The sequence below is a fragment of the Bacillus sp. CECT 9360 genome, assembly GCF_918741275.1.
GTDB lineage: Bacteria > Bacillota > Bacilli > Bacillales > DSM-1321 > Peribacillus.
On record NZ_CAKKNA010000009.1, the window covers coordinates 57,672 to 115,342 of the forward strand.

General features: G+C 42.2%; 58 protein-coding genes, 1 tRNA gene, 1 pseudogene, 1 riboswitch and 1 other annotated feature (2 of these 62 cut by a window edge). Of the genes and pseudogenes, 51 read left to right on the top strand and 9 right to left on the bottom strand.

The window, feature by feature from the left end:
• The 7 genes from thrS to LQ216_RS12425 form a co-directional block, all read left to right on the top strand.
• A protein-coding gene (thrS, locus tag LQ216_RS12395) for a threonine--tRNA ligase (protein ID WP_230129697.1) crosses the window boundary here: on the top strand, positions 1–1,401 show its 3' portion. 531 nt of this gene lie to the left of the window's left edge; only the last 1,401 of its 1,932 coding nucleotides appear in the window; the start codon falls outside the window, past its left edge; the stop codon is at positions 1,399–1,401.
• Positions 1,402–1,459: 58 nt separating this feature from the next.
• Entirely contained in the window at positions 1,460–1,993 is a 534-nt protein-coding gene (locus tag LQ216_RS12400) for a GNAT family N-acetyltransferase (protein ID WP_230129698.1), read from the top strand.
• Between the two features lie 262 nt (positions 1,994–2,255).
• Positions 2,256–2,396: a sequence feature (ribosomal protein L20 leader region), on the top strand.
• Positions 2,397–2,509: 113 nt separating this feature from the next.
• On the top strand, positions 2,510–3,013 hold the full coding sequence (gene infC, locus LQ216_RS12405; protein WP_230129699.1) for a translation initiation factor IF-3: 504 nt from the start codon (positions 2,510–2,512) through the stop codon (positions 3,011–3,013).
• Between the two features lie 22 nt (positions 3,014–3,035).
• Positions 3,036–3,236: a 50S ribosomal protein L35 gene (rpmI, locus tag LQ216_RS12410; protein WP_034309070.1), complete on the top strand. Its 201-nt coding sequence runs from the start codon at positions 3,036–3,038 to the stop codon at positions 3,234–3,236.
• Between the two features lie 34 nt (positions 3,237–3,270).
• On the top strand, positions 3,271–3,630 hold the full coding sequence (gene rplT, locus LQ216_RS12415) for a 50S ribosomal protein L20 (protein ID WP_230129700.1): 360 nt from the start codon (positions 3,271–3,273) through the stop codon (positions 3,628–3,630).
• A gap of 65 nt (positions 3,631–3,695) precedes the next feature.
• Positions 3,696–3,968, top strand: a complete 273-nt coding sequence (locus LQ216_RS12420) for a DUF1294 domain-containing protein (protein WP_230129702.1) — start codon at positions 3,696–3,698, stop codon at positions 3,966–3,968.
• Positions 3,969–4,038: 70 nt separating this feature from the next.
• Positions 4,039–4,608 (top strand): VTT domain-containing protein, encoded by a 570-nt coding sequence (locus LQ216_RS12425; RefSeq protein WP_230129704.1) that lies wholly within the window; start codon positions 4,039–4,041, stop codon positions 4,606–4,608.
• On the opposite strand, the gene LQ216_RS12430 is transcribed toward LQ216_RS12425, so the two are convergent.
• On the bottom strand, positions 4,605–4,790 hold the full coding sequence (locus tag LQ216_RS12430) for a hypothetical protein (RefSeq protein ID WP_230129705.1): 186 nt from the start codon (positions 4,788–4,790) through the stop codon (positions 4,605–4,607). The genes LQ216_RS12425 and LQ216_RS12430 overlap by 4 nt on opposite strands.
• 32 nt (positions 4,791–4,822) lie before the next feature.
• On the opposite strand from LQ216_RS12430, the gene LQ216_RS12435 reads away from it, so the two are divergent.
• The 9 genes and pseudogenes from LQ216_RS12435 to LQ216_RS12475 all read left to right on the top strand — a co-directional run bounded on the left by LQ216_RS12435 (position 4,823) and on the right by LQ216_RS12475 (position 13,602).
• Positions 4,823–5,347 carry a transposase gene (locus tag LQ216_RS12435; protein WP_230129707.1) on the top strand — a complete coding sequence of 175 codons (525 nt, stop codon included), beginning with the start codon at positions 4,823–4,825 and terminating at the stop codon, positions 5,345–5,347.
• Between the two features lie 201 nt (positions 5,348–5,548).
• Positions 5,549–6,223, top strand: a complete 675-nt coding sequence (locus LQ216_RS12440; protein WP_230129709.1) for a FadR/GntR family transcriptional regulator — start codon at positions 5,549–5,551, stop codon at positions 6,221–6,223.
• Positions 6,224–6,360: 137 nt separating this feature from the next.
• Positions 6,361–7,113: an ABC transporter ATP-binding protein gene (locus LQ216_RS12445; RefSeq protein WP_230129710.1), complete on the top strand. Its 753-nt coding sequence runs from the start codon at positions 6,361–6,363 to the stop codon at positions 7,111–7,113.
• Between the two features lie 11 nt (positions 7,114–7,124).
• Positions 7,125–7,976, top strand: coding sequence for an ABC transporter permease (locus LQ216_RS12450; protein WP_230129711.1), 852 nt, complete (start codon positions 7,125–7,127; stop codon positions 7,974–7,976).
• 41 nt (positions 7,977–8,017) lie between these two features.
• The gene (locus LQ216_RS12455) at positions 8,018–9,082 is read left to right on the top strand and encodes an ABC transporter substrate-binding protein (protein ID WP_230129712.1); all 1,065 of its coding nucleotides are present in this window, start codon (positions 8,018–8,020) and stop codon (positions 9,080–9,082) included.
• A 55-nt stretch (positions 9,083–9,137) separates the two neighbouring features.
• Positions 9,138–10,409, top strand: coding sequence for a M20 family metallo-hydrolase (locus LQ216_RS12460; RefSeq protein ID WP_230129714.1), 1,272 nt, complete (start codon positions 9,138–9,140; stop codon positions 10,407–10,409).
• Positions 10,410–10,434: 25 nt separating this feature from the next.
• Positions 10,435–11,460, top strand: coding sequence for an NAD(P)-dependent oxidoreductase (locus LQ216_RS12465; protein WP_230129715.1), 1,026 nt, complete (start codon positions 10,435–10,437; stop codon positions 11,458–11,460).
• 29 nt (positions 11,461–11,489) lie between these two features.
• On the top strand, positions 11,490–12,920 hold the full coding sequence (gene hydA / locus LQ216_RS12470) for a dihydropyrimidinase (protein WP_230129717.1): 1,431 nt from the start codon (positions 11,490–11,492) through the stop codon (positions 12,918–12,920).
• Positions 12,921–13,140: 220 nt separating this feature from the next.
• A pseudogene (locus tag LQ216_RS12475) lies at positions 13,141–13,602 on the top strand (sigma 54-interacting transcriptional regulator).
• 127 nt (positions 13,603–13,729) lie between these two features.
• On the opposite strand, the gene LQ216_RS12480 reads toward LQ216_RS12475, so the two are convergent.
• The 3 genes from LQ216_RS12480 to LQ216_RS12490 all read right to left on the bottom strand — a co-directional run bounded on the left by LQ216_RS12480 (position 13,730) and on the right by LQ216_RS12490 (position 15,399).
• On the bottom strand, positions 13,730–14,173 hold the full coding sequence (locus LQ216_RS12480) for a hypothetical protein (RefSeq protein ID WP_230129719.1): 444 nt from the start codon (positions 14,171–14,173) through the stop codon (positions 13,730–13,732).
• Between the two features lie 105 nt (positions 14,174–14,278).
• Positions 14,279–14,641: a transposase gene (locus LQ216_RS12485; RefSeq protein WP_230129720.1), complete on the bottom strand. Its 363-nt coding sequence runs from the start codon at positions 14,639–14,641 to the stop codon at positions 14,279–14,281.
• A 386-nt stretch (positions 14,642–15,027) separates the two neighbouring features.
• Positions 15,028–15,399 carry a sigma-w pathway protein ysdB gene (locus LQ216_RS12490; RefSeq protein ID WP_230129721.1) on the bottom strand — a complete coding sequence of 124 codons (372 nt, stop codon included), beginning with the start codon at positions 15,397–15,399 and terminating at the stop codon, positions 15,028–15,030.
• 112 nt (positions 15,400–15,511) lie between these two features.
• On the opposite strand from LQ216_RS12490, the gene LQ216_RS12495 reads away from it, so the two are divergent.
• The 3 genes from LQ216_RS12495 to LQ216_RS12505 all read left to right on the top strand — a co-directional run bounded on the left by LQ216_RS12495 (position 15,512) and on the right by LQ216_RS12505 (position 17,907).
• Complete coding sequence (locus tag LQ216_RS12495; protein ID WP_230129722.1) at positions 15,512–16,006, top strand: dUTP diphosphatase; 495 nt, start codon at positions 15,512–15,514, stop codon at positions 16,004–16,006.
• A 51-nt stretch (positions 16,007–16,057) separates the two neighbouring features.
• Positions 16,058–17,143, top strand: a complete 1,086-nt coding sequence (locus LQ216_RS12500; RefSeq protein WP_230129723.1) for a M42 family metallopeptidase — start codon at positions 16,058–16,060, stop codon at positions 17,141–17,143.
• A 164-nt stretch (positions 17,144–17,307) separates the two neighbouring features.
• Positions 17,308–17,907 (top strand): general stress protein, encoded by a 600-nt coding sequence (locus tag LQ216_RS12505; protein ID WP_230129724.1) that lies wholly within the window; start codon positions 17,308–17,310, stop codon positions 17,905–17,907.
• A gap of 24 nt (positions 17,908–17,931) precedes the next feature.
• On the opposite strand, the gene sspI is transcribed toward LQ216_RS12505, so the two are convergent.
• Positions 17,932–18,144, bottom strand: a complete 213-nt coding sequence (gene sspI / locus LQ216_RS12510; protein ID WP_230129725.1) for a small acid-soluble spore protein SspI — start codon at positions 18,142–18,144, stop codon at positions 17,932–17,934.
• A gap of 124 nt (positions 18,145–18,268) precedes the next feature.
• Between sspI and LQ216_RS12515 the strand changes: the two genes are divergently transcribed.
• From LQ216_RS12515 to pheT, 3 genes are all read left to right on the top strand, one after another.
• Positions 18,269–19,024, top strand: a complete 756-nt coding sequence (locus LQ216_RS12515; protein WP_230129727.1) for an RNA methyltransferase — start codon at positions 18,269–18,271, stop codon at positions 19,022–19,024.
• 611 nt (positions 19,025–19,635) lie between these two features.
• A complete protein-coding gene (gene pheS, locus LQ216_RS12520) occupies positions 19,636–20,673 on the top strand; it encodes a phenylalanine--tRNA ligase subunit alpha (RefSeq protein ID WP_230129728.1) in 1,038 nt (345 codons plus the stop codon).
• A gap of 41 nt (positions 20,674–20,714) precedes the next feature.
• Entirely contained in the window at positions 20,715–23,129 is a 2,415-nt protein-coding gene (gene pheT, locus LQ216_RS12525) for a phenylalanine--tRNA ligase subunit beta (RefSeq protein WP_230129730.1), read from the top strand.
• Positions 23,130–23,156: 27 nt separating this feature from the next.
• On the opposite strand, the gene rnhC is transcribed toward pheT, so the two are convergent.
• Positions 23,157–24,119 carry a ribonuclease HIII gene (gene rnhC / locus LQ216_RS12530; RefSeq protein ID WP_230129731.1) on the bottom strand — a complete coding sequence of 321 codons (963 nt, stop codon included), beginning with the start codon at positions 24,117–24,119 and terminating at the stop codon, positions 23,157–23,159.
• Positions 24,120–24,259: 140 nt separating this feature from the next.
• Here rnhC and zapA point away from each other — a divergent pair, with 140 nt between their 5' ends.
• From zapA to LQ216_RS12595, 13 genes are all read left to right on the top strand, one after another.
• Positions 24,260–24,520, top strand: coding sequence for a cell division protein ZapA (gene zapA / locus LQ216_RS12535; RefSeq protein ID WP_230129736.1), 261 nt, complete (start codon positions 24,260–24,262; stop codon positions 24,518–24,520).
• A 4-nt stretch (positions 24,521–24,524) separates the two neighbouring features.
• The gene (locus LQ216_RS12540; RefSeq protein ID WP_230129737.1) at positions 24,525–25,073 is read left to right on the top strand and encodes a CvpA family protein; all 549 of its coding nucleotides are present in this window, start codon (positions 24,525–24,527) and stop codon (positions 25,071–25,073) included.
• 165 nt (positions 25,074–25,238) lie between these two features.
• Entirely contained in the window at positions 25,239–26,960 is a 1,722-nt protein-coding gene (gene polX, locus LQ216_RS12545) for a DNA polymerase/3'-5' exonuclease PolX (RefSeq protein ID WP_230129738.1), read from the top strand.
• Between the two features lie 29 nt (positions 26,961–26,989).
• Entirely contained in the window at positions 26,990–29,344 is a 2,355-nt protein-coding gene (locus LQ216_RS12550) for an endonuclease MutS2 (protein WP_230129739.1), read from the top strand.
• Between the two features lie 27 nt (positions 29,345–29,371).
• Positions 29,372–29,779: a DUF350 domain-containing protein gene (locus tag LQ216_RS12555; protein ID WP_230129741.1), complete on the top strand. Its 408-nt coding sequence runs from the start codon at positions 29,372–29,374 to the stop codon at positions 29,777–29,779.
• Positions 29,780–30,145: 366 nt separating this feature from the next.
• Entirely contained in the window at positions 30,146–31,843 is a 1,698-nt protein-coding gene (locus LQ216_RS12560; RefSeq protein WP_230129745.1) for an AMP-binding protein, read from the top strand.
• A 186-nt stretch (positions 31,844–32,029) separates the two neighbouring features.
• Entirely contained in the window at positions 32,030–32,617 is a 588-nt protein-coding gene (locus LQ216_RS12565; RefSeq protein ID WP_230129746.1) for a TetR/AcrR family transcriptional regulator, read from the top strand.
• Between the two features lie 92 nt (positions 32,618–32,709).
• The gene (locus LQ216_RS12570) at positions 32,710–33,483 is read left to right on the top strand and encodes an enoyl-CoA hydratase (RefSeq protein ID WP_230129753.1); all 774 of its coding nucleotides are present in this window, start codon (positions 32,710–32,712) and stop codon (positions 33,481–33,483) included.
• Positions 33,484–33,611: 128 nt separating this feature from the next.
• On the top strand, positions 33,612–34,385 hold the full coding sequence (locus tag LQ216_RS12575; protein WP_230129754.1) for an electron transfer flavoprotein subunit beta/FixA family protein: 774 nt from the start codon (positions 33,612–33,614) through the stop codon (positions 34,383–34,385).
• An 83-nt stretch (positions 34,386–34,468) separates the two neighbouring features.
• Positions 34,469–35,446, top strand: coding sequence for an electron transfer flavoprotein subunit alpha/FixB family protein (locus LQ216_RS12580; protein ID WP_230129755.1), 978 nt, complete (start codon positions 34,469–34,471; stop codon positions 35,444–35,446).
• A gap of 172 nt (positions 35,447–35,618) precedes the next feature.
• Positions 35,619–35,933 carry a thioredoxin gene (trxA, locus tag LQ216_RS12585; protein ID WP_230129759.1) on the top strand — a complete coding sequence of 105 codons (315 nt, stop codon included), beginning with the start codon at positions 35,619–35,621 and terminating at the stop codon, positions 35,931–35,933.
• Positions 35,934–36,846: 913 nt separating this feature from the next.
• Positions 36,847–38,619, top strand: a complete 1,773-nt coding sequence (uvrC, locus tag LQ216_RS12590; protein WP_230129768.1) for an excinuclease ABC subunit UvrC — start codon at positions 36,847–36,849, stop codon at positions 38,617–38,619.
• A 70-nt stretch (positions 38,620–38,689) separates the two neighbouring features.
• A riboswitch (Lysine riboswitch) is annotated at positions 38,690–38,867 on the top strand.
• A 91-nt stretch (positions 38,868–38,958) separates the two neighbouring features.
• A complete protein-coding gene (locus tag LQ216_RS12595; protein ID WP_230129939.1) occupies positions 38,959–40,191 on the top strand; it encodes an aspartate kinase in 1,233 nt (410 codons plus the stop codon).
• A gap of 77 nt (positions 40,192–40,268) precedes the next feature.
• On the opposite strand, the gene LQ216_RS12600 is transcribed toward LQ216_RS12595, so the two are convergent.
• Complete coding sequence (locus tag LQ216_RS12600; RefSeq protein ID WP_230129770.1) at positions 40,269–40,727, bottom strand: YslB family protein; 459 nt, start codon at positions 40,725–40,727, stop codon at positions 40,269–40,271.
• A gap of 360 nt (positions 40,728–41,087) precedes the next feature.
• Here LQ216_RS12600 and LQ216_RS12605 point away from each other — a divergent pair, with 360 nt between their 5' ends.
• The 4 genes from LQ216_RS12605 (at position 41,088) to LQ216_RS12620 (ending at position 48,743) form a co-directional block, all read left to right on the top strand.
• Positions 41,088–41,696 (top strand): succinate dehydrogenase cytochrome b558 subunit, encoded by a 609-nt coding sequence (locus tag LQ216_RS12605; protein ID WP_230129771.1) that lies wholly within the window; start codon positions 41,088–41,090, stop codon positions 41,694–41,696.
• A gap of 72 nt (positions 41,697–41,768) precedes the next feature.
• A complete protein-coding gene (gene sdhA / locus LQ216_RS12610; protein ID WP_230129773.1) occupies positions 41,769–43,526 on the top strand; it encodes a succinate dehydrogenase flavoprotein subunit in 1,758 nt (585 codons plus the stop codon).
• A gap of 3 nt (positions 43,527–43,529) precedes the next feature.
• Positions 43,530–44,297 (top strand): succinate dehydrogenase iron-sulfur subunit, encoded by a 768-nt coding sequence (gene sdhB, locus LQ216_RS12615; RefSeq protein ID WP_230129775.1) that lies wholly within the window; start codon positions 43,530–43,532, stop codon positions 44,295–44,297.
• Positions 44,298–44,849: 552 nt separating this feature from the next.
• Positions 44,850–48,743, top strand: coding sequence for a 5'-nucleotidase C-terminal domain-containing protein (locus tag LQ216_RS12620; protein WP_230129784.1), 3,894 nt, complete (start codon positions 44,850–44,852; stop codon positions 48,741–48,743).
• A gap of 62 nt (positions 48,744–48,805) precedes the next feature.
• Here LQ216_RS12620 and LQ216_RS12625 read toward each other — a convergent pair whose 3' ends face one another.
• On the bottom strand, positions 48,806–48,988 hold the full coding sequence (locus LQ216_RS12625; RefSeq protein ID WP_117306741.1) for an H-type small acid-soluble spore protein: 183 nt from the start codon (positions 48,986–48,988) through the stop codon (positions 48,806–48,808).
• A gap of 139 nt (positions 48,989–49,127) precedes the next feature.
• On the opposite strand from LQ216_RS12625, the gene LQ216_RS12630 reads away from it, so the two are divergent.
• The 11 genes from LQ216_RS12630 (at position 49,128) to LQ216_RS12680 (ending at position 56,215) form a co-directional block, all read left to right on the top strand.
• On the top strand, positions 49,128–49,598 hold the full coding sequence (locus LQ216_RS12630) for a thioesterase family protein (RefSeq protein WP_230129786.1): 471 nt from the start codon (positions 49,128–49,130) through the stop codon (positions 49,596–49,598).
• 220 nt (positions 49,599–49,818) lie between these two features.
• The gene (locus tag LQ216_RS12635; protein WP_230129788.1) at positions 49,819–50,043 is read left to right on the top strand and encodes a response regulator transcription factor; all 225 of its coding nucleotides are present in this window, start codon (positions 49,819–49,821) and stop codon (positions 50,041–50,043) included.
• Positions 50,044–50,319: 276 nt separating this feature from the next.
• Positions 50,320–50,757, top strand: a complete 438-nt coding sequence (locus LQ216_RS12640) for a MarR family transcriptional regulator (RefSeq protein ID WP_230129790.1) — start codon at positions 50,320–50,322, stop codon at positions 50,755–50,757.
• Between the two features lie 10 nt (positions 50,758–50,767).
• Positions 50,768–51,568, top strand: a complete 801-nt coding sequence (racE, locus tag LQ216_RS12645; protein WP_230129795.1) for a glutamate racemase — start codon at positions 50,768–50,770, stop codon at positions 51,566–51,568.
• A gap of 113 nt (positions 51,569–51,681) precedes the next feature.
• Positions 51,682–52,749, top strand: a complete 1,068-nt coding sequence (locus LQ216_RS12650) for a GerMN domain-containing protein (protein WP_230129940.1) — start codon at positions 51,682–51,684, stop codon at positions 52,747–52,749.
• A gap of 113 nt (positions 52,750–52,862) precedes the next feature.
• Positions 52,863–53,612 carry a ribonuclease PH gene (gene rph, locus LQ216_RS12655; RefSeq protein ID WP_230129799.1) on the top strand — a complete coding sequence of 250 codons (750 nt, stop codon included), beginning with the start codon at positions 52,863–52,865 and terminating at the stop codon, positions 53,610–53,612.
• 1 nt (position 53,613) lies between these two features.
• Entirely contained in the window at positions 53,614–54,225 is a 612-nt protein-coding gene (locus LQ216_RS12660; RefSeq protein ID WP_230129806.1) for an XTP/dITP diphosphatase, read from the top strand.
• Positions 54,225–54,737: a metallophosphoesterase gene (locus LQ216_RS12665; RefSeq protein WP_230129807.1), complete on the top strand. Its 513-nt coding sequence runs from the start codon at positions 54,225–54,227 to the stop codon at positions 54,735–54,737. The genes LQ216_RS12660 and LQ216_RS12665 overlap by 1 nt, the downstream gene beginning before the upstream one ends.
• Positions 54,738–54,890: 153 nt before the next feature.
• Positions 54,891–54,964, top strand: a tRNA-Arg gene (locus LQ216_RS12670).
• A gap of 538 nt (positions 54,965–55,502) precedes the next feature.
• Complete coding sequence (locus tag LQ216_RS12675) at positions 55,503–55,688, top strand: hypothetical protein (RefSeq protein ID WP_230129808.1); 186 nt, start codon at positions 55,503–55,505, stop codon at positions 55,686–55,688.
• A 2-nt stretch (positions 55,689–55,690) separates the two neighbouring features.
• Positions 55,691–56,215 (top strand): hypothetical protein, encoded by a 525-nt coding sequence (locus LQ216_RS12680; RefSeq protein ID WP_230129809.1) that lies wholly within the window; start codon positions 55,691–55,693, stop codon positions 56,213–56,215.
• A gap of 52 nt (positions 56,216–56,267) precedes the next feature.
• Here the strand turns inward: LQ216_RS12680 and LQ216_RS12685 are convergent, their stop codons facing one another.
• The gene (locus LQ216_RS12685; RefSeq protein WP_230129810.1) at positions 56,268–56,429 is read right to left on the bottom strand and encodes a hypothetical protein; all 162 of its coding nucleotides are present in this window, start codon (positions 56,427–56,429) and stop codon (positions 56,268–56,270) included.
• 250 nt (positions 56,430–56,679) lie between these two features.
• Between LQ216_RS12685 and LQ216_RS12690 the strand changes: the two genes are divergently transcribed.
• On the top strand, positions 56,680–57,671 hold the 5' portion of the coding sequence (locus LQ216_RS12690) for an FAD-dependent oxidoreductase (RefSeq protein WP_230129813.1). The gene runs 337 nt beyond the window's last position; 992 of the gene's 1,329 nt are visible here — the first part of the coding sequence; the start codon lies at positions 56,680–56,682; its stop codon lies beyond the right edge, outside the window.

Below are 57,671 nucleotides of genomic sequence, written 5' to 3' on the forward strand. Positions count from 1 at the left end.
GGCGAATTCTTTGACCTATGCCGCGGTATCCATGTGCCAACAACCGGGAAGATCAAGGAATTCAAATTATTAAGCATCGCCGGTGCATACTGGAGAGGCGACAGCAAAAACAAAATGCTCCAGCGGATTTACGGAACAGCATTCTTCAAGAAGGAGGACCTTGAAAACCACCTTCACTTGCTTGAAGAAGCTAAAGAACGTGACCACCGCAAGCTTGGTAAAGAGCTTAGCCTGTTTACCAATTCTCAGATGGTAGGTCAGGGACTTCCACTATGGCTGCCAAAAGGAGCGACCATCCGCCGCGTAATTGAGCGCTATATCGTGGATAAAGAAGAACGTCTTGGATATAACCATGTGTACACTCCGATTATGGGAAGCGTCGATTTATATAAAACATCCGGCCACTGGGATCACTACCAAGAAGACATGTTCCCAGTGATGGAAATGGACAATGAACAGCTTGTGCTCCGTCCAATGAACTGTCCGCATCATATGATGATTTATAAAAACAGCATCCACAGCTACCGTGAACTGCCAATTCGGATTGCCGAGCTTGGAACGCAGCATCGCTATGAAATGTCAGGCGCGCTTTCAGGCTTGCAGCGCGTACGTGGGATGACTTTAAATGATGCCCATATCTTCGTCCGCCCTGATCAAATTAAGGACGAATTCAAGCGTGTCGTAAACCTTGTTCTCGAGGTTTATAAAGATTTTAACTTTAACGATTATTCTTTCCGTTTGTCCTACCGTGATCCTGAGGATACTGAAAAATACTATGATGACGATGCGATGTGGGAAAAAGCACAAAACATGCTGAAGGAAGCGATGGATGAACTTGGCCTTAATTATTTCGAGGCAGAAGGCGAAGCGGCATTTTATGGACCAAAGCTTGACGTGCAGGTCCGCACTGCTCTAGGGAAAGACGAAACTCTTTCCACTGTCCAGCTTGACTTCTTATTGCCTGAACGCTTTGACCTGACTTATGTTGGAGAAGACGGCAAGCAGCATCGACCGGTTGTTATCCACCGCGGAGTTGTTTCGACTATGGAACGCTTTGTCGCCTTCTTAATTGAGGAATATAAAGGAGCATTTCCGACATGGCTTGCGCCTATACAGCTTCAAGTGATCCCTGTATCACCCGAGGTTCACTCGGATTATGCAAAGGAAATACAAGAAAAGCTACTAGCGGAAGGCTTCCGTGTCGACCTCGATCAGCGCGATGAAAAAATCGGCTATAAGATCCGCGAAGCCCAGATGCAGAAGATTCCTTATATGCTTGTTGTCGGCGATAACGAAAGCAAAGAAGGCAGCGTAAACGTCCGCAAATACGGTGAACAAAAATCGGAAACCGTTGCGTTTGAAGATTTTATCAAATCACTTAATGATGAAGTAAAACGTTAATCCTAGAAAGGAGGCACCTGGAGCAGGGTGTCTCCTTTTGCACATAGGAGGGGCTAGAATGATTATTAGAAAAGCAGTACCCGATGAAGCGGAAAACCTGTTAAAGCTTCTCAATTCGGTGGATGGATCCAATTTCATGCTCTATGGTCCTGGAGAGAGAAAGACATCTATTGAAGAGCAAAGTGATCGGATCAAAAGATTGAATGACGACGAACGTTCAGAAGCATTCGTCGCTGATCATAATGGCGAGTTGGATGGCTACCTGCTCATCATCGGAAACATGCCGCAAAGAATCAGGCATACCATCTATCTTGTGGTTGGCGTGTCGGAACGTTCAAGAGGCAAAGGGATTGGAACCATGCTATTTGAAGCCATGGAGAAGTGGGCGAAGCAGCATAAGATCCATCGCATGGAGCTCACGGTATTGGCCCATAATCTCGCGGCACTTTCCCTCTACCGAAAGATGGGTTTTGAAATCGAAGGGACAAAGAGGGATTCTCTCTATATGGATGGTAAGTATGTGGATGAATATTATATGTCTAAGTTACTATTAAGGGACCCCAACCCAACAGGCATCGCTCGTAAATTTTGAAAATCGCACGCAAAGAAAAATAATCGCTCACAAATTAGAGTACCGTTCATAAATCCGAAAACAACACCGCAGACATTTATTCATACAAAAGGTTCCTTCAAGAAGGCATGGAAGTTATCACCTTCACAAAGAATCTTCCAAAACATATTGCAAAGTTCACAAATGTTTGTTAAGATTATTTTTGTTGTCAAAACAAGTATTGAATTTGACATATCATCTGTGTTTATGGTATATTATCTTAGGTAAATTGAATACGTGTTTATAGGAAAAGAAGAAGCACCCGCTTCTCACCTGGCCCGACGCATTATGTGCAGTTAGCAGGTTCATGATTTGATTATCTGAATTTATTCTGATTATTCTATCTGTGTGGGTGTTTAGACGACATCCACACTTTTTTATTGTGAAAAATCGAATGAGCAGATCATGGTGAGAAAGTTTGAATGATGGTACTAGAGATATTTTCTTAACGTTGTATTCGCTAAATAACCTTGGAGGTGGCTAACTATTAGCAAAGACATGATGGTAAACGAGGGTATTCGAGCCCGCGAACTTCGTTTGATTGACCAAAACGGCGAACAGCTGGGAATTAAAACGAAAACCGAAGCACTTGAAATTGCTACTCGTGTAAACCTTGATTTAGTAGTAGTTGCTGCGAACGCAAAGCCTCCGGTAGCCCGTATCATGGACTACGGAAAATTCCGTTTTGAGCAGCAAAAGAAAGATAAAGAATCCCGCAAGAATCAAAAGATCATCAGCTTGAAAGAGGTTCGCTTGAGCCCGACCATTGATGAACATGATTTCAATACAAAGCTTCGCAATGGAATCAAGTTTCTTGAAAAAGGGGATAAAGTGAAAGCTTCCATCCGCTTTAAGGGCCGTGCGATTACGCATAAAGAAATCGGCCAGCGCGTATTAGACCGTTTCTCAGCAGCTTGCAAGGAAGTAGCTACGATTGAAACCCATCCAAAAATGGATGGTCGAAGCATGTTCTTAATTTTAGCACCGAAAAACGAAAAGTAATTGTAATGAGGAGGAATACCTTATGCCTAAAATGAAAACTCACCGCGGATCTGCAAAGCGTTTCAAGAAAACTGGATCCGGCAAGCTTAAGCGTTCTAACGCTTATACTAGCCACTTATTTGCTAACAAATCTACTAAGCAAAAGCGTAAGCTTCGCAAAGCTAGCCTTGTAAGCAAAGGTGACTTCAAACGCATTCGCCACATGTTAGACAATATCAAGTAATCGACTTCATCGATTTATATAGGAGGGAAATAACATGCCACGTGTAAAAGGCGGTACTGTTACTCGCAAACGTCGTAAAAAGGTTCTTAAATTAGCAAAAGGTTATTATGGTTCAAAACATACATTATACAAAGTTGCTAACCAGCAAGTAATGAAATCTTTAATGTATGCATTCCGCGATCGTCGCCAGAAGAAGCGCGACTTCCGCAAACTATGGATCACTCGTATCAACGCAGCTGCACGCATTAACGGTCTTTCTTACAGCCGTTTAATGCATGGTTTGAAGCTAGCTGGTATCGAAGTTAACCGTAAAATGCTTGCTGACCTTGCAATCGCTGACGAGCAGGCATTTGCCCAATTGGCAACTGCAGCGAAGCAGCAATTAGGAAAATAAGATGATCAAAAAAGCCATTCTCCTTGTCGAGGATGGCTTTTTACATACCAGAGGGGAGAAAAACGATGGAGCTTACCACATTTGCCATGCTCTATTTCCTTGTCATCAACTGCATTGCGTTGATGACTATGAAAAATGACAAAAGAAAGGCCGTGAAACAGCAATATCGAATTAGCGAGAAAACACTTTGGCTGCTCGCCTTCATTGGCGGGGGAACAGGTGCGACTGCCGGCATGTTCTTATTCCGACATAAAACGAAGCATCTTTCATTTAGAATCGGCTTCCAGTTATTAATGATCATCCAGCTCGTCCTACTGATATCCATCATAATGAAATAGTCATATATGTCACCCTTCCTGTGTATGCTTGTAATAGTCTCGTGCACCGGCATCATAGAGGAGGAAAATCATGAATGAAGAGCTTTCGCTAATCCTAGGATATATCGGGACAACAAGTACCTTTGCGCCATTTGTATTCATCATCTTTCATCTGTTGAGGCAGTTTTTATTCATTCCGGTCGTGGTCGTCTGCATCTCGGGAGGTATCTTGTTCGGTCCGGCGGTGGGTACCCTCTATTCAATTATCGGCCTTACCTTATCCAGCCTTTTCTTTTACACGGTAATCCACAGGTTTCCGAAAACCATGGAGCGGCTGTTGCGCATGAAAAGCAAACTGTTTGGACACCGTCACCTGAATATCCGGCAAATCTCCGTGCTCCGGCTCATCCCCTTTATCCACTATCATTTACTGTCACTTTGTTTGATGGAGAAAAAGCAAGGATTTAAAAATTTCGCCTATTACTCTTTTTTATCAAACATTCCCCTAGCCTTCTTTTATACCGTGTTCGGAAGCTACATTTCTGAATTCAGTCCATTCATGATTCTTATTCTATTGCTGTCGTTAACTGTTCTCCTTTATCTATTGAGAGAAAAATACGTGGTCATTACCTGGAAAGAATTCTTTCAGAGCGAGAATTAATCTTGCAAAATAAAAACGCTTGGATTGCTATGTCCAAGCGTTTCTGTATGCTTATTTACTTGAGTCTTGCAAAAAGCTTGTCGAGTAATATTTGTTGAACGCTGTTGGGTTTGTGGATTGTTTGTTATTTTTCCTGAAATAGGAATGGCACCTCTTTTTTGTGGAATGTAAAGGTTACCCAACCAATACCCCAAAAAGGAGATGCCGTACAAAAATGGTAACCTTTTATTCTTATATAGTCAATTTCATTGCTGCGTTAGAACTTGGATTTTCCAAACCACAAACCCAACATGTACTGACATTTATTCATGGAATCATTTTGACAGATGGGGTTAAAACTGTCTCCAACATCCGGAGATCTACCCATGAAACAAGTGACCTGAGCTGTATGACACGGTTTTTAAATGAATCCCCCTGGTGCCCTAATCGTGCAAATCGGCGACGCATCCAGTTTATGATGAATAAAATCAAAAAAATCCGGGCTAAGCAAGGTGATACAAGCCCCATCAGGTTCTTGATCGTTGACGACACTCAGGCTAAAAAGGATCAAACCACCGGTAAGATGGAAGGATTGGATTATCATTTTTCCCACTCCGACGGAAAGAGTGTATGGTCACATTGTATTGTAACCGCCCATGTTGTAAGAGAAGAAAGCAGCAACAAGAGACGGAAATGCCGTCTTTTGTTGCTGCTTTCTTTTTTAAAATTAAGAAATCCTCGATATACATCGGACAGGTAGTTCATTTTAGGAAATAATCTTGCTCATCTCTTTTTATACTAAGAGGGGTTTTTGAAAACCATGTAAGGATTTCTTACATATTGGTGGAATTGTTTCTGTACTTCTTTTAAATTGTAGATAACAAACAATCACATAGTAAAAGCTTAACTACATGATACTTCTTGTTTATAAGATTATTAGTTGGACGAATAGGAGGTAAAAATGAATTTTGAAGAGATTACAGTTGAGAAAATCCCGAAAAGCATCGTTGCACAAATACGGAAAAGTCTTATTGATGGAGAACTTAAGCCTGGACAGTCTCTACCGTCAGAAGTGCAGTTAGCTAAATTGTTTGGAGTAAGTAGAAGTTCCATTAGGGACGCTATGCAAATATTAGAAAGTACAGGAATCATAAATAGACGTAAAAGAGGAGGAACAACCATTCGTCAGATTACCATTGAGGATATGGCGAATATCTATCATCCAAAGTCGGAAAAGGAAAATCTCTTTGACTTACTAGAAACACGTGAAATTTTAGAAATCGCGTTGGTTCGATTAGCTGCACAAAGAGCTAGTGGAAAAGATATTGAAGAAATAGAAAAATTAATTACATGGATGGAGGAGAAACCAAAAGAAGCTGCAGAAGCTGATATTGCTTTTCATTTAGCATTAGCACGAGTCAGTCAAAATGAAGTCATGCTAAATATCATAAAATCACTGAAACAAATCATGAATAGACTACAAGAAAAAACCATCTATTACCCTGGAAGATTAGAAAAGATCATCATAGAACATAAGCAGATTGTATCTGCCATAAAAGATAAAGATGAAAAATTAGCTCAGGAATATATGAAAAATCATCTTTCTCAAATAAAGGAACTTGTTAAAAATATTTAAGTCAGACTATATGACTTAAATAAAATATCCCGCTTCATTAATAAGTCAGACAATATGTCTTTTGAATGAGCACATTAATGAGTAATTCAATATGTCTTATTAGCTTTGGTAAAAAAATGTAGAAAGGTGGTCTTAAAGTGCAATTAACAATAAAAGGAGTAAATAAAGGATTTGGGAATAAAGAGGTATTAAAAAATATCAATCTTAAAGTCAAGCCACATGAGATTGTTTGTATCCTTGGCCATAGTGGTTGTGGAAAGTCAACGCTACTAAATCTAATAGCTGGATTTCTAAAGGCAGATACAGGATCACTAACAGTTGATGGAGAAGCGATAACGGGTCCATCGAAATCCCGGGGTGTTGTTTTTCAGGACCATGCTTTGTTCCCTTGGTATAACGTTTTAACAAATATTTCTTTTGGACTAACGGTACAAGGTATGCCTAAACCTGAAGCAATGGAAAAAGCAAACGTATATTTACAAATGGTAGGTTTACAAGAATACGCAAATCATTATCCAGATGAACTTTCCGGAGGGATGAAACAGCGTGTTGGGATCGCTAGGGCATTAGCCAGTGGACCTGACATTTTATTAATGGACGAACCATTCGGAGCACTGGATATTCTTACGCGTGATACGATGCGAAAAGAATTGCTTCGCATCTGTCAAGAACTTCGCCCGATGGTCATTTTTGTTACACATAGTATAAGTGAAGCTATTCACCTAGGAGATAGGGTAGTAGTCATGAAAGATGGTGAAATATCGTCTGTATTTGAAGTAGGTATTGAACATCCAAGAATGTATGATCATCCGCGTTTTACTCAATTAATGACAGAAATTGAACAGGTTCTTATGGGGGAAGAAGAATTAAGTCAAGTAATACGTGACTAGGAGGAATTTATATGAAAAATACATCGACAATAGATATAGCACCGGTGCAGCTGGGTGCATTAATAAAGAAAAAAATAGATTATCGGGCACTATCGCAGAATATCTTACCGATTGTCCTATTTTTTATTGTGTGGGAGCTTATTGGTAGAGCAAATCAAGAATTGAACTGGTTTAACCCGCTTTTTCTGCCACCGCCAACATTAATCCTTATGGATGGATTGGCTCTTGCACAAACAGGCATGATTACTAGCAGCATCATATCAAGTACGTCGCGAATTTTAGTAGGTTTCACTTTAGGGTGTGTAATAGCGGTAGTCATGGGTGTAATTATGAGTCGGTATACATTTGTCGAAACCTGGATTGCACCAATTATTAATTTAATAGGCCCTATACCTGCCTTGGCACTTCTCCCGCTTTTCATCATATGGTTTGGAATTGGGGAATTTCCAAAAATTCTACTTATTGCTTGGTCAACATTCATCCCGGTATTAATTTATACACTTGATGGCCTGAAATCTGTGAACTCCACACTCATTCGTTCAGCTCTTAGTCTTGGAGCAAACCAGAAACAAATTTTTACTAGAGTGATTCTCCCTTCGGCAATTCCAAACATTCTTGTAGGGATTGAGGTTAGCTTAGGGCTTTCCTTCTCGGCACTAGTTGTTTCAGAGATGATGGGAGCTGAAAATGGTCTTGGTTACATCATTGTTGATGCTCGAAATTACTTTAAAATCTCCAACATGTTTGTAGCCATTATATTAATCGGATTAGAGTACAGCTTGTTAGCTTATATGTTAAAGAAATTGAAAAATAGAATCCTATTCTGGAGAAAAGGGGGGGCTAGCGCAGCCATTGAAAAATGAAAAGTAGGAGTATGAATATTACAAAAAACGGGGGGAATAAAATGAAAATACTAAAATTAGAAGTTCTCATAGCAACAATACTTGCCATTCTACTAACAGCTTGTGGAAGTAATAATGAAGCCACTTCAACGACAGCAGATAGCACTAAAGATAGCGATAAACCTGAAATGGAACAATTAACATTGATGGGAGTGCGCGATGCTCAGATTTCGGCTGCGCAAATCATTGCTGAAAAGAATGGTTATTTTGAAGAAGAAGGAATAAAAGTAACTAACCATCTTATTGAAAATGGTCCTGAAATGGGATCAATGATAGCTGGAGGAAGTGCCCCGATAAGTCTTATGTCCAATTTCTTGGCGATCACCATGAAGGCTTCAGATGTTCCTATTAAAGTTGTCGCTGTATTAGACCAAATGGCTGGTACGCAAGCTATGGTCGGTGCACCAGGTTTAAAATTAGAAAGCGCGAAGGATTTGGAAGGGTTAAAGATCGGCATGCCAAATGGAGCTGAAGTTTACTACGCGATTAAAAGTATGGGCGAAGAACTAGACGTTGATGTCAGTAAAATCAAATATATCAATATCGGTCCAAGTGACGGTCTTTCTGCATTGCAAAGAGGTGATATTGATGCATTAGCGGCATGGGAACCATTTATTACAAAAGGAACTCAAGCTGGTGGGGAATTTATCTTAAGCGGTAGAGAAAGTAACTTGCCTGATAAACAAGGAGAGGTTAATTGGTTGAGTGTACATTCAACCCTAATGGCTACGGAAGACTTTTTAGAAAAGAATCCAAATACGATCAAAGCACTGATTCGTGCACTGAAAAAAGGTACCGATTTTATCAATAATAACAGGGAAGAAGCAGTGAAAATTTTATCTCCGGAATTACGCTTATCTGAAAGTGAACTAACCGAAATTATGAATCGAAACGTATACTCCATGGACGTAGACAATACGTACTGGAAAGAAAGTAATAGCGAAGGAATTATGGATTATTTCCTTAGCGTGGGCAACATCCCGAAAAAACCTGAAGTTGAGTCTTACCATGATTTTAGCCTCCTGAAAGAAGTCTATCCGGAATTGATTACAGCTGATATGGAATAAGGAGCGTCAATCGCTCCTTTTTCCAAATAAAAATCTACTAAAAAGGAGAGTTTACATGAATATCAACAAAACAAGATTACAAGAACTATTTGAAGTGGTATCCCAATATGGAAAAATTGGGGAAACAGGTCTTTGTCGCCCTGCTCTTTCCGACATTGAAAAAGAAACCTTTTCCGTTGTTTCCAGGTGGATGAAAGAAGCTGGCATGACCGTTCGAATTGATAATTTTGGAAATCTGATTGGGCGTTTGGAAGGGAAGAACCCCGAGGCACCCGTGTTAATGATCGGTTCTCATCTTGACTCACAACCATACGGCGGGCGATTTGATGGAACATCTGGGGTATTGGCTGGTGTTGAAGTAGCTATGACGATGGCAGATAAAGGAATTGTGCCCGATGTTCCTATTGAAGTAATCGCATTTTGCGACGAGGAAAGCTGGAGATTCAAAAAGGGAGTCTTTGGCTCAAGGGGAATTGTAGGAAAGTTTGAGCAAGGGGAGCTTGATCGAATAGATAAGGATGGAATTACCCGCAGACAAGCGTTAATCGATTTTGGCTGTGATCCAGACAATTTAGAAGAGTCTGTTTATCCTTCTGGATCAATCGGTGCATTTCTTGAGCTGCATATTGAACAGGGGCCTTCTCTGGATGTTCAAAATAAACCAGTGGGCATTGTGACAGGAATCGCAGGACCATTATGGTTTACCGTTAAACTAGAAGGTTTTGCCGGCCATGCTGGTTCTGTACCGATGGACTTGCGTAAGGATGCATTGCTGGGTGCCGCAAAGATGATTGGGGAAATCAATACAATTGTCAGGCAGGAAAAGGGACTCCCTACGGTTGCCACTATTGGCAGTTTGCGAGTATTTCCGGATTCTCCAAATATCATTCCTGAAAAAGTAGAGTTCACGATTGATTTGCGCGATGTCAATTTATCACGAAGAAATCGATTTGAACAGCAAATACGCACAATGATTGAAGAAGTTGCGACTGATTATAAGCTTACAGCTGAAATCCAAGAGGATACAAACTTAGCGCCGGTAGATTGTGCGGAGTGGATCCAGGAAATCATCGCCGAAGAAAGTAAGACGTTGAATCTGGATTGTCCGAAAATGATGAGTGGGCCTTTCCATGATGCAATGGTGATGGCAAACGCCTGTGATATCGGCATGATTTTTGTGAGATGTAAAGATGGAATCAGTCATAATCCTGCTGAGTTAGCTAGTTATGAAGATTTGGCGATTGGAACCGAGTTGCTCTATAAAACGGCCTTACAAGTATCCTCAAAAATAAAAAATAAATCTTTATCTCAGGTTGAACATTTCTAAATAAGGGATTTGAAGGGATGATTGGATGACGGTTTTAATTACAGGCGGTTCTGGCTTTGTTGGAATCAATATTATTGAACGACTTCTGGATGAAAACATACATGTTGTCAATTATGCGACACTCCCGGTCCCAAAAGAGGCAATGGATTCATTACAAGGGAGAAAAGGCAACTATCATTACGTAAAAGGAAATATTTTAGATACAAAATTATTAGATTCTACTAATGAAAAGTATGATATTAAAACAATTATTCATGCAGCTGCCATAACACCTGATCTTGAACGAGAAAGAAATTCTAGTAGAACCATAACCAATGTCAACTATATGGGAACCGTTGAAGTTTTAGAATCTGCACACCGGCATGGGATCGAGAAGTTTATTTATATCAGTTCTTGTACCGTATACGGCGAGACTGGGTTTAAAGATGAGGTTTTATCAGAGTCCGAGTCCATTCCATTACCGAGAACGTTATATGAGATTACGAAGTTTGCTGGGGAAAGAACAGCTTTAAGATATAAAACACTGTTTGGAATGCCGGTTTGTGTTGTTCGGCTAGGGTATGTTTTTGGACCATGGGAGTACTATACGGGTATTAGACAAACCCTATCCGTGCCTTTTCAAGTAACTCGAAATGCGCTATTAAATGAAGAAGCTCTCTTACCCCGTCCAGGTTTAAGGGATTGGGTCTATAGCAAGGATGTCGCTAACTCTATTTTTGAACTATTACGATCGCAAGAATTGACGTATGACCTATACAATATCGGTTCAGGCCAAACGTGGAGCGTAGAAGACTGGTGCCAGCTGCTGCAAAAACAGTTTCTTGATTTTAAGTATAAAGTGGTTGGAAATTTCGAAGAGGCGAATATCGACTTTTTCGATCCTGAAGATATTCATGAATTATCAGTAGAACGATTAAAGTCAAATGTAGGGTATAATCCAAAATATGGAATCGAAGAATCCTTTCAAGATTACATGGATTGGATAAAGCAAATTCCATTATTTTGGACCGATCCTGTTCGAAACAAAATGAAAGCAACAAACTTTACATAATTAATGGGGAAAATTGGAGGGAAGAGTATATGAGTTTACTAATTAAAAATGGAACGATTGTAACAGCTGTCGATGAATTTATTGGTGACGTATTAATAGAGGGAGAAAAAATCGTTGCTGTAGGAAAGAATCTATCTGTTAGTGCCAATCAAGTCGTGGATGCATCGGGGAAATACGTCTTACCCGGCGGAGTTGATCAACATGTTCACTATTCATTCGATTATAAAGGGGAACGAGTTAGGGGATTCGATACTTCCAATGCAGCCATTGTAGGTGGAACGACAACGGTAATAGAATTCGTGAACCAAGAGTTTGGAAAAGGGATTGCAGAAACCATTTTTGATTACGAGAAAAAGGAAGTTTCAGACGTAGCGATGGTGGATTATTCCTTCCACGGAGTAGTTTGTGAACCATCAGAAAAACTATTTGAAGAAATTCCGACTTTACCAGAAAAAGGGCTACCAACGATTAAATTATTCATGGCGTACAAAGGACTCCCATTCCATAGTGACGATGAAGCCATTTTTAAAGCACTCAAGGCGGCTAAAGATGCCGGAGTAACCGTTATGGTTCACGCCGAAAATGCAGATGTGATTGAAACTCTTCAAAAGGAATACCTTTCTAAAGGATTAACGGATCCATATTATCATGCTCTTTCAAGACCACCTTTGGTTGAAGTCGAAGCTACACAACGAGTCATTCACTTAGCTTCCTTAGCTAAAGCACCTGTCTATATTGTTCATGTCACAGCGAAAGAGGTAATGGAAACAATACGATCATCCTACAACAAAGGAATACCTGTTTATGGAGAAACCTGTACTCATTACCTAATGCTTGATAAAGAGGACTTAGCAAAACCGAACTTCGAAGGCGCCAAGTATGTATGCTCACCAGCCCTTAGAACAGAAGAGGATCGAAATGCCCTTTGGGAAGCCATTAACAAAGGTTGGTTAAATGCGGTAAGCTCCGATCATTGCGGATTTAACTGGGAAACCCAAAAACATATGGGAATTGAGGATTTTACCAATATACCAAATGGATCCCCAGGTGTCGAAAATCGTTTAGGAATTCTATGGACCTACGGCGTAAACAAAGGCAGAATCTCAAGACAGCGCCTAGTAGACTTATTTGCAACAACTCCTGCTAGAATCAATGGAATCTCACATCGTAAAGGACATATAGGCGTTGGAATGGATGCAGATATTGTTATTTACGCTCCCAATCATAAATCTATTATCTCAAATGTAACCAGCTTACAAGGGGTTGATTTTAATATATATGAAGGTTTTGAGCAAGAAGGGAAAGTAGATAAAGTCTTTCTTCGAGGAAATCTGATGGTCGATGATGGAAAGTTTGTCGGCAATCAAGGTGAAGGTAGCTTCATTCCTGGAAAACCTTTTGGGTTATGTTATGAAGAATATACCAAAGAAAATCAATTAGAGCCGACCAGCATAGGTTAATAACTGCCTTGAAATTCAATAAGGCATAATTTCATCAAGGTATGAAATGGCCGCCGCAAAAAAATAATATGAGGGATTTTGGATATACGGGGACTGAAATAGTCCTCTTTTTATTTGCCCCGCAGAAATTCCGTTTTAAGCCCTGGGGAATGGTGTTTTGTAGAGAGAACATGAGATTGCTGGGGTCAAATTTATTTCCGCTATTCCTTTTTTATGGAAAGTGGAGAGGGAACCTTTTCCTAGCACAGATTCCGGACAAAAGGAGTACCAGTTTGGGCGAATAATCACTTACAGTCCATCTTTTCAAAGAGCGACAAGGATTGCCTCACAATCTGATGCAAGTGTATTAAAATTGGGGGAAACGGGTTCGGGTAAGGAAGTGCTGGCACAGACGATTCATGAAAAAGTCACTGGAGTGGCGGTCCGTTTGTTGCCATCAATGCCGGGGCTATCCCAAGAGAATTGATTGGCCAGTGAATTATTCGGTTACATAGAACGGGCTTTTACTGGCTCTAGAAAAGGAGAAAGTCCAGGCAAATTCGAAGCGGCAGAGGGCGGAACTTTATTCCTCGACGAAATTGGGAAGATGCCATTGGAACTTCAGGTGAGCCTGCTTCGTGTATTATACCGGAAGATGAATCAATGGAAGATTGAAAAAGTCCCTTGTAAGGATTTTCGGTGAAGAAAACCAAAGCCAGCCAGTCGAAAGCAATTGGTGGCGAGTAACAGGAACTCCATGTCAATTTCATGTGAATGGCACCCATATAAGAAAAAACATTTAGGTGGTTTCCTAAATGTTTTTCTTAAGGCTATTTTTTTGGCACTTCATCAATCGAATTATACTTTCTTAGAATTTTTTGATCCTGATCTAATAAGAAGACTTGATTCTTAGCGTTGACATGGGCTGAATGCCAGTATTTTGGCGAATAGGACAACACCGTACCCGACGATTTACTATAGAATGCATTTCGTGTAAAAATAAAATTTCTGCCAAGATATATGACTGGAATATTAAAACGGTTTTGGACAGCATCCCTATTATCCCTTGGTGTGTAAAATTTAGAGTAATAGAACCCTTTTTCGTCGAAAAACATCGCTGCATCACCATTGTTTCCATTATTGAAGAGAATTTTGGCGTTTTCCAATTCAGACAGAGGACTCTCGCATTCATAGATCTTGTATTTCCCCTTATCCTTCACGGTGACGGAGCGAAGGTTCGGTTCTTCGATATACCTGTCTGCGAATTCTGACATGGAGACACGAACTCCTTGAACACAGATTTTTCGATTGGACTTGACAGCGGCAATGGCATGAAATCCTTTGGCGTTACAGGCATCAATCATTTTCCTGCTCGAGTACTAGCTGTCCATCAGCACATACACTTGTTCATCTTCGTTGGCAGGAAAGGCATTCACGATTTCGATTGCTAGGCCATTCTTGCTTTTAAACGCAAGGCCGTGTTCCTGACAGTAGCCCTCCCGGAAATAAGGGCGGAAATCCCAGGCGAAGGAGAATCCTTCTGACACAACATGGGCGGTCACGAGACAATGCGACCAAACGCTTTTCCCTTCGGAATGGGAAAAGTGAAAATCCAGCCCTTCCATTTTTCTTGTGGAATGATCTTTATGACAGCCGGAATCATCGATAATGAGAAACAGAATGGGTCTCGTATCTCCTGCTTTCTGACGGGCCCGACGGATCAGGCTGATGACACGATCCATTCGTCTCCGCTGAGCCCGGTTGACACATCAGGGTGATTCCTTTAGAAACCGGGTCATACAGCTGAGGTCACGGCTCTTTCCAGTATGTTCGCGAATTTCTGTGATCGTCTTTCGCCCTTCGCACAAAACGATGCTATGCATGATCGAAATAATGTGATTGAGTTGCGGTTTTGATAGGCACAGATTTAGGGAAAAAACGAACTTGACGATAGCCGAATAGAAAGATACCATGACCTTAAAGACATCTCCTTTTTTGTGATTTGGTTTGGGGTAGTAACCTTCCAATTCCACAATTAAAGGGATGTCATTCTTATTTTTATCAACTTTTCAAAACAAGTCATAAACCGTCAATTTTCACGACAATATTTTTGCAAGAGTCAAGTTATTTACACTTTGTTAAGGTGATTTTTCCACTCTATTTTCGCGCTTGGATAGTGTTGGTTGATTGCGGATTCTATTTTCAATCGGTCTTCCTCATCCAGTTCATGAAGAGCTGAGGAATCTTTTAGCCAAATGAAGATAGAAACGACCTCGGAGGAATGATTCGGAGTACCTAAATACTTCTCTCCTTCAAAGAAGACGCCTCGATAGGTAAGCAGGAAATTCTTCCGGGCATTTGAGATTTCATCGAGAAAATAAAATTTCCCTTGTGCCTGGGCAAGCTTGAGCTTGCGTTTGGGGTTTATAAAATACCTGATAGCAAAGTATACTAAAAAAATAATGAAAGCGAAAATGAACAATCTCATTAATAAGATCATGGGCACACCTTCTTATTTATATTCGTTATTTTCTATATACGTTCCTCTTTTCAATTAGTTTCAATTATTTGATATAATTTCAGGGAGAGAAAATATAGAGAGTAGTGATGATATGGATACAGCTAAACTATTTGAAATGCAGGCTGCGCTAGACCTGTATATTGAATCAGGGCATGATTTGGGCGACGAAGACTTGGTGGACAGAAAAATTCTGGCTCTTTTAGTGGAGCTCGGTGAATTGGCGAACGAAACAAGATGTTTTAAATTTTGGAGTTTGAAAGGACCATCCACCCTGGAAACAATTTTAGAGGAATATGTCGATGGAATTCACTTTATCCTGTCGCTTGGTAACGAAGGAGGCTTTCAGCAAACGGTCTCGAAAATATCATCAAACGGCGGTAGCAGGACGGATTTAACCGCCCAGTTTTTGACTTTGTATGAGGTGATTACAGCCTATCGCGCAAAGCAAAAGCCGGAAACGTATCAGAAGGTGTTTACTGAGTATCTGAATCTTGGAGAATTGCTTGGCTTTACGGCAAACGATGTAGAAACGGCCTATTTAGAAAAAAATAAGGTCAATTACGAAAGGCAAAGACAGGGGTATTAATATTCATTGTGTATAATAATAGTAATGGAATATATATAAGGAGGCATTTTGGTGACGAACTTAGATGAGACGTTAAAGATGTTGAAAGATCTTACGGATGCCAAGGGAATTCCCGGCAATGAGAGCGAAGTAAGAGAGGTCATGAAAGAATACATAACACCTTATGCGGATGAAATGACTACAGATGGCCTAGGAAGCTTAATCGCAAAAAAGAGCGGGCAGGAAAACGGCCCAAAAATTGTCGTCACCGGACATCTCGATGAAGTTGGCTTTATGGTGACTCAGATTGACGATAAAGGATTTTTGCGTTTTCAGCCTGTGGGCGGCTGGTGGTCTCAGGTTATGCTTGCACAACGCGTGACAATTGTTACTAGAAAAGGCGATATCACCGGTATCATCGGCTCCAAGCCGCCTCATATCCTTACAGCGGAAGCCAGAAAAAAACCGGTGGAAATCAAGGATATGTTTATCGATATCGGTGCAACGAACATGGAAGAAGCTGAGGATTGGGGAATTCGTCCGGGAGACATGGTCGTACCTTATTTTGAATTTACGGTCATGAATAACGAAAAGATGCTGTTGGCAAAAGCATGGGATAACCGTATTGGCTGTGCGATTGCCATTGACGTATTAAAACAATTGCAAGAAACCAATCATCCAAACGTCGTGTATGGTGTCGGGGCCGTACAAGAAGAAGTGGGACTTCGCGGGGCACGTACTTCCACCTTTAAAATCCAGCCTGACATCGGTTTGGCGGTGGATGTCGGTGTTGCGGGGGATACGCCGGGTGTTTCGGAGCGCGAGGCCCAAGGGAAAATGGGCAAGGGTCCGCAAATCGTCATTTATGATGCATCCATGGTATCACACAAAGGTTTGAGAGATTTTGTAACGGACACAGCGGATGAACATAATATCCCCTATCAGTACGAGGCCATGCCGGGTGGCGGAACAGATGCTGGCTCGATTCATGTAACAGCGAATGGTGTACCGTCACTTTCCATCACGATTCCGACAAGATACATCCATTCTAACGCTGCCATGCTCCACCGCGATGATTATGAGAACACCATTAAATTGATCGTGGAAGTCATTAAAAAGCTTGATCGTGAAACGGTAGATAAGATTACGTTTGAATAATTTTTACAAAATGGGCCTCTTAACTAATAGGCCCATTTTTAATGCGTATAGATAATCAGGAAATGATTATTATCGTCTTTTCCCCGTTTAAGAGAACACGAGAAGGGTATATTCTATACATAACACTAAACATTACGCTAACCCGATGAAGGAGGAGCTTAAATATGGAAAAGACAGTATATGGAGTTTTTGAATCAAGCCATGAGGTTATGCAAGCTATTAATGCTCTTAAGGCGAAAGGTTACGACGGAGATGATATTACCGTTGTCGCGGACAAGGAAGAGAAACTGGAATTTGCCGATTATAACCAAACTGCAGATGTGAAAACCGCAACCACTACAACAGAAGAGGACTCGTTCATGGATAAGGTGATGAGATTCTTGATGAATGAAGGAACGACAAACCTTGAGGACAGGCTGGGAGATTACGGCTTCTCGGATACTGAAGCTTCGGAATATGTGAATGACGTGGAAAACGGCAAGATTTTAGTCCTGCTAGATTCTGATAAAGACCGGGCTGTCCGGGAGAGCTTTTATTCGGACCATCCTTCTCCACCGATTTTTGAAACGGAAGGAATGACCGGAATTGATACGTCCGGACTAACGAATAATCCAGACCCTAACTTGTTCCCTGATGGAACAGCGGCAATTAAGGAGACAACTGGTGACCTGGCAGGAAAAGAAGGTACGCAATTAGATGAAGACGGGAATCCGATCGTCTATGATGAGCAATTGAAAAATAGAATCGATACAGACAAGTTGTAAAAGAAAAGCAATAGCCACAAGCGGCTATTGCTTTTTTAAAGCATCTTCCAGGGTTTGGAGCATCTCAGTTCTTTCTTGTTCGGATGCATGCTGCCAGATTACTTCAAATAAAACGCCAAGACCGGGAAGCATTTTTTCTTCGCCGTTTTGGATCGCATCAACAATCGTATCTTCAAGCTGTTCCTGGGAATTGCCCGAAACGTTGTCAATAATAGCAGTTCGAAGATTTAAGTTCATCGTCTTTCCTCCTATAAAATCATGATTGACTCATATGACTATCATTTCACGATTCGGCGTGTATTATGTATCTGGATTACGTTATAATAGGGAAATCAGTGAAGGAATGAAGGAGAGTCCACCGTTGAAGTATATTGAAAGTGCTAAAAACCCAAAGGTTAAGCAATGGAAAAAGCTTTTAACGAAAAAAGAACGTGATAAAGCAGGTAGATTTTTAGTCGAAGGCTTCCATCTCGTCGAAGAAGCGTTAAACGAAGGCAATCTTGTCCTGGAGGTCATTGTAAGTGAGGATGCAGAATTGCCCGTGCATTTCAAGCTTGAAGGCATAGAAGTGATTAATGCGGCCAATGATGTCCTGAAAGCCATTTCCGATACCGAGACACCCCAAGGGATTGCAGCAGTTTGTGAACAAAGAAACGTAACCTTTGAAGACATTAATCCGGAAAAGGTGCTGATTATTGACGCGGTTCAGGATCCCGGCAATATCGGCACGATGATCCGGACGGCGGATGCCGCCGGTATAGATGCTGTAATCCTCGGAGAAGGATGTGCAGATCCTTACAACCCAAAGGTGATCCGTTCAACACAGGGCAGCTTGTTTCACATACCGGTGATAAAAGGAAATCTAGACGATATGATTGACCAGCTAAAAAACAGGGACATCCCGGTGTATGGCACGGCGCTCGAGAATTCGGTGCCTTTTGAAAATGTGAAAAAAGCTCAATCATATGCTTTGCTTGTGGGCAATGAAGGGCAGGGTGTAAATATTGACCTGCTTACTAAAACGACACAAAATCTGTATATCCCGATTTACGGAAAAAGTGAATCATTGAATGTAGCGATAGCGGCCGGAATTTTACTGTATCACCTCCGGAAATAGGAACTATGGCAGCGAGTTCATTCATATAAGTACTAAAGTCAAATTGAAAACATAATGAAAATATACTATAATAAAACATACATTTTAATAAAAGAAAGACGTTGACAGAGAAGAGTAGCTTAAGATATCCGTTACAGGAAAAAAATGCCCCGACTGCAAGCATTTTTACGGCGCTGTTTAAGTGAATTCACCTCTCGAGTCGGCATCGGGATGATTGCGCGGCAATCGAAAGATGCATCGGTGAAAAACCGTTATCGAAAATGAAGTGGGCACAGTTATTAAAAGAAAAGAAAGATTACTTTTCAATTTTGAAAGTTGTCTAGCTCCAGCGCCTAGCCCCTCGAGGTCTCCCTACAGAAGGCAGAGAACGCCTTCCTGCGGGATATGTCGGGGCTGACCAAGGCGCTTGCGCTTTTCTGTGTGCCAATAAGGGTGGTACCGCGATACATATACCTCGTCCCTTTTTAGGGGACGGGTTTTTTTGGTAGAAAGGAAGTATAAACTTTCATTTCTGCATAAAGGCAACTACGTCTCTGCCTTCGCCTTAAAAGGCTCGTCAATCGACGAGTTTTCTTTATGTTCACTAAAAATAATTTCAAGGAGGAATTAACATGCAGGAACGTCTACATGAACTGCAGGAAGAAGCGCTGGAAAAGGTTGCGGCGGCTTCTGATTTAAAAGCTTTGAATGATATTCGTGTTGCTTACTTAGGAAAAAAGGGTCCGATTACCGAGGTGCTCCGTGGAATGGGCAAGCTTTCCGCAGAAGAACGTCCAAAAATTGGTGCCTTGGCAAACGAAGTTCGTGAGGCAATTGCGGCTAAAATCGGGGAAAAACAAAACGCTCTTGAAGCGGCGGCAGTCAATGAAAAGCTTGCAACAGAAAAGATTGATGTCACATTGCCGGGTCGTCCGGTCAAAAAAGGAAACCATCATCCGCTGACAAGAATCGTCGAGGAAATCGAAGACTTATTCATCGGGATGGGTTATACAGTCGCTGAAGGCCCTGAAGTGGAAACAGATTACTACAACTTCGAAGCCCTCAATCTGCCAAAAGGCCATCCGGCACGTGATATGCAGGATTCCTTTTATATTACGGAAGAGATCTTAATGCGGACCCACACATCTCCTGTACAGGCAAGGACTATGGGAATGCATGAAGGCAAAGGGCCGGTTAAAATCATCTGTCCTGGTAAGGTATACCGCCGTGATAATGATGATGCGACACATTCCCATCAATTTATGCAGATTGAGGGATTGTTGGTCGATGAAAACATCCGCATGAGCGACCTTAAGGGAACGCTCGAAGTGTTTGCGAAGAAAATGTTCGGCCAGGACCGGGACATTCGGCTTCGTCCAAGCTTCTTCCCATTCACTGAACCATCTGTCGAGATGGATATATCTTGTAAAATCTGCGGCGGATCAGGCTGCAATGTTTGTAAAGGTACGGGCTGGATCGAAATTCTAGGCGCAGGCATGGTTCATCCAAATGTTCTTGAAATGGCAGGATTTGATTCTAAGAAATATTCAGGATTTGCTTTCGGTATGGGCGCGGAACGTATTGCGATGCTGAAATATGGTGTGGATGATATCCGTCATTTCTATACAGACGACATTCGTTTCTTGAAACAATTCCATCGTCACGAATAAACGATAAAACAAAAACGTAATTTCCTTAAGGAGGACCAACCATGTTTGTTTCCTATAAATGGCTGCAGGATTATGTGGATCTTTCCGGCATTACTGCGGATGAGCTTGCCGAAAAGATTACCAAAAGCGGCATTGAAGTCGAAGGGGTAGAAAAGAAAAGTGAAGGCTTGAAAGGTGTCGTCATCGGCCACGTTTTGGAACGGGAACAGCACCCGAATGCTGATAAATTAAATAAATGCCTTGTCGATATCGGCGAGGAAAACCCTGTGCAAATCATCTGTGGCGCACCGAACGTAGATAAAGGCCAAAAAGTAGCAGTGGCAACGGTCGGCGCTGTCCTTCCGGGCAACTTTAAAATCAAAAAAGCAAAGCTGCGCGGCGAAGAATCTCACGGAATGATCTGTTCGCTTCAGGAGCTCGGAATCGAAGCAAAGCTGGTGGCAAAAGAATTTTCTACGGGCATTTATGTGTTCCCGAATGATGCGACAGTCGGCGAGAATGCGTTCGAATACCTTGGCTTGAATGATGAGGTGCTTGAACTCAGCTTGACACCGAACCGGTCTGATTGCTTAAGTATGCTTGGCGTAGCATTTGAAGTTGCCGCGATTCTCGGGCGTGAAGTGAAGTGGCCTGAAATCAATTCTTCTGAGGCTAACGAGAAAGCTTCAGACTATTTGAGCTTAAAAGTGGTCGCGAAAGAAGATAACCCGCTGTATGTAGCAAAAGTGATTAAAAATGTGAAAATCGGACCTTCGCCGCTATGGATGCAAGCGCGTCTCATGGCAAGTGGAATCCGACCGCACAATAATATTGTCGATATCACGAACTATATTTTGCTGGAATACGGACAGCCGCTCCATGCGTTTGATTATGAGCGCATCGGTACGAAGGAAATTGTTGTCCGCAGGGCAAACGACCAAGAGAAAATCACGACACTAGACGATGCGGAAAGAACATTGTTCCAGGATCATTTAGTCATCACAAATGGCAAAGAACCGATCGCTTTAGCCGGCGTCATGGGCGGAGCCAATTCAGAGGTTGGCAGCGATACGACAACCGTTGTTCTGGAAGCAGCTTATTTCTCCGGAGCGGTTGTAAGAAAAGCTTCTAAAGATCACGGACTGCGCAGTGAAGCGAGCGCACGCTTTGAAAAGGGTGTTGATCCGAATCGAGTCCGCCAGGCAGCCGAACGCGCAGCTGAATTAATGGCCCGATACGGAGGCGGTACGGTTCTAGCGGGTGCTGCAGAAGTGGATACATTGACAATCGAACCTGCCGTTGTCTCTGTCACCCTTGATAAAATCAATGCGCTTCTTGGAACAGAGCTTGTGGTTTCAGAGGTTGAGAATATATTCAAAAGATTACAATTCGAGGTAAGTTTGGAACAGGACGAATTTACAGTAACTGTTCCAACCCGTCGCGGCGATATTACCATAGATGCAGACCTGGTCGAGGAAGTGGCCCGTTTATACGGCTATGATAACCTTCCAACAACGCTACCAATTGGGGCTGCCATACCGGGAAAGCTGACAGCATATCAGCAAAAACGCCGCCAGGTACGTAAGGTGCTCGAAGGCGCTGGCCTTTACCAGGCAGTCACCTATTCATTAACTAGTAAAGAAAAAGCATCCCAATTTGCTTTGGAAAAACAAGAATCGATCAGCCTTGCGATGCCGATGAGTGAAGAGCGCAGCCAGCTCCGCTTAAGCATCGTTCCACAGCTTTTGGAAGTGCTGAAATATAATATTGCCCGCCAGAGCGAATCGGTTGCGCTTTATGAAATCGGCTCAGTATTCTTGAAAAGAGATGGAGCAGATCTGCCTGAGGAAAGAGAGCATTTGGCAGGGGCTATAACCGGTCTATGGGAGTCCCACCTGTGGCAGGGCGAAAAAAAACCGGTAGACTTTTTCGTGGCCAAAGGTGTGTTAGAGACTGTTTTTGGTACACTGGGACTGACAGATAAAATCGTATATCGACAGGCAGAGATCGAGGGTATGCATCCGGGGCGTACAGCTGAGCTTCTGCTGGATGATGAAGTGATTGGCTTCATCGGCCAAGTTCATCCGATCGTCCAAAAAGAACTCGACTTGAAAGAGACATATGCATTCGAGCTTTCATTCAAAGCGCTTGGTGAAGCGGAAACAGAGCCAATCCAGTATGAAACGATTCCCCGGTTTCCATCGATTACCCGGGATATCGCCCTTGTGGTAGACAAGGAAACAGTTGTCGGAGACATCCAGAAGATGATAACAGAAGCCGGCGGCAAGTTATTGAAAGAAGTGGGCGTTTTCGATTTATATGAAGGAGAACGCATGGAACCGGGCAAGAAGTCGATTGCCTATTCTCTCAAATACTTTGATCCGGAGCGTACACTCACAGATGAAGAGGTAACAAAAGCTCATGATCGAGTGTTGCAGGCTGTGAAGGAAAAAGCGGGAGCGGAATTACGCGGTTAAACCAAAAGGTGACAGGAATCATCCATTTTATGGATGGTTTCTGTCACCTTTATATTTTTTCTGATAAATCGCCTTCGCTTTTTCCGTATTCGCAAAGTGTACCTTCGTAAATTCATTCAACGCTGAAATCCCTTTTTCATGGATCAGCCGGGCTGCAGCCTCATCGACAGCCGGGCCAGCACCTTTTGGAATCGTGAATCCAGCTTTTTCACTTAATGTTTCGAAATGCTTTACAAATGCATATCGGGCCAGAATGGAAGCGGCGGCAACGCCGACATGAATCCCCTCGGCTTTTGTGCTTAAATATATGGAGTCTGACTTGAACAGCTCCTGGCCTTTTAAATAGTTGAAAAAAATATCCGGCTGGGCAAATTGGTCGATCAGTACAGCTTCAGGTACTTCAGGAGAAATCTTATCGATCACATGTTTAATAGCTTGATTATGCAGCAATGCTTTCAACTTTCCCTGGGACATTCCTTTTGCCTGCATCGTATTGTATTTGAGGTTATCGCAGACAAGCAAACTGAAGGGAACGACATGCTTGATTTGGGTAGCAATCTCGATAATCTGTTTGTCTTTTAAATTCTTGGAATCCTTTACGCCGAGCTCCTTCAATAAAGGGATATGCTCTTTCTTTGCATAAACCGCTACCACGGTCATCGGGCCAAAATAGTCCCCCGTCCCCACTTCATCAGAGCCAACAACAGAAAGCTCTCCAATATTGGCAGGGGGTGAGTAGCGGTGCGTTTTCACCGAGGAAACCTTAACCTTATTCGCGGAAGAGGCTGGAGCAGACCATTTCCCGGCTTCTACAACGGATGCAGCCCCTTGGAACAGCACTTTACCTGATTTATAAGCGGTAATCATACAATTTGCTGGTTTCGCGGCAAATACGCTTCCGGGCGGCTTTTTTTCTACTAGACTGGCAGCATAATGCTTTTTCATCTCTTCGATTTTACTAGAGCTAAGAACTAATACGACGTTTGACATATACGGCAAAACTCCTTTCTTATCTAATCGAAATTTGCGAAAGTTTAAAAAAAGTTGCTAATGATATCCTCGCTCTTTCACGTCGAAAAGGTTCATGGTATGATATAGAATAGGATTGTTTAGATTGGGGGCATATCATCTTGTCAGGCGATAGAAAAAATAAAATTACAGTAGATATATTTGGACAACAATATACCATCCTGGGTGAAGAAAGCCCCAGTCATATCCGCCTTGTCGCATCCATGGTTGATGATAAAATGCGAGATATTAGCTCCATGAATCCAAAGCTGGATACTAGCAAGCTGGCTGTTCTGACAGCGGTGAATGCCATGCATGATTATTTGAAACTAAAAGATAAGATCGACCAGCTAGAACTTGAATTAAAGAATACAAAGGACTGAGTACATGCTTGACTTGGCAATTATAGCCATCCTTGTGATCGGATTTCTGATCGGATTAAGGCGAGGCTTCATTCTTCAATTGATTCACCTGACCGGCTTTGTAGTCGCATTCATTGCCGCTTATGTATATTACGATGAACTGGCACCGAAGCTGAAGCTGTGGGTTCCATACCCAACATTTGGCGATTCTTCGGCCGTCGAAACCTTTTTTGACGGTACCGGTCTTGATATGGCCTATTATAATGCCATCGCATTCGCTATCATCTTCTTTGCGGCGAAAATCCTTTGGCAATTGATTGGCTCAATGCTCGATTTCATCGCCCACCTGCCGATATTGAAACAACTGAATCGATGGGGCGGCGGCATATTGGGCTTCTTGGAAGTATATCTTATCATGTTTATTGTATTATACATAGCCGCCCTCGTGCCACTTGGTTCGATTCAAGGAGCAATGAACAATTCGTTCCTGGCAGAGGGAATGGTAAAAAATACACCGTTTCTATCGGAAATGGTAAAAGAACTGTGGTTCGAATACATGGAGCCTCCATCCTAAGTAAAAGATGCAGGGCCACTCTCTATTATCTGGCAGAAAGTTAAAATCATGCCGGATACAGATAGAGAGCGGCCTTGTTTTATTGGGGATACAGACTGAAACTTTATGATGAATTAAACGTATTAGAAATGATGGAAATAAAATACCAAATAGCAGGTGAATACAATGTCTGTAAATAAAAAAGATGTTATTAAATTACTTGAACAGATTGCGATCTATATGGAATTAAAGGGGGAGAACCCTTTTAAGGTTTCTGCCTTCCGAAAGGCAGCTGCAGCCCTCGAAACGGATGAAAGAAGCCTGCCTTCTATTGATGATTTTACCGCGTTAAATGGAATCGGCAAAGGAACGGCCGCTGTGATAGAAGAGTATATCAGTGAAGGAAAGTCTACTGTTTTAGAAGAACTGCAGGAAGAAGTGCCAAGAGGACTTATCCCGCTCCTGCAGCTTCAAGGTCTTGGCGGAAAGAAAATCGCCAAGCTCCATAAAGAGTTATACGTTAACGATGTCCACGATTTAAAACTTGCCTGTGAAGAAGGGAAGGTAAGGGATCTAGCGGGGTTTGGCAAAAAAACGGAAGAAAAGATCCTTGCCGCGATTGAGGAAGCAGGCTCAAGGCCGGATAGGCTTCCGCTTGCATTCATGATGCCAATCGCTGAAGATATTGAGGCACGACTTGAAAACATGGATAATATTATCCGATATTCAAGAGCAGGAAGCATCAGGCGGATGAGAGAAACGATAAAGGATCTTGATTTTATTATATCAACAAACAATCCGGCATCAGTAAAAGAGCAATTGCTCGCTCTTTCCGACGTTAAACAGGTGATTGCTGCGGGAGAGACGAAAGTGTCTGTCACCCTTGGGCTTCAGTACGATGTCTCAGTGGACTTTCGTATGGTGGAAGACAAAGAATTTATTACAACCCTTCATCATTTCACCGGTTCTAAGGATCACAATGTCCGAATGCGGCAGCTTGCCAAAGAAAAAGGAGAGAAAATCAGTGAATACGGTGTGGAGGTGGCTGAAACAGGTGAGGTGTTGACCTTCGATAAAGAAGAAGATTTCTTTGCTCATTTTGGCCTGCCGTTTATTCCCCCTGAAGTTCGTGAAGATGGTACAGAGGTGGAACATTTCCATGAAGCCGGAAAATTGATTTCCTTGGCGGACATCCATGGGGATTTGCATATGCATACTACCTGGAGCGACGGCGCTCATTCGATTGAAGAGATGATCGACGCCTGCAGAGCCAAAGGGTATAAATACATGGCCATCACCGATCATTCCCAATATTTAAAGGTAGCTAACGGACTCAGTGCCGAAAGATTGCGTGAACAAAAGAAAATCATTCATGAGCTGAATCATAAATATGACGATATTACGATTCTGTCCGGAATTGAGATGGACATCCTTCCTGACGGTTCGCTTGATTACGATGATGAGTTATTGGCTGAACTGGACATCGTTATCGCTTCGATACACTCCAGCTTCTCTCAGCCGAAGGAAACGATCATGAAACGGTTAAAAAATGCTTTGGATAATCCAAATGTCGATATTATTGCCCATCCAACGGGAAGAATAATCGGGAAACGCACAGGGTACGAAGTGGATATGGACATGCTAATCGAGCTGGCGAGAGAGACGAATACGGCGCTTGAGCTGAACGCCAATCCTAATCGCTTGGACCTGGCCGCTCCTAATTTAAGAAAGGCCCAGGAAGCAGGTGTGTCTATCGTCATCAATACGGATGCCCACAGCATAGATATGCTCGAACATATGAAAGTCGGCGTCTCGGCGGCTATTAAGGGCTGGATTAAACATGATTCTGTCTTGAATGCCAAAGATACAGACGCCCTGCTTACCTTTTTAAAGAGAAACGATGCATGATTACTAACTGTTAGGAGGAACTTCACTCCATGCATGATAAAGTGTTAAAAACATTGGAGTTCGATAAAATTAAAGAACATCTTTTAGCGTTCACTTCCTCAGGAATTGGGAGGGAGAAGGCGGAGCAATTAAAGCCTTCTTCTGATCTTGAAGAGGTTATTAAGTGGCAGGATGAAACGGATGAAGCAGCAAAGGTCATTCGCATGAAAGGAAATGTGCCACTCGGCGGGATATTTGATATTCGCCCTCATGCAAAGAGAGCGCAGATTGGCGGGATGCTAAACCCTCAGGAATTGATGGAAATCGCAAGCACGATTCGCGCAGGCCGGATTCTCACCCGTTTTTTTGAAGAGATGGGGGAAGAAGAACATGAACTGGACTTGATCAATGAATATATAAGCGACCTTGTTCCGCTGCAAGAGCTTCAGCAAACGATCACTGAGTGTATAGGCGAGCATGGTGAAGTACTTGACTCGGCAAGTGAAAAGCTGAGAACATTGCGCAATCAATTGAGAACGAATGAAAGACGGGTGCGCGAAAAACTGGAAAGCATGATCCGTTCTTCCAATGCCCAGAAAATGCTTTCTGACGCGATTATAACGATTCGTAATGACCGCTTTGTCATCCCTGTCAAACAGGAATACCGAAGTAGCTACGGCGGCATCATCCATGATCAATCATCATCAGGACAAACATTGTTCATTGAACCACAGGTCATTGTCGAGTTGAACAATGTCCTTCAGGAAACCCGAGTAAAAGAGCAGCAGGAAATCGAGCGGATTTTGATAGAATTGTCAGCGGCTGTCGCCGGACATACCCATGAGCTTCTCCAAAATGTAAAAGTGCTCGCACAACTGGATTTTATCTTTGCAAAAGCAAAATACGCAAAAGACATCAAGGCTTCTAAGCCTGCCATGAACAACGAAGGCAGGGTGAAGCTGTTTAAAGCCAAACACCCGCTCATACCGGCGGGTGTAGTCGTCCCTAATGATATTTATCTCGGCGAAGAGTTTACGACGATTGTCATCACAGGTCCTAACACTGGCGGTAAGACGGTTACACTTAAAACGATCGGTCTCTGTACGTTAATGGCACAGGCCGGTCTTCAAATACCCGCGCTCGATGGGTCGGAAACAGCTGTTTTTCAATCTGTTTTTGCTGATATCGGAGATGAGCAATCGATTGAGCAAAGCTTGAGTACGTTTTCGTCTCATATGGTAAACATTGTGGAAATCCTAAAAGCTGCCGATCATGACAGCCTTGTCTTATTTGATGAACTGGGTGCAGGAACGGATCCTCAGGAAGGAGCCGCGCTTGCCATTTCCATTCTCGATGAAGTATACAGCCGGGGAGCACGAGTTATTGCCACCACCCATTATCCTGAGTTAAAGGCATATGGATATGACCGTTCGGGCGTAAGTAATGCCAGTGTCGAATTTGATGTGGAATCGCTAAGGCCAACCTACAAATTATTGATTGGTGTACCAGGGCGAAGCAATGCATTTGAGATTTCCAAACGGCTGGGTCTGAACGATGCTGTCATCGAAAATGCGCGCAGCCATATTGGGGCCGATACAAACAAAGTGGAAAACATGATCGCTTCCTTGGAAGAAAGCAGACGCCAGGCTGAACAGGACAGACTCGAGGCCGGCGATTATTTGAAACAGGCCGAAAAACTTCATAAGGATCTTCAAAAGCAGACGATGGATTCTTATGAAGAAAGAGATGCCATGATGGAAAAAGCCGCGGATAAAGCGGCTAAGCTCGTGGAAAAGGCGAAGGAAGAAGCGGAAGAAGTCATCTCCGATTTACGCAGGATGCGGCTACAACAAAATGCACAAGTAAAAGAACACGAATTGATCGATGCAAGAAAACGGCTGGAAGAGTCTGCCCCAGCGGTGAAAAAATCAAAGAAAATCCAGAATGTGAAAAGCGACCGTACACTAAAGCCGGGTGATGAAGTAAAGGTCATCTCTTTCAATCAAAAAGGTCACCTGATCGAGAAGGTTTCCAACAATGAATGGCAGGTTCAAATGGGGATTATGAAAATGAAAGTAAAAGAAACTGATTTGGAATTCACAGCCAGTCCGAAGCCAAAACAGACCAAGCATCTTGCTACGGTCAGAGGAAAGGATTATCATGTCAGCCTTGAGCTTGATTTGCGCGGCGAACGTTACGAAAATGCCCTTTCAAGGGTTGAAAAATATATTGATGACGCTTTATTGGCCGCTTATCCCCGTGTATCGATCATCCATGGCAAAGGAACAGGAGCGTTAAGGCAAGGTGTCCAGGAATATTTGAAAAATCACCGTGCAGTAAAACGGGTACGATTTGGTGAAGCAGGTGAAGGCGGTTCAGGGGTAACGATTGTTGAATTCAAATAAGCCTCAGATCCGGGGGAGTTTAAAATTATGGCGAATTTTTGGGAAAATGAGTATGTTTATATAGCAGCCTATTACAGTGTCGTGGTTTTATGCATTTTTGTATTTTTAGCGGTATTTGAGCTGGTAACGAAATATAAAAACTGGGAAGAAATCAAAAAGGGAAACCTGTCAGTTGCCATGGCCACCGGCGGAAAAATATTTGGAATCTCAAATATATTCCGTCATTCAATATTGCAGCATGATTCCTTATTGACAATGATTGGCTGGGGAGTATACGGATTCTTCCTGTTGCTGGTGGGATACTTTTTGTTTGAATTTTTAACTCCCGGCTTTAAGATTGATGAAGAGATAGAAAAGGATAATCGAGCGATAGGGTTGATATCGATGATTATTTCCATCGGATTATCCTATGTAATTGGCGCGGGCATTTCGTAATAAAGGGGAGATTTTTTTATGGAGAAACTCGCTAAAGTCTTGCTGGTGGTGTGCGGCGTTTTTATTTTGCTGGGAATTATATATCTATTGTAATATAGACATACTGAAACAGTCTGCGTTAATGGCAGGCTGTTTCTCTACAAGTAAGAGTATAATTCTTTTAATTTTGACAGGAGCCTAGCAACAAACATATAAGACTTGACTTGCACCGGCGTCACCACTTGATGTGGCAGATTTTATCGGGTATATATGGCGATTCTCTTGCAGGGCCCTTCCGGTTTTCTATATTTGTCACAGAAAGTCCGTTATATTATAATGTAATTGAAATGTTTGAATTTTTACAAAATTGTTAAGGGGAGGGGTAAGATGAATAACAGACCATGGCAGGGATTATATCCTGCAGAAATTCCGACAACTTTGACTTATGAAGAAAAACCTTTGCAGTCTTTCTTAAAAGACTCAAGCTTGGAGTTTCCAGATAAAGTGTCCATCCACTTTATGGGTAAGGAGCTAACTTTTAAAGAGGTGTATGAGTCTTCATTGAAGTTTGCGGCCTATTTGAAAGAGCTTGGCATAAAAAAAGGAGACAGGGTTGCGATCATGCTTCCGAACATACCACCGGCTGTCATCAGTTATTTTGGAATCTTAATGGCTGGCGGAATCGTCGTGCAGACGAACCCGACATACACGGAACGCGAGCTCGAATATCAAATGAAGGATTCAGGCGCAAAAGCTATTGTAACAATGGATCTATTATTTCCACGGGTGACCAATGTGGTCCAGGCTACAGACATTGAGCATGTAATTGTAACCGCTATCAAAGATTATTTGCCATTTCCGAAAAACCTCATTTATCCATTTATACAGAAGAAGGAGTATGGCATTGTCGTAAACGTCGAGCATGAAGGAAATAACCACTTGTTAAAGGAAATACTGAAAAGTGATGTTCCGGAAGAAATAAATATACCGATAGATATTGAAAATGACTTGGCCTTGCTGCAATATACGGGAGGAACAACTGGATTTCCAAAAGGTGTCATGCTTACCCATAAAAATCTCTTAACGAATGCACAAATGAGTGAAGCATGGCTCTACAAGTCCAAAAGAGGAGAAGAAAGCATCCTTGGGATTTTACCTTTCTTCCACGTTTATGGAATGACAACTGTCATGATCTCTGCTATTCTTCAAGCACAAAAAATGATACTATTACCAAAGTTCGATCCCACTACCACTCTGAAAACGATTCACAAACAGCGTCCAACCATATTCCCTGGGGCCCCGACGATCTATATCGGGTTGCTGAACCACCCTGATCTTGCAAAATACGATCTATCATCGATTGACGCATGTGTCAGCGGATCTGCGCCGCTTCCGGTTGAAATCCAGGACAGATTCGAAAAGGCAACAGGAGGGAAATTGGTGGAAGGATACGGGCTTTCGGAGACATCTCCTGTTACGCACGCGAACTTTGTATGGGATGAGCCGCGAGTAAAGGGAAGCATTGGTGTACCATGGCCTGACACGGATGCTGCGATTTTATCATTGGAAACCGGAGAACCGGTCGAGACTAGTGAAATTGGGGAAATTGCGATAAAAGGACCTCAAGTCATGAAGGGATATTGGAATCGTCCAGAAGATACAGAGGCAACCTTTAAAAATGGCTGGTTTTTAACCGGCGATCTTGGATATATGGATGAAAAAGGATTCTTTTATGTCGTAGATCGTAAAAAGGATACAATCATCGCAGGCGGATTCAACATTTACCCGCGAGAGATTGAAGAAGTGCTATATGAGCATGAAGCAATTCAAGAGCTCGTCGTTGCGGGAGTGCCGGATCCATACCGAGGAGAAACGGTCAAAGCTTACATCGTCTTAAAAGAAGGCGCAACTGTCACGGAGGAAGAGTTAAATGAATTTGCGAGAAAGCACCTTGCTTCCTATAAGGTTCCAAGAAAATATGAATTCAGGAATGAACTTCCCAAAACAACAGTTGGTAAAATTTTAAGAAGAGCCCTTGTCGAAGAAGAAACAAAGAAAATATCGGACGATGCCAAACAAGCTTAATATACGGAAAAATTTTAAAAACAGAATCCGGACAATTTACGATTATTTCAGGTAAAATAGGTTTGTATTCTTACAAAGATATTTTTAGTTATTCTTTAAACAGTTTTTCTTGACAGCAAAGGGACACCATTCTATTATGAGAATATGAATGATGATTCATTCATTTTCTCTGGAAGGGGAAGTCCTGTGAACAGAAACAAACCGAAATACAAACAAATCATTGATGCCGCCGTTATCGCCATCGCTGAAAACGGCTATCATCAAGCCCAGGTTTCCAAGATTGCCAAACAAGCTGGAGTGGCTGACGGAACCATATACCTTTATTTCAAAAACAAAGAGGATATCTTAATATCACTATTCCATGAGAAATTGGGGTATCTTGTTGAACAAATTGAAGAAGAAATTAAAGGAAAACCGAATGCTGCGGAGAAACTGTTAGTATTGATTAAAAGACATTTTCAAATACTTTCAGACGACTCTCATCTCGCGATTGTCACCCAGCTTGAATTGCGGCAGTCCAACAAGGAACTAAGATTGCGGATTAATAGTGTTTTGCGTGGATATTTGAAACTCATTGACCAAATTATCCTCGAAGGCAAAGAAAGCGGGGAGTTCTCCGCGGATCTCAATAACAGGCTGGCACGGCAGATGATTTTTGGCACAATTGATGAGACCGCTACAACTTGGGTTATGAATGAGCAAAAGTATGCATTGCCGAAGCTCGCGAAGTCGGTACATCAGTTATTGATAGGCGGATGCGGCTGCAAAATGTAATACGGGCAAGGGGATGCGAAAGCATCCCACCATATTAAACACCTATCTACATAGCAAGTGGCTTTTTTATTATGATGAGAGGATGTGAGCAAATGGAATTCTTAAGCTATACAATTGAGAATGGGGTTGCTTTTGTTACCATTCAAAGACCGCCTGCAAATGCCCTATCTTCATCCATTATCAAAGAATTGTCGTCCCTGTTTGCCGAGATGGAAACGAATGAAGAGGTCAGGGTGGTTTTGCTGCACGGCGAAGGTAAATTCTTCTCCGCGGGAGCAGATATTAAGGAATTCACTACGGTTAGCAGCGGAGAGGGTTTTTCAAGCTTAGCAACTGATGGACAGAAAACGTTCGAAAAAATTGAAAACTACCCTAAACCGGTTATCGCCGCCATACACGGAGCTGCGTTAGGCGGAGGATTGGAACTTGCGATGGCTTGTCATATCCGGCTAGTGACTGAAAAAGCTAAACTTGGGCTTCCTGAATTGCAGCTGGGGCTCGTGCCTGGTTTTGCGGGGACACAGCGTCTCCCCCGTTATGTAGGAGCTGCAAAAGCAGCGGAAATGTTGTTTACCAGTGAACCGATTTCGGGTAAAGAGGCGGCAGAGTACGGGCTTGCCAACCATGCCTATGCAGAGGAAGAGTTAATGCCGAAGGCCAGGGAGCTGGCATTCAAGATTGCGAAAAAGAGTCCGATTGCCCTTAAAGCGGCTATTGAACTATTAAACTATTCGAAACACGAGAATTATTATAAAGGTGTACAGAAAGAAGCGGAAAGCTTCGGAACTGTATTTGTATCTGAAGATGCAAAAGAAGGAATCAGTGCCTTCATTGAAAAAAGAGAGCCTGTTTTTAAAGGAAAGTAAAAGCTCCTTATTAAAATTGTATAAACAGACTGCCTTGGTCGGTTCCTGGATGATCAGGAGACCTGAGTGCATTCTTTTATTAATAATTATCACAATCTTCAAAACCTAATATATCGGGAGGTACTATCGTGAATATTTATGTAATCTTGAAAAGAACCTTTGATACAGAAGAAAAAATTACTCTTTCAAATGGCAAAATCAATGAAGATGGAGCAGAATTTATCATTAATCCTTACGACGAGTACGCTGTCGAGGAAGCGATTCAAGTACGCGATGCTCAAGAAGGAGAAGTAACCGTTGTCACTGTCGGCAATGAAGAAGCCGAAAAGCAGTTGCGCACAGCTTTGGCAATGGGTGCTGATAAGGCGGTGTTGATCAACACCGAAGATGACATCGAGAATGGCGATCAATTTACGACAGCCAAAATATTAGCTGAGTATCTGAAAGATAAAGAAGCTGATCTCATTATAGGTGGAAACGTTGCGATTGACGGAGGTTCTGGACAAGTTGGCCCACGTGTTGCCGAAATCTTGAATATTCCTTATATCACAACGATTACCAAGCTTGAAATAAACGGTGGGAATGTAAGCGTTACACGCGATGTTGAAGGAGACTCAGAAGTGATCGAAACTTCGCTTCCATTGCTTGTAACAGCCCAACAAGGGTTGAATGAGCCGCGCTATCCTTCTTTACCGGGAATCATGAAAGCGAAGAAGAAGCCGCTTGAGGAATTGGAATTGGATGATTTAGATCTGGATGAAGATGATGTGGAAGCCAAAACAAAAACGCTTGAAGTTTTCCTTCCTCCTCAAAAAGAAGCAGGAAAAGTGCTAAGCGGTGAAATCAACGAGCAAGTGTCCGAGCTTGTAAAATTACTTCGCACGGAAGCGAAAGTAATCTAATTAACGTTGGAAAATGATAGCTGCATGAAGGGCAGCGTTTGTATATAACATGATATCTAAAAAATAAGCAGGAGGTTTTTATAATGGCTAGAAAAGTTCTCGTATTGGGAGAAACACGTGACGGATCGCTAAGAAACGTATCATTTGAAGCTATTGGAGCTGCCAAGCTTGCTGCTGAAGGCGGAGAAGTAGTAGGTGTGTTAGTGGGGGACACTGTCAGTGCATTTGGAAATGAATTAATTGCATACGGCGCTGACCGGGTCATCACTGTTGAAGATGAAAAATTAAAGCAATATACTTCTGATGGATATTCCCAGGCATTGCTTGCTGTAATTGACGCAGAAAGCCCAGAAGGAATTTTCTTCGGCCATACATCGCTAGGAAAAGACCTTGCGCCAAGAATTGCGAGTAAACTAAATTCAGGTCTAGTATCAGACGTTACTTCCATTGAGGAAACAGGCGGAAACCTTGTATTTACTCGCCCGATTTATTCAGGGAAAGCATTTGAAAAGAAAATCGTGACAGAGGGCCTTGTGTTTGCGACAATTCGTCCAAATAACATCGAGCCGCTTGCAAAAGACGAATCCCGTTCAGGCGATGTTTCTTCCTTATCAGTGGAAATCAAGGATCTGCGTACAATCATTAAAGATGTAGTCCGCAAAGCCAGCGTTGGTGTAGACCTTTCAGAAGCGAAAGTAATCATAGCGGGCGGTCGCGGCGTGAAGAGCGAAGAAGGCTTTGAACCGTTAAAAGAACTTGCTCAAGTCCTTGGCGGAGCCGTAGGTGCTTCCCGTGGTGCGTGTGACGCTGACTATTGCGATTACTCTCTGCAAATCGGTCAGACAGGTAAAGTCGTTACTCCTGATCTTTATATTGCGGCCGGTATCTCAGGTGCAATCCAGCATTTAGCGGGTATGTCCAACTCTAAAGTAATTGTTGCAATTAACAAAGACCCAGAAGCCAACATCTTCAAAGTTGCTGATTACGGAATCGTTGGAGACCTATTTGAAGTTATTCCGATGCTGACCGAAGAATTCAAGAAGCTTAAGGTTAACTCATAACAAAAAAGGCATTTGCCAGTGGCAAATGCCTTCAGTTTAGACTGTATGGATAGTGAATATTCACGGTCCGTACAGGGTATGTTAGCAATGAGCAAATAAATAGCATGGTTGAAGATAACAATGATATACTGTGTGTAGTTTCAACTTAGTATTTTTTAGGGAGGCTATTATTATGGCTATTGTAAATGCAACAGATCAATCCTTTACAACTGAAACAGGAGAAGGTCTTGTTCTTGCAGATTTTTGGGCTCCATGGTGCGGTCCTTGTAAAATGATTGCTCCCGTCCTTCAAGAACTAGATTCTGAAATGGGCGATAAAGTAAAGATTGTTAAAGTCGATGTTGATGAAAACCAGGAAACAGCTGGCAAATTCGGCGTTATGAGCATTCCTACACTTCTTCTTTTCAAAAATGGCGAAGTAGTGGATAAAGTTGTCGGCTTCCAGCCGAAAGAAGCTCTTGCTGAATTGGTTTCAAAACACGCTTAAGGAATATCCCAAAAAACTTCAAGCTTTATGCTTGAAGTTTTTTTGTGCGAACTAAGTATAACTTTTATAATTTTATAAATGTCTAACTACTTGGAATTAATTCAGACTCAGGATTTATTATCCGAACTGAGGTATTTGTTATCCAAACTCAGATTTTATCAGAATTACTTTGTCCAAGGGACGCGGTCGATTTTCGACGGAGTTAGCTGAAATTTTGACTTTGTAGCGAGACTGGATTTTTGTAGTCGGAATATTGATTTTGTAGCTAGTTTTCATCATTTAGTAGCGGGAATACCGACTTTTGTAGCCGGAAATTCATTTTTGTAGCGAGCCTGAATTTTTGTAGCCGGAATTCTTATTTTGTAGCGAGTTTGCATCATTTAGTAGCGAGAATACAGTCTTTTGTAGCCGGAAATTCATTTTTGTAGCGAGCCTGGATTTTTGTAGCCGGAATATTGATTTTGTAGCGAGTTTGCATCATTTAGTAGCGAGAATGCAGACTTTTGTAGCCGGAATTTCATTTTTGTAGCGAACCAGAACATCAATGATTCCAGGATTTGTTAAATAATAGAAATCTTATATTCAAAGGGATCCTGCCACATATATGACAGGATCCCTATACCGAATTACATCCTCTACAGGAGACCCAACGCGAGTAACGATAGGGAGATAACGGTCGGAAACGTTGTATCTTTCAGCGAACTTTTCTTTTCTGTGTATTACGTCTCTGTCTTCGCCTTAAAAGGCTCGTCAATCGACGAGTTTTCTTTTTGGCAGATAAGGAGACACTACCTTATGAACCGCAACAAATGAAGGCATTCAAGCGCATTTTATAGTATATTTGAGTAGAGTATATTCACGGTTTGAATTTTTAATATAGATAATGGAGCTGATGGGAGATAGGGGGAAGTACATGAATCAGCACATCAAAGATAAATTGACATTATTACCTGATCAACCCGGCTGCTATATAATGAAGGACCGCCAGGGAACGATCATTTACGTAGGAAAAGCTAAGATTTTAAAAAACCGGGTAAGATCCTATTTCACAGGCTCCCATGATGGTAAGACATTCAGGCTCGTCAATGAAATAGAGGATTTTGAATATATTGTGACTTCGTCGGACATGGAAGCGCTTATACTTGAGCTGAACCTGATTAAGAAGCACAGCCCGAAATACAATGTCATGCTTAAGGACGATAAAACCTATCCATTCATCAAGCTCACGGCGGAACGCCATCCACGCTTGATCACGACAAGAAAAGTGAAGAAAGACCGCGGTAAGTATTTTGGACCATATCCGAACGTTTTGGCGGCCAATGAAACGAAAAAGCTGCTTGACCGGATCTATCCTTTACGAAAATGCAATACACTCCCTGACCGCGTCTGCCTTTATTACCATCTCGGACAATGCCTGGCACCTTGTGTTTATGAGGTCGAGGAACAAGAATATAAAAAAATGACCGATGACATCACCCGCTTTCTGAATGGTGGCTATAAGGATGTCAAAAAAGAATTGACGGAGAAAATGTATGCAGCGGCTGAAGAAATGGACTTTGAAAGAGCCAAAGAATTCCGCGACAAAATCACCAGTATTGAAGTGACGATGGAAAAGCAAAAAATGATGACTAATGATTTTACGGACAGGGATGTATTCGGATTTGCGTTTGATAAGGGATGGATGTGTGTACAGGTCTTTTTTATCAGGCAGGGGAAATTGATCGAGCGTGATGTTTCCTTATTTCCGATCTACGATGAACCTGAGCAGGAACTCCTGACCTATTTAGGCCAATTTTATTCAATGGTCAACCACTTCAAGCCGAAGGAGATTCTTCTACCAGAATCGATTGATGCGGGACTTGCTGAAGGGTTGCTGCAGGTAAAAATCATACATCCGAAAATAGGCCAGAAAAAGGAACTGTTAAAACTGGCGAACAAAAATGCCAGCATCGCCCTTCAAGAAAAATTCGCCCTCATCGAACGCGATGAAGATCGGACCATCAAAGCTGTGGAAAGCCTTGGTCAACAACTCGGGATTTATACCCCGCATCGGATCGAAGCGTTTGATAATTCGAATATCCAGGGAACGAATCCGGTATCCGCTCTTGTCGTTTTCATCGACGGAAAATCGGATAAGCGGGAATACCGTAAATATAATATAAAATCTGTACAGGGCCCTGATGATTATGAATCGATGCGCGAGGTCGTTAGAAGAAGGTATACCAGGGTATTGAAAGAAGGCCTTCCGTTGCCCGATCTCATTATTATTGACGGAGGCAAAGGACATGTCGAAGGGGTCAGGGACATTCTTGAAAACGAGCTTGGACTCGATATCCCGCTTGCGGGCCTTGTAAAGGATGAGAAACACCGGACATCCGAGCTGTTGATCGGCAATCCGCTTGAAATAGTTCCGCTTGACAGGAGGAGCCAGGAATTTTATTTGCTCCAAAGAATCCAGGATGAAGTGCATCGTTTCGCGATTACATTTCATCGCCAAATCCGTGGGAAGAATGCTTTTCAATCCCTTCTCGATGATATTGAGGGAGTTGGGGAAAAGCGCAGGAAACAATTGCTGAAGTATTTCGGTTCTGTTAAAAAAATGAAAGAAGCAAGCGTGGAAGAGGTTATCCAGGCGGGCATACCAAAGAAAGTAGCAGAGGAAATTGTAAGAAGATTGCAGGAATGATATTGCTCCTACACTGTTCCTATGCTATAATCAATACTAATTTCATAACATTAAAACTTTACTGTTTTAAAGTGCTGATAGAGGTGCGAGATTCATTAGTAAGAACTTGGAGAAGTATGAGCTTCTTTGATGGGTTCTGAAAGGGGAAATCGCCGAAGCCAGACAGGACTCATACCTGTTTGCAGGCTGGTCTGCCATTGAATAAATGGCAGATTGTCAAGATTTTTTCTTGGGGAGCTATCTCACTGTGTCCAGCGTAATACGTTCTTACGTTCATCACAGCAATGAGATATTTCTCATTGCTTTTTTTATTTCAAAAATCAGAGAGGGTGCAGCATGGTGGGATTGATCGTTCAGAAGTTTGGCGGCACGTCAGTGGGAGATATTGAAAGAATACATAATGTCGCCACAAGAGTCATTGAAGAAGTGGAGCAGGGCAATGAAGTAGTGGTTGCTGTGTCGGCAATGGGTAAGACAACAGATAAATTAGTGGAAATGGCGAAGGAAATCTCTTCTGCTCCGAGTAAACGGGAAATGGATATGCTGCTGACGACAGGTGAGCAGGTTACGATCGGCCTGCTCACAATGGCATTACTGCAAAAAGGCCATGAAGCCATTTCCTTCACCGGGTGGCAGGCAGGAATCAAGACAGAACCTGTTCACGGGAATGCAAGAATCATGGATATTGACACTTCAAGGATAAAAAAACAGCTTGAGCTTGGAAAGATTGTGGTTGTCGCCGGCTTTCAGGGGATGACAGAAAGTGGAGAAATCGCTACATTGGGCAGAGGTGGATCAGATACGACCGCTGTCGCTCTTGCGGCAGCGTTAAATGCCGACCGTTGTGATATATATACAGATGTGACGGGTGTGTTTACAACCGACCCACGCTATATCAAAGATGCCAGAAAGCTTCAATCTGTCTCATATGATGAGATGCTAGAGTTAGCCAATTTAGGGGCGGGAGTTCTGCATCCAAGGGCTGTAGAATTTGCGAAAAACTATCAAATCCCGCTTGAAGTGCGCTCAAGCATTGAAAAAGAAACGGGCACGTTAATCGAGGAGGAAGCAACGATGGAACAAAACCTAATTGTCAGGGGCATTGCGTTTGAGGATGGAATTACCAGGGTAACGATCTTCGGGCTACCGAGTACTCGCGGTACTTTGTCTGGTATTTTTACGTTACTTGCTAAAAATCATATAAATGTAGATATCATTATCCAGAGCATCACGGAAGAACAAACTACTAACCTATCTTTTTCAATTAAAACGGTTGACCTTGAAGATACACTGAATGTCCTCGAAAAGAGCAAGGAGACTCTTGGATTTGACAGAGTGGAAACGGAAAGCGGGCTTGCGAAGGTGTCCATTGTAGGATCCGGGATGGTATCCAATCCGGGAGTTGCGGCAGAAATGTTTGAAGTATTGGCTGATTCAGGGATGCAAATAAGGATGGTGAGCACCTCTGAAATCAAGGTCTCAACGGTGATTAACGCGGGGCATATGGTTAAAGCGGTAGAAGCATTGCACGTCGCTTTTAAACTTGACGAAAGGGCAGCTGTCAAAGCATAAGGCAGTCTAACGGCCGGCCCCACACAACTAATCGCAATTAATAAGTTGTGAAGGGGTCTGGCATTGATAAACATGTATTAAACGTATGAGTCCCTTTTATCCCATTTAACAGTAAAGATTACTTTTTTAGCACGACGCTTAGGCTCTTCTATGGCTTCTGTAATAAATTTCTTTTTAAGGCTAATTTGTTCTGCGAGAAATCCCGCTTCAAGCTGGAAGTGGCAATGTTCATCTACATCAAAACGTCTGGCAACAGTATCACCGGTCAGGACTAGCTCCATTTCATCTTTTGATTCTTTCAATACCTCAAGATGACCCCAGCCGGCACTCTGAAAGAAAGCAATGATTTCATTTTTTTCAGTAAGAGGAAATCTTCTCGCCATTCTTTTCCCAGCCCAATAGAGGATTTGTGGGGAATCCTTGCCGAGGATGTCATTCAGTAAAATTTCTCTCACTAGTTCATAGCCGAATGCGGGGAATTGGGATTGGTCATTTTCTTTTCTCTCTAGTAGTAAATCAGTAGTATCTTTTTTCATCGCTGTCCCCTTTCTCTGTACCTACATTATATACTTTTTTTGTAGGTTATCAGTATTTTTTTAATAAGATTATAGATATTTTAAAAATCACGATACATTATAGTAAAATATCTATAAATATAGTTAGGAAAAAAAGAGAAGGAAAGGCATTATTCTTTAACTTTAAATATTTTAAATATTTCTATTTTGGAAAAAGATTTGTGTATCCGTTTTCTTGACGCGTCTAAAAGTGAAGAGTAAAATGGACATGTCACATAATTGTAAGAAATGTAGAATCATATTTTTCTTTCAATTAAACAAACAGTAAATGAAATGTGATTTAACAGAAAGATGATGTAATTATTTAAGGGGGGGCACTTTGTGGCAGGAAATCGTGAGTTTGCCAATCGCAGACTGCATTCTTTACTGGGGGTTATTCCAGTTGGTCTGTTTTTGATCCAGCATCTGTTTGTCAACAGCTTCGCAACAAGAGGAGAAGAGGCGTTTAACAGCGCATCTGATTTTATGGGTGGGTTGCCAGCCCGTATCTGGCTTGAGATTTTTATTATTTATTTACCGTTAGCGTATCATGCTATTTACGGTGTCTATATCGCCTTTACAGCGAAAAATAATGTTGGCAGATATGGATATTTCCGAAACTGGATGTTCATGCTCCAGCGTGTGACTGGTATCATAACATTTATTTTTGTAGTGTGGCATGTTTGGGAAACAAGAGTCCAAGCAGCATTTGGGGCTCATGTGGACTTTAATATGATGGAGAGTATCCTTTCCAGCCCGTTTATGCTGGCGTTCTACATCATCGGTGTCATTTCCACCACATTCCATTTTGCAAATGGGTTATGGTCATTCGCAGTAAGTTGGGGAATTACAGTTTCTCCGAAGTCACAAAGAATCTCTACATATGTAACAATAGCAGTCTTTGCTGTGCTTTCTTATGTGGGAGTTAGCGCTATTCTAGCATTCGTTTAATGAAATAATAGAGATGATATTTTTCAAAGCTTGCGAAAGCTTTGAGATTGGATTAAGAGGGAGTGAGCAAGGTTGAGTAAAGGTAAAATTATCGTCGTCGGCGGTGGTTTGGCCGGCTTAATGGCTACCATCAAAGTCGCAGAGGCTGGACAACAGGTTGATTTATTTTCATTGGTTCCGGTAAAACGTTCTCACTCTGTTTGTGCTCAGGGCGGAATTAACGGAGCGGTTAATACAAAAGGTGAAGGCGATTCACCTTATATCCACTTTGATGATACGATTTATGGAGGAGACTTCCTCGCTAACCAGCCTCCTGTTCAGGCAATGTGCGAGGCGGCACCATCCATTATTCATATGTTTGACCGTATGGGGGTTATGTTCAACCGTACACCGGAAGGTCTGCTTGATTTCCGCCGCTTTGGGGGAACCCAGCATCACCGTACAGCATTTGCCGGAGCAACAACAGGACAGCAGCTCTTATACGCATTGGACGAGCAAGTCCGCCGTTATGAAGTAGCAGGGCTTGTAACGAAATACGAAGGCTGGGAATTCCTTGGCTCTGTCATCGATGATGAAGAGATTTGCCGCGGGATCGTTGGACAAAACTTGACTTCCATGGAAATTAAATCCTTCCCTGGCGACGCCGTGATCATGGCAAGCGGCGGACCTGGAATCATTTTCGGGAAATCGACGAATTCCATCATTAACACAGGTTCAGCAGCATCCATCGTTTATCAGCAAGGGGTCCACTATGCGAACGGTGAATTCATCCAAATCCATCCGACTGCACTGCCTGGCGACGACAAACTCCGCTTAATGAGTGAATCTGCCCGTGGTGAAGGTGGACGTGTCTGGACATATAAAGACGGGAAGCCATGGTACTTCCTTGAAGAGAAATATCCAGCGTACGGTAATCTTGTACCGCGTGATATCGCTACACGTGAAATTTTCGATGTTTGCGTAAGCCAAAAGCTTGGCATCAATGGCGAAAACATGGTTTACCTTGACCTTTCCCATAAAGATCCGAAAGAGCTTGATATTAAGCTTGGCGGCATTATTGAAATCTATGAAAAATTCATGGGTGATGATCCTCGCAAAGTTCCTATGAAAATCTTCCCTGCTGTTCACTATTCAATGGGCGGTCTTTGGGTAGATTATGACCAGATGACCAATATCAAAGGGTTATTTGCAGCCGGTGAAGCTGATTACTCTCAGCACGGTGCAAACCGTTTAGGCGCTAATTCGCTTCTTTCCGCTATATACGGCGGTATGGTGGCTGGACCTAATGCTGTTAAGTATATTAATGGCTTGGAGAAAACCTCGGATGCAGTTTCTTCAACTGTTTATGACAATCACGCAAAACAGCAAGAAGAAAAGTGGAATCACATCATGAACTTGAATGGTACAGAAAATGCGTACGTTCTCCACAAAGAATTAGGAGAATGGATGACAGATAACGTGACGGTAGTGCGTTATAATGACAAGCTGCTTAAAACAGATCAGAAAATCCAGGAGCTTTTGGAGCGTTATCAAAACATTAATATTAACGATACGGCTAAGTGGAGCAATCAGGGAGCGACCTTCACGAGACAGCTTCAAAATATGCTTCAACTGGCACGAGTAATTACAATTGGTGCTTATAACCGTAACGAAAGCCGCGGAGCTCACTATAAACCGGAATTCCCGGACCGTAATGATGAAGAGTTCATGAAGACTACGATGGCTACGTTTACAGGACACAACTCTGCACCTTCGTTCCACTACGAAGAGATTGATGTATCACTTATTGAACCTCGTAAACGTGATTATTCAAAGAAAAAGGGGGAGTAAGGAATGGCTGAGACTATGACTAAAACAGTACGTTTTGTAATTTCACGGCAAGATACACCTGAGTCAGCCCCTTATACAGAGGAATTCGAGTTAGCATACCGTCCAAATATGAATGTTATTTCAGCGTTGATGGAAATTCGCCGTAACCCTGTTACTGTAAATGGACAGGAAACAACGCCAATTACATGGGATATGAACTGTTTGGAAGAAGTCTGCGGCGCTTGCTCCATGGTCATTAACGGGAAGCCAAGACAATCATGTACAGCGCTAGTCGACAAATTGGAGCAGCCAATCCGGCTTGAGCCAATGCGTACATTCCCTGTGGTCCGTGACCTTCAGGTAGATCGCAGCCGGATGTTCGATTCATTAAAGAAAGTAAAAGCCTGGATCCCGATCGACGGCACATACAATCTTGGACCAGGACCTCGTATGCCGGAAGGAAAGCGTCAATGGGCATATGAATTGTCCAAATGCATGACTTGCGGTGTTTGTCTAGAAGCTTGTCCGAACGTTAACAGCGATTCTGATTTCATCGGACCTGCTCCACTTTCACAGGTGCGTCTATTCAATGCCCATCCTACTGGGGAAATGAACAAGGCAGAACGCTTGAACACAATCATGGGTGATGGAGGACTGGCCAACTGCGGGAATTCCCAAAACTGTGTGCAGTCTTGCCCGAAAGGCATTCCATTGACAACATCGATCGCAGCACTAAACCGTGACACCACACTTCAATCCTTCCGTAACTTCTTCGGAAGCGACCAAGTGTAAAAAAAAGAGCCGCCTACTAGAGGATTTTACTCTGGTAGGCGGTTTTTTTGTTTTTGGCTCTGTTAAATTCCATTGTTGATTTTCAAATGGTCATGGAATCTACTCGCTTTCCGCGGACGAACTGGCAAGCCTCCTCACTCGTACCTCGCTGCGGGGTCTTGCCAGCCCGTTTTTCCGCAGGAGTCTCGCAGATTCCCTTCCCAAAAACAACATTATCGTTTAACAGAGCCTTGTTTTTAATAGAAGATACGCACATATTTGTGATTTGAACTGACGGTTTTATTATCCAAACTAGAAATTTATTATCCGAACCAGCAATTCATTATCCAAATCCTTTTTAAGCAGTGACAGGTGTACCAACAAGAAGTTATAGATACATAGTCATTATCTCAGCGTAGGAATAATGTATCATTTTTGTCGCTTTACAATTTTTCTACCAAAATCTTATATTTTTTCAACGAAAACGTATTATAGTTAGATTTGTCAAAATATCGCAAATAAGCTGATATTTTACACGTCAAAGGAAAAACTATTTTCAAGGAGGAAAAGGGAATGAACAAAAGGATTCATCGTAAGCTTGTCTTCATCATAGCTATTGTAGCCTTAGTTTTTTCGAATGCTGCTCCTTTTATGACAGTACAAGCTGAAGAAACAGGTACCTTAACTGTGCAGGAAGCAATCACGAAGACTGGACCTGCTACTGTTGAAGGGTATATTGTCGGCTATGCTACAGGAACCAAATCCTATGACTATGAAGCACCTTTTTCAGGAGAGACAAATATCATTATCGCCGATTCTACTGATGAGCGGGATAATGCGAAAGTGATGCCAGTTCAGCTTCCAACCTCCTATAGAGCTCAATTTGGATTGGTCAGCAACCCGGCGGCTCTTGGAAAGAAAATAAAAATAACGGGGAATATCGAACCCTATTTCACAGTCCCCGGCATTAAAGCTGTAACAGCAATAAATTTCACAGATGGAGCTCCAGAGCCGGAACCTCCAGTTCCTGCACCCGGTCCAAAGATTTATGAAATCCAGGGTGAATCCCATAATTCAACATTCAATGGACAAGCTGTCGAAGGCGTCCGGGGTGTTGTTACCCATGTAACCGACAGCAATAACTTCTACGTTCAGGATGTCGAAGGAGATAATAATCCAAAAACATCCGATGCCTTGATGGTATATAAGAAAGCGCATGGTGTCCGTAAGGGAGATCTTGTTTCCGTAAACGGAACGGTCAAGGAGTGGGTCCTTGACGGATACGCTGAAAAACTGGAAACAGATCTGGCCATGACAGAAATTAACTCGACTGTCGTGTCAGTACTCGGGTCCAACCAGTCGCTCCCGGGACCTGTCGTAATCGGCAAGGATCGCCCTGTGCCGACACAAGTGATCGACAACGATAGCTTCGGACAATTTGATCCGGAGGAAGATGGAATCGATTTTTATGAAAGCCTTGAAGGCATGAGGATTGCTTTAGAAAATCCAATGGTGACCGCTCCGCAAAAATACGGGGAAGTTCCTGTGATTATCAATAAGGAAGAGGGGAAAACCTACACAAAATTCAACAGTCCTCTTTTGAACGAAACCAATTCTAATCCGGAACGATTCCATCTATTAATTAACAGGGATTTTGTTGCCAAAGCGGGAGACCAATTTAACGGTACTGTAACCGGTGTTGTCGGTTATGGTTACAGCAACTATAAAATCCTTGCCGATACAGCTTCCCTTCCGGCATTAACGGAAAGTGAAAAGCCGGTAGAGAAAGTGGCATTTGCGAAAGATCCGGATAAAGTAACGATCGCTTCCTACAATGTGGAGAATTTTTCTGCTGCAACTCCTGACAGCAAAGTAGCTCGCATTGCGGAATCTTTTATTAATGATTTGAACGCTCCTGATATTATCGGCCTTGTTGAGGTCCAGGATAATAACGGCGAAACGAATGACGGAAATACCGATGCCGCGCAAAGCTATCAAAAACTGATTGATAAAGTGAAGGAGCTCGGTGGCCCTGCATACAGCTTTACCGATATTGCCCCTAAAAATAATCAGGATGGCGGTGCACCGGGCGGGAATATCCGTGTTGGATATCTGTATAATCCTGACCGCGTTTCTTTGAAGGACGCTCCAAAAGGAACGACGACAGAAGCGGTGGCATACGAAAATAATGCACTGACCGTGAACCCTGGACGCATTGAACCAGCTAATCCTTTATTTCAGGATACGAGAAAATCACTTGCTGCCCAATTCGTCTTTAAAGGACAGGATGTAATCGTCATCGCCAACCATTTGAATTCAAAAGGCGGGGACGACCCATTGTTTGGCCGAGTTCAGCCTCCGGTCCTAGAGAGCGAGCAGAAACGTATCGAACTGGCTAAAATCGTAAACAACTTCGTAAAAGGCATCACGGAAAAAAATCCGGATGCTAACGTAGTCGTACTTGGCGATATCAATGACTTTGAATTTACAAATACGCTTAAGGCATTAAAAGGCGATGTACTTACCAACTTAGTTGAAACATTGCCTGTAAATGAGCGTTTTTCCTATAATTATCAAGGAAACGCGCAGACACTTGACCATATGCTTGTAACCAAATCATTAACCGAAAAACATAAATTTGATATAGTCAATATCAATTCACCATATATGGACGTTCATGGACGGGCGAGCGACCATGATCCATTGGTAGGACAATTTGATTTAACACCGACACCTAAAGAATTTGATTTGACCGTTATGCATACAAACGACACACATGCTCATCTGGATAAAATGCCAAGACGGTTTACGGCTATCAACCAAATCCGCAGCGAAGCAAAGAATTCCTTGCTTGTGGATGCGGGCGATGTATTCTCAGGTACACTATATTTCACTAAATACCTAGGACAGGCAGACCTTGAATTCATGAACAAAATCGGTTATGATGCGATGACTTTTGGGAACCATGAATTCGATAAATCTTCTGATGTACTTGCAGACTTTGTAAGCAAGGCACAATTCCCGTTTGTCAGCGCCAATATTGATTTTTCCAAAGATCCTGCACTCCAAAGCTTAGCGGAAGGCTCGATTGGCAATCCGGCACAGTCAGGAAAAATCTACCCGGCAGCCGTAAAGGAAACGGGCGGTGAAGAGGTAGGGATAATCGGCTTAACGACAGAGGATACAACGTTCCTGGCGAATCCGGGAGAAAATATTGTTTTCGAAAATGCAACGGAAAAGGCACGCGCGACCATTTCTGAATTAAAAGAACAGGGAGTTAACAAAATTATCGTCCTTTCACACCTCGGTTACAATGTAGACCAGAAGCTGGCCGATGAAGTAGAAGGAATCGACGTAATTGTCGGCGGACATACTCATACGAAGCTTGCACAGCCGGATGTGTTCAACGCTGACGGAGAACCGACACTGGTTGTTCAGACAGGAGAATATGGAAACTTCCTTGGCAGATTGGATGCTACGTTTGATGAAGCCGGAAAACTAACCAAGTGGAACGGTCAATTGATCGACCTTGTTCAGAAAAATGAAGCGGGTGAATATGTCTATGCTGAAGATGAGTGGGCAAAAAACCGTCTCGCAGAGCTAGGAGCTCCGATCGAGGAAATGAAAAAGCAGGTGGTGGGGTCGACAACAGTGGCGCTTGATGGTGAGCGTGCCAATGTGAGAACAAAGGAAACCAACCTAGGGAATCTAGTGGCGGATGCGATGCTTGCCAAAGCGAAAGAAAGCGTGAACGCAACGATTGCGATGCAAAATGGTGGAGGAATCCGTGCTTCCATCAATGAAGGTGACATTACTCTAGATGAAGTACTTACAGTTATGCCGTTTGGAAATACACTTGTAACTATTGATCTTACAGGTCAGGAAGTGATCCAGGCTTTGGAACACAGTGTTTCTTCTGTGGAAACCGGAGCTGGGCAATTCATGCAGGTTGCCGGAATCCAATTCAAGTATGATCCTTCATTGCCTGCGGGTGAGCGAGTGTATGGAGTGAAAGTAAAAGAAGGAACTGGATTCGTGCCTATTGACGTAAATAAATTATATACAGTCGCTACCAATGCGTTCGTTGCAGATGGCGGGGACGGGTATACCATGTTTAAGAAGGCGAAAGACGAAGGCCGGATTACCGAATTATTTGTTGTGGACTACGAAGTCTTGAACAGTCATCTGGCTAACAACAGTCCGGTTTCACCTGAGGTGGAAGGGCGGATTTTGACGGGTTCTAAAGCGGATGATGGGACAACTCCAGAAAAACCAGGGGAGCCAATTAAAGATTGTCCTGAAAAACCTGAAAAACCTGAAAAACCAGACAAACCTGGAAAACCGGAAAAAGATAATAACGGTAATAAAGACAATAAAGACAATAAAGATAATAAAGACAAAAAAGACAAAAAAGACAAAAAGAATCCTCCGAAGGGGAAAGCATGCGGTAAACAGCATGCAGCTTAATTATAACTAATTGAATAAAGGCAGAAGAGATCGATATCTCTTCTGCCTTTATTTTTGTTTTACTAGACTTCCTCAAGCTCTGAAACTGAGACATTTGAACGTTCTTTTAAAGCACCACCTCTTAAATAAACAGTTGCCGTTTTTCCATCCTCATTCAAATTATCGATCCAAACGGAAGTTCCCTTGTATCTGACATCGATATCAGCTGAAGATGACAATATTTGTTTTACACGTCCAGCATCCATTACCACTCACTCCCTTCAGGTTTTTCTCCCTTTAGTTTTTGAATGTTGCCTCTTTTTATGCCAAAATCCTTTTCTAATTGTCGAAAGTTTAATAAAATGAATGAATAACCATTCATTTTATTAAAAAGGAGTTAACTTTATGAGCAGAATTTCATACATCAGCAATATGGAAGAATGGGCATCATCTTTTCATTTTAAGCATGAAGTAAATGTGCGCTTTTCAGAAACAGATATGTTTGGCCATTTGAACAACACGGTACCGTTTACTTATTTTGAAGAAGCAAGAATTGAATACTTCAAAACACTCGGATTTATGCAGGACTGGGTGAAAGATAAAGGTGAAGCCATACCGGTCGTAGCAGATTTACAATGTGATTTCCTAAAACAAATTTTCTTTAATGACAAGCTTTTTATCCAAGTAAAGCCTGAAAAGATCGGCAATTCATCGGTTGATATCCATTACATGGGCCGAAAAGATGATGGGACGGTTTGTTTAACAGGAAGGGGAACCATCGTACAAATATCCAAAGCAACCGGAAAACCGATTCCATGGTCAGAGGAAGCAAAAAGATTAATGCACGTTCAGGAAGCAGGGGAGCGGTCTTTATAATAGCTAGAATGGCAACTAAAAAAAGGTTTGAAATGCCTGATAAATATGTAGTGTACCGCTTGCAAACAAGATTCTTTTGGAGAAAGAGTACAACATCAGAAAAATTACATTCCCTTTAGGGAAAACAGTCACTCACTTGGCCTCGCCAACATACTATATGATGACTAAATAGACACCCATTCCGGGTTTATGCTGGTGAAGGCAAGGAGGGTTACAATACTTGAAGGAGAACGATTTCACTCATAAGCCATTACTCACCAAAAGAGAAAGAGAAGTATTTGAGTTATTAGTACAGGACAAAACAACGAAGGAAATAGCAGGTGATTTGTTTATCAGCGAAAAAACGGTGCGAAACCATATTTCGAATGCTATGCAAAAGCTTGGAGTTAAAGGGCGTTCACAGGCAGTAGTAGAGCTCCTTCGAATGGGAGAACTAAAGCTTTGATGTATTAACCGCTTTCAATTTATCTTTTTATCATAGATTTGGCTGAAGAAATCAACGGGGATACGTCACGGTATGGAGAGCAGTATTCTGACAGGTGGATAAAAGAAAGGACGTAGTAAGTCCTTTTTTACTCATCTGCAGATTACTGCTTTATTTTTTTTGGCCATAATAAAGTACACTCCCAATGAATGCATCTTGAAATTTAAACGATTTTAATAGAAAATAAGTAAGATAAATTGTTTTATATACGATGTGATTTTGGGGAGCTGTGTTAGAATGAATAAAAATATCGAGCATGTTGCTGAAATAGAAAAGGAATTGAGGTATGTGTCTTCCCTGATCAAACAAAAGGGACGGGAGATTTTAAGCAACTATAAAATTACCCCTCCACAATTCGTGGCGCTTCAATTCCTCTTTGAAGATGGCGATATGACGATTGGTGAGCTTTCGACGAAAATGTTCCTTGCTTTCAGCACAACGACAGATCTAATTGATCGCATGGAAAGAAATGAGCTAGTCATGCGCGTGAAGGATGAGAAAGATCGAAGGGTCGTCCGGATCCACCTGTTGGAAGAAGGCGGTCGGATTATCGATGAAGTTATAAAGCAGCGGCAGCATTATTTATCCGATGTATTGAGTAATTTTTCCGACACAGAAATAGCTTCCCTCAATGAAAACCTGGCTAAATTACATCAAGAAATGAGAGAAGAATGAGGCGAGATTTTTGAAGCAACCGATTGGCATTATAGATTCAGGAGTCGGCGGTCTGACAGTGGCGAAAGAAGTTATCCGGCAGCTGCCTAACGAGAATATCGTATATTTAGGCGATACTGCCCGATGCCCATATGGACCGCGTCCGCTAGATGAAGTAAAAAGATTTACGTGGCAGATGACAGAGTATTTATTAAAGCATAATATTAAAATGCTAATTATTGCTTGTAATACAGCTACCGCTGCTGTGCTTGAAGAGATAAAACAAGAATTGGACATTCCTGTATTGGGCGTCATTCACCCTGGAGCGAGAGCCGCGTTAAAAGCGTCCAAGAGATTGCAGATTGGGGTAATCGGAACCATTGGCACAGTAAAAAGCCAGGCATACGATCAAGCTCTGAAATCGATTAATAAGTGGGTCAGGGTAGACAGCTTGGCCTGTCCGAAATTCGTACCGATTGTAGAAAGCGGCGAATTTGAAGGACGGATTGTAAAAAAGGTTATCGCAGAAACACTTAAGCCCTTAAAAGAAAAAAACATCGATACATTGATATTGGGATGTACCCACTATCCGCTTCTTGGCACCGAAATCAGCAACTATATGGGAAGCGGGATCAAGGTGATTTCATCTGGAGATGAAACCGCGCGTGAAGCTAGTGTTATCCTCCATCACAATGAGATGATGAATAAAAGCAATGAAAAGGCGGACCATCGATTTTTCACAACCGGTTCGAGAGATATTTTTCAGCGCATTGCATCGTCGTGGCTTGGCGAAAGCGTCACTTCAGTTCAAACGATAAAGATTAATCAGTAAGGCTTCCACTGGAGGTCTTTTTTTATATGTTCAAAACTTTATTTCCAAAATCGGTCTAAATCGGTTGCGGGCTCGTATAAATAGTAGTACAAACTGTCCTGGGAGGGATTATGATGTCTAAGGTTTCTAAAGCAACAGTTGTCTCGGCGATCCTGGCCTCTTCAGTATTACTATCAGGCTGCGGGCTCTTGGGAGGCGAAAAAAGCAGCAAAATTGATCCGCCTAAAGAAGTGTCATACGAAAATGATGCCTCAGCACTTGAGGAATCTGAAGGCGAAGAGAAAACAGAAGCTACAAAAGAGGCTGGAAAGCAAGCGGTCAAAACAGAGCTATATCTGATTGATAAAAACGGATATGTTGTCCCACAAACAATAGAGCTCCCAAATTCACAAGGCGTTGCCAAACAGGCGCTGGAACATCTGGTAGCTAATGGCCCGGTCAGCAATATCCTGCCGAATGGATTCCGCCCGGTCCTGCCCGCTGATACCGAGGTGGACGTAAATATTGAAAAAGGGGTCGCAGTTGCGGATTTCTCTCCTGAATTTAAGAATTATAAAAAAGAAGATGAATTGAAGATTCTCCAGGCAATCACCTGGACACTGACCCAATTTGATTCAGTTAAGTCAGTGAAGTTGCAAATCAACGGACACGAGCTGAAAGAAATGCCGGTGAACGGTACGCCAATCGATGAAAAACTGTCCCGCGCCCAAGGCATCAATCTAGATACGAGCGATGTCACGGATATTACGAATACTAAACCATTAACGGTTTACTATGTCGGTGAAGAGAAAGGCAGCAATTATTATGTGCCAGTGACAAAGCGGGTTAGTGAAACAAATGAGGATAATGTCGCAGCTGTGATTGAAGAGCTTATTAAAGGTCCTTCCTATTCGTTTAATTTGATGTCTGATTTTGTCCGGGATGTCGAATTGCTTGAATCACCAAAGCTGGCCGACAAAAAAGTGATCCTGAATTTCAATGAGTCTATTCTTGCAAGCTTTAAGGAAAAGAAAATTTCAAAAACGATGCTTGACGCCCTGGTGCTGTCTTTAACGGAACAAAAAGGAATCGAAAGTGTTGAATTGCAGGTAAAAGGAAGTGCCAAGCTGCTAGATGAAGAAGGAAAGCCCATGACTGAACCCGTCACGCGTCCTGAAAAAGTCAATACCGGTAGTTATTAAAAAACGTTTTTTGATATACTATAAATAGTTTAGCAAGGAGGCATGCGGTATAAGCTGCCTTCTTTTATATTTGATACAAAACAGAGGTAAGAATAACCAAGGAGGAACACACTATGCGCTTCGATGGAAGATCGAGCAATGAATTAAGGCCGATACATATTGAGACGAACTATTTAAAGCATCCAGAGGGCTCTGTCTTAATTACAGTAGGAGATACAAAAGTCATCTGTACCGCAAGCATTGAAGATCGTGTGCCGCCCTTTATGCGGGGCCAGGGCAAAGGATGGATCACTGCCGAGTATTCCATGCTGCCGCGCGCGACCAATCAGCGGACAATCAGAGAAGCTGCCAAGGGAAAGATCACGGGCCGGACAATGGAAATTCAGCGCTTGATCGGCAGGGCACTACGGGCGATTGTTGACTTGGAAGCGATAGGCGAAAAAACGATCTGGCTGGATTGCGATGTGATTCAAGCGGATGGGGGAACCCGGACCGCTTCCATCACAGGTGCTTTCGTCGCCATGACACTCGCTTTAAATAAGCTTCATGATGACAAAAAAATCACCACCTTCCCGATTAAAAACTACCTCGCCGCTACAAGTGTCGGCAAAGTGAAGGAACACGGCATCGTGCTTGATTTGAACTATGTCGAGGATTCCGCAGCGCTTGTCGACATGAACGTGATTATGACCGGAAGCGGAGAATTTGTGGAATTGCAGGGGACGGGAGAGGAAGCTACTTTTTCCTATACTGAACTGCAGGAATTGCTCGCCAGCGCGCAAAGCGGGATGCAGCAATTATTTGAAATCCAAAGAGAGGCCCTCGGTAGTATCGCTGATAAAATACCGAAAGGCGACAGCTGAGATGAAAAACGTCATTATCGCAACGAAAAATAAAGGCAAAGCAATGGAATTTGAAAGCCTTTTTCAGCCAAAGGGCTATAAGGTTTTAACACTTTTGGATGTAGAAGATTCAATCGATGTCGAAGAGACCGGGGAAACCTTTGAAGAAAATGCGATTCTAAAAGCAGAAGCGATCGCGAAAGAATTTGGCCGTATAGTCATTGGGGATGACTCTGGATTAATTGTAGATGCGCTTGATGGGAGGCCGGGGGTCTATTCGGCCAGATATGCAGGCGAAGAGAAAGATGATGCCGCCAATACAGCCAAAGTACTGGGTGAGCTCGAAGGGATACCTGAATCGGAAAGGACAGCACGGTTTTATTGCGCCTTGGCTTTATCATCCCCGCACCAGCCGACTATCACTGTTTCCGGAAGCGTTGAAGGCATTATTGCAAAGCAGCCTTCAGGTGAAAACGGGTTTGGCTATGACCCGGTTTTTTACGTAAAAGAAAAGGGTAGGACAATGGCCGAACTCAGCAGCGATGAAAAAAATGCAATCAGCCACAGAGCTAATGCTTTAAAAGCGCTTGAAGAGAAGCTGGTTGAATTTCTCGAAAGGGAAGAGGGAGAGTAATGAAGGTGTTAATTATGAGTGACAGTCACGGACTGACTCATGAGATCAACTTGATTAAGGAACGTCACGGGCATGAAGTGGACGCTATGATTCACTGCGGCGATTCGGAGCTGCCGATGCGTGCTACGGAAATGAAGGGTTTTCTAACGGTAAGAGGCAACTGTGATTATGATGAAGCCTACCCCGACGAACGTCTTGAAGAGATCGGCGGACTGCATTTTTTCGTTGCACACGGACATCTTTACAATGTCAAGATGACCTTAATGAACCTGGCATACAAAAGCGAAGAAACCAATGCAGATATCGTCTGCTTCGGTCACTCGCATATAGCGGGATCGGAAATGGTGGATGGCACGCTTTTCATTAATCCGGGAAGCATCAGGCTGCCTAGAGAGATCAGGGATAAAACGTATGTCATTCTGGAGCATGTGAATCAGGAAACAAAGGTAACGTTCTTTAATCTAGCAGGAAATGAAATAAAGAATCTAAGCCGGACTTATCAATTAGGATGACATTTAGTATAAACGGCAGGGAGTGAAAATTCTTCCTGTCTTTTATGAAAAGAGATATTGACTTTGAAATTCTATAGCACTATAATGGTAATTGTCGTTGAGAATTGACGATGCTAAGTTTCGAAGCATATTTTAATGAAAAATTTTTATTATGTCCCAGTAGCTCAGCTGGATAGAGCAACGCCCTTCTAAGGCGTCGGTCGGGAGTTCGAATCTCTCCTGGGACGCTACCAAATGAACCCAAAAGCGTCATGTATTAACCTTCTTCTACGCTAAATGATACGGTCAGTTTATCGGTCAAATACCGAACTGGCTTGATTTATCAGCGTATTAGAAGGTTTTTATTTTGACGAAGTAAAGGAATTAGCAATCTTTAAGACGGATTTGTCGAATATTTCGAAGGTCCAAGCGAAGAAGGGGCAGAAAAACGGACGATAAACGATTAACCATAACGGAACTGGTTCGCCTGACCGTGACGAGAAAAGAATGTTTGAACTATTCGTCAAGTCTAAGCTGCTGGACGAGCTGGAGCGTAATTAAATGCGAGGCTCCTGTGGGGGCTTCATTAAAAAAATGCATACGAATGTATAAAAGGCGCATATAATACTCAAAATAGGGAAAAGGGTAACTAAGGAGCAGAAAAGCAGTTGTTTTTCAAAGCTAACATGTAGTAAACTTAAATAACCATATGTTGGTATATGAAACTTAGCTACCACACAATTGTTTGGTGGTGTAAATGTGATTGGCGATAAGGAGGAAGATGAAATGGCTACCAGTACAGATAAATTGTATGAGCGTTTCACCCTTAACGAAGATGAAGTTGATAAAATTATTGCGACTCCACGCACGAAAATTCCAGAAGTAAACGTTTTTAATGATATTATGCTTTCAAAGAAAGAGAGAATAGCTCATGCAGCGAATATTCTTAAAAGACGAAAATGCAAATCATAAGCTTGTCTAGTTTACTGGAAGTACCTACTGAAGAGGTCGAGGTTAACGAGTACCTCTCCTCTTTTTTGTGTGAAAAAAATAAGGATGTGGAGTCATTCTTACATAATAATGCAATAGAAAACGAAAAGCGATCATTTACTAGAACGTTCATAGTAATTGATGAAGAAAAGCAGGACGAGATTATAGGTTATTTCACCTTATTAGTAAAAGAATTTTCATTTTTAAATGGTGTATCCGGAACAAAGAGGAAAATACTTACTAATAATAAAAGAGCTGAGGTATTTAACTCTCTACTAATAGCTCAATTAGGTAGATCAGATAATTATAAAGGGGTTATTGCGGGAGAGGAAATTTTAAACTTTGCCTTACATCACTGTGAAATAATTTATAATTTAGTTGCATTGTCTATAGTATGCGTTGAGTTTGATCCTATTGATAGATTAATTGAATTTTATGAATCACAGGATTTTACGATTTTACAACAAAATCCTGAAACTCATAAATTGTTAGCTTATATAAAACTATGAAGTTGATTCTTTTTAGCCAATTAAAGTTTTGGTTAATTTTTATTTTTTATGATTACGAAAGAGTGTTAGAAATCCAGATTAAGCGGTCTTCAGTTTTAGTATCTAAGAGCAGTGATAGAGCTATTCCGTTAATAGGATTTTCCTCTACAAGAAAAGATACAAAAATGTCTAACAAAGAAATAACAATATCAACAGTTTCAAGATTGTCGTTCATCTTTAAACGCCCCTCTGTTAATAGCTTATTTATTCTGACCGCAACGGGTTCGTTCTTTTGTCGCTTAACTCAAATAAATCATTTGTGAAATATTTCACAAATTGTTCATAGACTTTTGAAAATAATTGTTATACACTTATAACCGTAAACAACTTAGCGATAGTGTTTAACTCATCTTTTCATTTTTTTTAATTAAACTTGTGAAATTATTCACAATATAAACTAACAACATCTTAGGAGGTCATTTTTTATGAAAGTAGCCGTAATTGGTTGTACACATGCTGGAACAGCGGCAGTTACGAATATAGCATCACTTTATCCTAAAGCGGAAATCACTGTATACGAAAAAAATGATACAGTTAGCTTTTTATCATGTGGAATCGCCTTATATGTCGGAGGAGTCGTCGATGACGCACAAAAATTATTCTACTCTTCTCCTGAGCAATTAGAAAATCTTGGTGCAAAAATGAACCTGAAACATGAAGTGCTTTCCGTTGATACAGAAAAGAAAACATTGCGTGCACGTAACCTGGTAACTAACGAGGAAGTATTTGATACGTTTGATAAGCTTGTTATGACAACCGGATCATGGCCAATCATCCCGAATCTCGAAGGCAGAGAACTTGAGAATGTTGTCATGTGCAAAAACTATGCCCATGCCAACGCGATCATTGAGAAAGCAAAGGACGCTCAAAATGTCGTCGTTGTCGGGGCAGGTTATATCGGAATCGAATTGGTCGAAGCTTTTGAAATGAATGAAAAAAATGTGACCCTTATCGATACTACCGAGAGAGTGTTGAATAAGTATTTAGACAGCGAATATACCGAAGTCATTGAAAAGGATCTCCAAGAACGGGGAGTCCGGCTTGCTTTAGGACAAACGGTTACTAGATTTGAAGGTTCCAATGGAAAAGTAACGAAAGTGCTGACAACTGAAGGTGAGTATGAAGCAGATCTGGTGATCATGTGTATCGGCTTCCGACCTAACACGGATTTATTAAAAGGCCAGGTGGAGATGCTGTCCAATGGCGCCATTATCGTGGATGAGTATATGAGAACAACTAAGCCGGATGTTTTTGCGGCGGGAGATAGCTGTGCGATCCACTATAATCCAACCGGAAAACATGCTTATATTCCACTGGCAACGAATGCAGTCCGGATGGGAACGCTTGTGGCGAAAAACCTTGTGAAGCCTTCCCCTCGATATATGGGTACCCAGGGAACTTCGGGAATTAAAATTTA

Excerpts from the sequence above, each read along its gene's own strand:
- LQ216_RS12400 (WP_230129698.1), top strand. The coding sequence starts at position 1,460 with ATGATTATTAGAAAAGCAGTACCCGATGAAGCGGAAAACCTGTTAAAG.
- infC (WP_230129699.1), top strand. The coding sequence starts at position 2,510 with ATGATGGTAAACGAGGGTATTCGAGCCCGCGAACTTCGTTTGATTGAC.
- rpmI (WP_034309070.1), top strand. The coding sequence starts at position 3,036 with ATGCCTAAAATGAAAACTCACCGCGGATCTGCAAAGCGTTTCAAGAAA.
- rplT (WP_230129700.1), top strand. The coding sequence starts at position 3,271 with ATGCCACGTGTAAAAGGCGGTACTGTTACTCGCAAACGTCGTAAAAAG.
- LQ216_RS12420 (WP_230129702.1), top strand. The coding sequence starts at position 3,696 with ATGGAGCTTACCACATTTGCCATGCTCTATTTCCTTGTCATCAACTGC.
- LQ216_RS12425 (WP_230129704.1), top strand. The coding sequence starts at position 4,039 with ATGAATGAAGAGCTTTCGCTAATCCTAGGATATATCGGGACAACAAGT.
- LQ216_RS12435 (WP_230129707.1), top strand. The coding sequence starts at position 4,823 with ATGGTAACCTTTTATTCTTATATAGTCAATTTCATTGCTGCGTTAGAA.
- LQ216_RS12440 (WP_230129709.1), top strand. The coding sequence starts at position 5,549 with ATGAATTTTGAAGAGATTACAGTTGAGAAAATCCCGAAAAGCATCGTT.
- LQ216_RS12450 (WP_230129711.1), top strand. The coding sequence starts at position 7,125 with ATGAAAAATACATCGACAATAGATATAGCACCGGTGCAGCTGGGTGCA.
- LQ216_RS12455 (WP_230129712.1), top strand. The coding sequence starts at position 8,018 with ATGAAAATACTAAAATTAGAAGTTCTCATAGCAACAATACTTGCCATT.
- LQ216_RS12460 (WP_230129714.1), top strand. The coding sequence starts at position 9,138 with ATGAATATCAACAAAACAAGATTACAAGAACTATTTGAAGTGGTATCC.
- LQ216_RS12465 (WP_230129715.1), top strand. The coding sequence starts at position 10,435 with ATGACGGTTTTAATTACAGGCGGTTCTGGCTTTGTTGGAATCAATATT.
- hydA (WP_230129717.1), top strand. The coding sequence starts at position 11,490 with ATGAGTTTACTAATTAAAAATGGAACGATTGTAACAGCTGTCGATGAA.
- LQ216_RS12480 (WP_230129719.1), bottom strand. The coding sequence starts at position 14,173 with ATGTCAGAATTCGCAGACAGGTATATCGAAGAACCGAACCTTCGCTCC.
- LQ216_RS12485 (WP_230129720.1), bottom strand. The coding sequence starts at position 14,641 with ATGGATCGTGTCATCAGCCTGATCCGTCGGGCCCGTCAGAAAGCAGGA.
- LQ216_RS12490 (WP_230129721.1), bottom strand. The coding sequence starts at position 15,399 with ATGATCTTATTAATGAGATTGTTCATTTTCGCTTTCATTATTTTTTTA.
- LQ216_RS12495 (WP_230129722.1), top strand. The coding sequence starts at position 15,512 with ATGGATACAGCTAAACTATTTGAAATGCAGGCTGCGCTAGACCTGTAT.
- LQ216_RS12505 (WP_230129724.1), top strand. The coding sequence starts at position 17,308 with ATGGAAAAGACAGTATATGGAGTTTTTGAATCAAGCCATGAGGTTATG.
- sspI (WP_230129725.1), bottom strand. The coding sequence starts at position 18,144 with ATGAACTTAAATCTTCGAACTGCTATTATTGACAACGTTTCGGGCAAT.
- pheS (WP_230129728.1), top strand. The coding sequence starts at position 19,636 with ATGCAGGAACGTCTACATGAACTGCAGGAAGAAGCGCTGGAAAAGGTT.
- pheT (WP_230129730.1), top strand. The coding sequence starts at position 20,715 with ATGTTTGTTTCCTATAAATGGCTGCAGGATTATGTGGATCTTTCCGGC.
- rnhC (WP_230129731.1), bottom strand. The coding sequence starts at position 24,119 with ATGTCAAACGTCGTATTAGTTCTTAGCTCTAGTAAAATCGAAGAGATG.
- LQ216_RS12540 (WP_230129737.1), top strand. The coding sequence starts at position 24,525 with ATGCTTGACTTGGCAATTATAGCCATCCTTGTGATCGGATTTCTGATC.
- polX (WP_230129738.1), top strand. The coding sequence starts at position 25,239 with ATGTCTGTAAATAAAAAAGATGTTATTAAATTACTTGAACAGATTGCG.
- LQ216_RS12550 (WP_230129739.1), top strand. The coding sequence starts at position 26,990 with ATGCATGATAAAGTGTTAAAAACATTGGAGTTCGATAAAATTAAAGAA.
- LQ216_RS12555 (WP_230129741.1), top strand. The coding sequence starts at position 29,372 with ATGGCGAATTTTTGGGAAAATGAGTATGTTTATATAGCAGCCTATTAC.
- LQ216_RS12560 (WP_230129745.1), top strand. The coding sequence starts at position 30,146 with ATGAATAACAGACCATGGCAGGGATTATATCCTGCAGAAATTCCGACA.
- LQ216_RS12570 (WP_230129753.1), top strand. The coding sequence starts at position 32,710 with ATGGAATTCTTAAGCTATACAATTGAGAATGGGGTTGCTTTTGTTACC.
- LQ216_RS12580 (WP_230129755.1), top strand. The coding sequence starts at position 34,469 with ATGGCTAGAAAAGTTCTCGTATTGGGAGAAACACGTGACGGATCGCTA.
- trxA (WP_230129759.1), top strand. The coding sequence starts at position 35,619 with ATGGCTATTGTAAATGCAACAGATCAATCCTTTACAACTGAAACAGGA.
- uvrC (WP_230129768.1), top strand. The coding sequence starts at position 36,847 with ATGAATCAGCACATCAAAGATAAATTGACATTATTACCTGATCAACCC.
- LQ216_RS12600 (WP_230129770.1), bottom strand. The coding sequence starts at position 40,727 with ATGAAAAAAGATACTACTGATTTACTACTAGAGAGAAAAGAAAATGAC.
- sdhB (WP_230129775.1), top strand. The coding sequence starts at position 43,530 with ATGGCTGAGACTATGACTAAAACAGTACGTTTTGTAATTTCACGGCAA.
- LQ216_RS12620 (WP_230129784.1), top strand. The coding sequence starts at position 44,850 with ATGAACAAAAGGATTCATCGTAAGCTTGTCTTCATCATAGCTATTGTA.
- LQ216_RS12625 (WP_117306741.1), bottom strand. The coding sequence starts at position 48,988 with ATGGATGCTGGACGTGTAAAACAAATATTGTCATCTTCAGCTGATATC.
- LQ216_RS12630 (WP_230129786.1), top strand. The coding sequence starts at position 49,128 with ATGAGCAGAATTTCATACATCAGCAATATGGAAGAATGGGCATCATCT.
- LQ216_RS12640 (WP_230129790.1), top strand. The coding sequence starts at position 50,320 with ATGAATAAAAATATCGAGCATGTTGCTGAAATAGAAAAGGAATTGAGG.
- LQ216_RS12650 (WP_230129940.1), top strand. The coding sequence starts at position 51,682 with ATGTCTAAGGTTTCTAAAGCAACAGTTGTCTCGGCGATCCTGGCCTCT.
- rph (WP_230129799.1), top strand. The coding sequence starts at position 52,863 with ATGCGCTTCGATGGAAGATCGAGCAATGAATTAAGGCCGATACATATT.
- LQ216_RS12660 (WP_230129806.1), top strand. The coding sequence starts at position 53,614 with ATGAAAAACGTCATTATCGCAACGAAAAATAAAGGCAAAGCAATGGAA.
- LQ216_RS12665 (WP_230129807.1), top strand. The coding sequence starts at position 54,225 with ATGAAGGTGTTAATTATGAGTGACAGTCACGGACTGACTCATGAGATC.
- LQ216_RS12675 (WP_230129808.1), top strand. The coding sequence starts at position 55,503 with ATGGCTACCAGTACAGATAAATTGTATGAGCGTTTCACCCTTAACGAA.
- LQ216_RS12685 (WP_230129810.1), bottom strand. The coding sequence starts at position 56,429 with ATGAACGACAATCTTGAAACTGTTGATATTGTTATTTCTTTGTTAGAC.